The sequence below is a fragment of the Streptomyces sp. NPDC001401 genome (assembly GCF_042895385.1).
In the GTDB taxonomy this organism is placed as follows: Bacteria; Actinomycetota; Actinomycetes; order Streptomycetales; family Streptomycetaceae; genus Streptomyces.
Genome location: NZ_JBIAWI010000009.1, coordinates 56,611 through 111,418, shown reverse-complemented (window position 1 = coordinate 111,418; position 54,808 = coordinate 56,611). Strand labels below are relative to the sequence as shown.

The window sequence follows — 54,808 nt, the reverse complement described above, 5'->3', positions numbered from 1 at the left end:
CGGGCCTCGACCCGCAGACCGGGTTCGTACGCGACCACGACCCGTTCGTCGGCGCCGACAACTACACCGCGATCTTCGGAGCGGCGGGCGACCGCTTCTGGAACGCTTTCTGGAACACGACCTTCCTCACCGTCACCACGGTCACCCTGGAGACGGTGCTCGGCATCGCGATGGCGCTGATCATGCACCGGGCGCTGCGCGGCCGGGCGGTCGTCCGCGCGTCCATCCTCGTGCCGTGGGCCATTCCCACCGCCGTCACCGGTCTGCTGTGGCGCTGGATCTTCAACAGCGACGGAGTGGCCAACGCTCTGATCGGCCGTCAGATCCTGTGGACCACCGAGGGGTTCCATGCCAAGGCCGCGGTCATCATCGCCGACGTGTGGAAGACGGCTCCCTTCATCGGACTGCTCGTGCTGGCCGGTCTGCAGGTGATCTCGAAGGAGGTGTACGAGGCGGCCAGGATGGACGGGGCGGGCGTTCTGCGCCAGTTCTGGAGCATCACGCTGCCGCTGGTCAAGCCCGCGCTGCTGGTGGCCGTGCTGTTCCGCACGCTCGACGCGCTGCGCATGTTCGACCTGCCCTACATCCTGATCGGCGCGCAGAAGACGTCCGTGGAAACGCTGTCCATGCTGGCCCAGGACCAGGCGGCGAACGTGCGGTTCGGGCCGGCCGCCGCCTACGCGGTGATCCTCTTCGTCTACGTCTTCCTCATCGCGCTGGCGTTCGTCCGCTTGCTGGGTACGGACCTTGTGCCGCGTCGTCGTAAGGAAGTGACCGCATGACCCCCATCACCCTGCACCCGGCCGTGCGCAAGGCGCTTCTGTGGCTCGGGGTCGCCGCGGTCGTCGCCTACTGTCTGGCGCCCTTCTACTGGATGCTGGTCTCCAGCCTGCGCCGCACCTCGGACATCTTCGACAACTCCCTCCTCCCGTCCCGGATCTCCTTCGAGAACTACCGGGCCGTGCTGGACCCGTCCCAGGAGTTCGGCCGGGCGCTGCTCAACAGCCTTGTGGTGGCCGGGATCACCACCGTCTGCGCGCTGCTGCTGGCGACGTTCACGGCGTACGCGATGGCGCGGCTGGAGTTCCGCTTCAAGCGGTTCGTGCTGACGCTGATCATCGCGACATCGATGTTCCCGGTGGTGTCGATCGTGGTTCCGCTGCTGAAGATGTTCGTCGGCTTCGGCTGGATCAACACGTATCAGGCGATGATCGTGCCCAGCATGTCGTTCACACTGCCGCTCGCGGTGTGGAATCTCACGGCGTTCTTCCGGCAGATGCCGGACGAGCTGGAGCACGCGGCCATGATCGACGGCTGCACCCGCGGCCAGGCGTTCCGCAAGGTCATCATCCCGCTGGCCGCGCCCGGCATCTTCACCACCGCGATCATCACCTTCATCGCGGCCTGGAACGAGTTCCTCATTGCGCTGTCGATGACCAACAAGCCCGAGATCCAGACCGCGCCCGTCGCGATCTCCAAGTTCGCGGGCGCCACCCAGTTCGAGACGCCGTTCGGCAGCCAGATGGCCGCCGGAGTCCTGGTCACCGTTCCGCTCGTGGTCGTGGTGCTGCTGTTCCAGCGCCGGATCGTGGCCGGCCTCACGGCGGGCGCGGCGAAGTAGCCCTGTCCTTCTCCCCTCACCGATCTCCGAGGAGTACGCACCGACATGACCACCAGCACCGCCCCTTGGTGGCGCGACGCCGTCATCTACCAGGTCTACATCCGCAGTTTCGCCGACGGGAACGGCGACGGTGTCGGCGACATCGCCGGCATCCGCTCCCGGCTGCCGTATCTGAAGTCGCTCGGTGTGGACGCGATCTGGATCAACCCCTGGTACAAGTCGCCGATGGCCGACCACGGTTACGACGTCGCCGACTTCCGGCAGATCGATCCGCTGTTCGGCACGGTCGCCGAGGCGGAGCAGCTCATCGAGGAGGCGCACGGGCACGGGATCCGGGTGATCCCCGACATCGTGCCCAACCACACCTCCGACCAACACGCGTGGTTCCAGGCCGCGTTGGCCGCCAGGCCGGGCAGCCCCGAGCGGGAGCGCTACGTCTTCCGGGCCGGCCGGGGGCCCGACGGCGCCGAACCGCCCAACGACTGGGTGTCCTCCTTCGGCGGCCCGGCCTGGACCCGGCTGCCCGACGGGGAGTGGTACCTGCACCTGTTCGCCCCGCAGCAGCCGGACCTCAACTGGGAACACCCGGAAGTGCGGACGGAGTTCGAGTCGATTCTGCGGTTCTGGTTCGGCCGGGGCGTGGACGGCTTCCGTATCGACGTGGCGCACGGGCTGATCAAGCACCCCGAACTGCCCGACCTGCCGCCCCGACCGGAAGCGGCGGCCGAAGGGCCACGACAGCACTTCGACCATCCGCACTGGGACCGGGACGAGGTGCACGACATCTACCGCGCCTGGCGCCGGGTGGCCGACGAGTTCCCCGGTGACCGCTCGTTCGTCGCCGAGGCGTGGGCGGACACCCCGGAGCGGCTCGCCGCGTACGTCCGCCGGGACGGTCTGCACACGGCGTTCAACTTCGACTTCCTGATGTCCAGTTGGGACGCCAAGGACCTGCGCGCCGTCATAGACGACTCCCTCGCCATGCTCGGCGCAGTGGGCGCCCCGGCCACCTGGGTGCTGTCCAACCACGACGTCGTGCGCCACCCCAGCCGCTACGGCCGCGAGGTGGTCAGGCGGTGGACGGCCAACGAGCCCTACCGCCCCGAAGGTCCCCTGGACCTCGAACTGGGTACACGGCGGGCCCGCGCCGCCGCCCTGCTGATGCTCGCCCTGCCCGGCGGCGCCTACATCTACCAGGGCGAGGAGCTCGGCCTTCCGGAGGTCGAGGACCTGCCCGAGTCCGTCCTCCAGGACCCGGTCTGGGAGCGCTCCGGGCACACCGACCGCGGGCGCGACGGCTGCCGGGTGCCGATCCCCTGGTCGGGACGGAGTGCACCGTACGGCTTCAGCCCGGAGGGCGCGACGGACGAGCCGTGGCTGCCGCAGCCGGCCGGCTGGGCTGACCTCGGTGTGGCCGCGCAGACCGGCGACGAGAGCTCGATGCTGGAGCTGTACCGCGCCGCCCTGCGCCTGCGCCGCGAACACCCGGCCCTCGGCGACGGCAGCCTGACCTGGCTCGACGCCCCCGCCGGTGTTCTTGCCCTCGGGCGCGAACCCGGGTTCGTGTGCCTGGTGAACCTCTCGGCCGAGGCGTACCGGCTGCCCGGGCATGCCTCGGTTCTGCTGGCCAGTGGGTCCGTGGAGGACGGTCTGCTGGCGCCGGACCAGGCGGCCTGGCTCGCCGTGTAGAGGGGGCTTCCACCTCTTGCCGCCCTGCATGATTGTGTGGTGCACGCAGTGCGGGTGGTGCCGTCGTGCCAGGTGGCAGGAGGTGTGAGTGGACGAGAGCAGCCGGGAGGCCGTCGTGTGGCGCAATCGCGCCCTGACCCTCTTCGACCGGGTTTCCGTGCCTGTTGCCGTGTGCGATGTGCACGGCGCCGTCCTGCTGGCCAACCCGGCGATGGCGGCCGAGTGCGGTACGACCCCGGGGCGGCTGCGCGGCCGTGATGTGCTGGAGCTGTTCCGGCCGCAGGAGACCACGCAGGTGAAGCGGATCGCGCAGGCGCTGCGGCTGCGGCACCGGTCGCGGTATCAGGTGTCGGTGCGCTGGGAGGCGCCGGGCGGGTCCGAGCGGTTCGGGGAACTGACGGCCGATCCGGTCAGCGACACCGTGGAGGCGACGCCCGCTCTGCTGGTGATGCTGCGTGTGCTGGGCGAACGCGAGCAGCTCGCCGAGGAGCCCGTGCGGGTCGCGCCGGTGGAGGCCCGCATCCTGGCGCTGCTCGCCGGGGGCGCCACCACCGCCAGGGCCGCGAAGGAGACCGGCCTCAGCACGGACGGCGTCACGTACCACCTGCGGCGGCTGTCGACGCGCTGGGGCGCGTCGAACCGTACCGAACTGGTCGCCCGGGCCTATGCGCTCGGCGTGCTCACTCCCGGGGTGTGGCCGCCCGGCACATAGGCGGTGCCCGCTCCCTCGGGCGCGCCGAAGCGGGCGAGGGTGTGCCACACCATCTTCAGGTCCTGCAGTTCGTGGCGGCCGGTGCGGGCGGCGTCGCCGATGATCCTCGGGTCGACGTGGCCGTCCTGGGCGATCCGGGCGCCCAACTCCACGTACTCCTGCCCCCGGTAGTCCGTGTGCTCCCTCAGCTGCGTCACGCTCAGCCGGTAGCCGGGGTGCCATTCGACGGGGCAGGGCAGCAGGCGGGCGGCGGCCTCGACGGGTGTGCCGCGGTAGCTCTCGTCGAGGACGAGCGCCTCCATGTGCGCGGCGAGGAGGACACCGCCGTGGACCTGGGCCTCGATGTAGTCGTTGAGGGCGTCCTGCTCGTCGGCCTCGGCGAGCGCGATCAGCGACATGCCGGCGGCGACCCCGAAGTCGGCCGGCTCGGCCGCGCTGTCGGGGTAGCAGAAGGTGGTGCGGGCGAGGGCCTCGGCGGTGAGACGGAAGTGCGAGGAGCCGAACCGCGGTGCGGCGCCCACCACTTGGCGCCGGAAGTTCAGCGCGCCGTACACGGGCCGGTCGTGCGGGTCCGCGTCGTCGTAGGCGCAGCCGAAGATCCGGCTCTCCCAGCGCCAGCGGTCACCGCCCGGGTGCGCGGTGAGCCCGCCGTTGCTGGTGCCGGTGACGAACTGCGAGTGGTAGACGCCGTCCTGGGCGAGCGCCTGGAGGATCGGCAGCCCGCCGGTGAGCCGGTCGGGGTGGAAGTTCAGCGTGATCCGCAGGTCGGGGGCGAGGGCCGGGCCCGTGGAGCGGGCGGCGACATGCCGCAGCGCCTGCCGTGCCCGAGCCGACTCGACATGTCCGAGATCCATCGGTCTCCCTGCCCTCCGCTCCGTCCAGGGGCGGCCGCGAGGATGCGTCAGAGGTCGGCCACCGCCAGGACGATCTTGCCACGGTTGTCCCGCCGCTCCAGCAACTCGTGGGCGGTGCGTGCCTCTTCGAGCAGTACGACGCTCTCGACCGGCACGCGATACGCCCCCGCGGCCACCCGCTCGGCCAGTTCGCGCAGATCGGGGCGGGGATCGTAGCCGTGGATCTGGAGGTTGGTGAGCTGGAAGCCGAGCACGGACACGTTCTTGGGATAGAAGTCGCGGGTGTCGATGGTGCTGGGCTCCAGGGCGACGTTGGCGAGCGCGACAACCCGGCCGCCGTGCCCGACCTCGCGCAGGCTCCGCCCGAACGCCCGGCCACCGACGGTGTCGAGGACGACGTCGGCCCCGCGTCCGTCGGTCAGCCGCAGCACCTCGTCGACCTCCGCCTCGTCGGGATGTGCGGAGGTGTCGACGATGTCCTGGGCACCGAACTCCCCCGCCCACGCCGCCTTTTCCGCAGACCCGGCGAGGGCGATGACCCGCGCGCCGGTCTCTGCGGCGATCTGCACGGCCGCGCTGCCGACCCCGCTCGCGGCCGCTTTCACCACCACCGTGTCCTCCTTGGCGACCTTGGCCAGATGCCGCAGGCAGTACCAGGCGGAGAGCCAGGCGACCGGCAGCGCGGCCGCCTCGACGAGGCCCACGCCTTCCGGCAGCGCAGTGACCTGCGAGGCGGGCACCACCGCCAACTCGGCATAGAAACCAGGGGCGTTGACCCCGTCCAGAGCCATGACCCACTGCCCGACCTCCAGGCCGGCCACCCCCTCCCCCACCGCCGCGACGACACCCGCCGCCTCGACGCCCGGGATCAGCGGCGGACGCCCGGCCCGGTGGTAGACACCGGCCCGGACGAGCGCGTCGGCGCGGTTCACGCCCGCCGCCGCGATCCGCACCAGCACCTGACCGGGCCCGGCCACCGGCTCGGGCACCTCGACCGGCACCAGCACCTCGGGCCCGCCGAACTCGTCGATCCGTACCGCACGCATACCGCACCTGCTTCCTGTCACAGCCGCACACACGGCCGACACCGGTTGAACTGGTGTCACTCTCCGACACCTCTTCAACCGGTGTCAAGAGACTTTGACAGAGATACGACACCTCATGAACCGGTGTACGCTCATACGCATGACCGGCACCTCCGCCCCCGTCGACCCGGCGCTCACGTTCCCGTTCATCGGTGGGCGCCCCTGCCTGGACTTCGTGGCGACGCTCGGCCGACGGCACACCGACACTCCCCTGGAGCGGATCCCGGACACGGCCGCGCTGGCCCGCTGGTTCGCGGAGGCTGAGCTGGCCGCGGACGGCGAGCCGGTGCGGGTGACGGCCCGGGAGCTGGCGGACGCCCGCACCCTGCGCGAGGCCCTCCACCGTGTCGTACGAGCGGCGATGGCCGGGCAGACGCCCGAGCCGGGCGACGTGCAGCTGATCAACCAAGCGGCCGCCCGCCCCGACCTCGCACCCCAGCTGGGCCCTGTGCGCTGGACGGCCCGGCAGCCCGCCCGGGCGGCCCTGGCGACGGTGGCCCGGGATGCCGTCCTCCTGGTGCGCAGCCCCTTGCTCGGACGGGTCAAGAAGTGCGAGAACCCGGACTGTTCGCTGCTGTTCCTGGACGACTCCCAGGCCCGCCGCCGCCGTTGGTGCTCCATGGAGCGCTGCGGCAACCTCGCGAAGGTCGCGGGCTACCGGTCCCGAAGCCGGCCCGCCACCACCCGGTGAAGGTGGATCAGGACGTCGTGCGTGCGGGCGAGGGCGATGTCGTACGGGCCGTCGGGGTAGAGGGTGCCGATGGTCCTGGTGGGGCGGGGCCGGGTCAGCCATGCGCGGGCCGGTGATCCGACCGTGCGCAGGTCGACCGCGAAATCCCGGTACCGGACCCGGTCCAGGATCCGCTCATTGGTGCCGGGGCCGGCCGGGCCCAGCGTCCAGCGATGTATCGCCCCGTCCGTTCCGGTGGCGTTGAAGGAACCCCGGTCGAAGGTGAGACCGACGCTCACATAGCCGGAGCCCATGCTGTCGCGCAGGAACGCCCCTTGCACCTTGGGGTAGTTGGCGGAGTCGTCCGGCACGTAGCCGACGTGGTTGTCGTGCGCCGACAGCAGCACCCTGGAGCCGGTGTGCTTCTCCCACCGGACCACGTTGGCTGCCATCACCGAGTCGCGGTACCGCATCGCCTCGGCGAGCCGCGCGGGGCCGTCGAAGTCGAAGGCATACTGACGGGCGGTCCGGTCGATGGCGGTCGCGCTCTGAACGGCCCGGTCGTACGCCGCCCGGTTCGCGCCCGGGGACTGCTGCTTCAGCAACTCCAGTGCCTCGCCCGTACGCTCGGCCATCTTCTTGCGCTCCGCGGACGGCTTGTTCATGTACTGCTCCATGTACTTCCCCGTGGCCACGGTGGGCTGCAGCCCCCGGTACAGCGCGGCGAAACGGGCGCTCAACTCCGGGTGGGTGCGGGCCACATGGCCCGTGACCTCGTCGTAGATCTCGGGTCCGGTCCACGCGACGTCGTCGCCCAGGAACCTGACGGGGTCGTCGGGGTGGTGGACGTTGTACGCGCGCATCCACTCGACGAGGTGCAGGTAGTCGGTGTTGTTCCACCACTTGTAGTCGCCCTGGAACTCCTCACTCATGATGCGTCGCGGGTCGCCCTTGCCGTGGACCACGTAGTCGTCGAGCCGCAGGCCGGTGCTCCAGGGAGCCTCCAGGGCGAAGGTGCGGAAGCCCTTCTCCTCGACGAGATGGCGCAAGACTCGATCCTTGAGGGCGAAGAAGTCGTGGGAGCCGTGGGTGGCCTCGCCCAGGCCGACGACCCGGGCGCCGCCGATCATCCGGTCGAGGACCCGGAGGTCGGTGGTGTCGCCGTCCGGTTCGACGGTCCGCAAGGGGTGGGCGGCGCGGTCGAGAGCGTCGACGACGGACGTGGCCGCTTGCGGCGCCGCCGTTGCCGGGGTGACAGCCGCTGCGGCGCCCAAGGCCATGAGCAGGGACAGGACGATGGGGGGCCGATGCCATTTCATGATCCAAGGCTTGCGTGCCGGGCGGCCGGTGGACCATCCGGCAGTCCTCCCTCCCGGGGTGCGGACAACCGCGGGGCGAGGACGGGGGTTTTCCTCATGGATCACGGTGGTGCGCGGCAGCGACCATGCCGATATGACGAATCGGCGGCACAGCGGGCCCTTCCGTACGGCGACGGCCGGCGCCGACCTGAGACTGTTTCTGCTGACGGGCATCGCCACCGTGCTCCTGACCCGGTGGCTGCTGGCCCGCACCGGCTATCCGAAACTCGGCGGCCACGGCACCGGTCTGCACATCGCGCACATGCTGTGGGGCGGGCTGCTGATGGCCGCCGGGCTCGTCGTGCTGCTGGTGTTCCTGGGCCGCCGGGTGCGACTGTGGGGCGCGGTGGCGGGCGGGGTGGGGTTCGGGCTGTTCATCGACGAGATCGGCAAGGTGGTCAGCGACGGCGGCGGCTACCTCTATCGGCCGGCCGCCGGGCTGATCTATCTGGCCTTCGCCGGGCTGGTGGTGCTGAGCCGGTGGCTGGTGCCGCGCGGCGGCACGCCGGGGCCCCGGGCGCGGACGGCTCGCGCCGCCGACGCCGCGCTCACCGGGGTCGTATCGGGGCTGACGGAAGGTCAACGAAGGTCCGCGCTGCGGACGTTGGAGGGCTCGACGCGGCCCGTGGACGTGGCGCTGGTGCGGTTGCTGGAGTGTGTCGAGGCGGCACCGGAGCGGCCTCGGGTGCGCCTGCCGGACGCGGTGCGGGACGCGCCGGCCCGAGGCCGTAGGGCCGTCTCCGTGCTGTTCGCGCACCAGGTGACGCTGTGGGCGGCCCTGGCGTGGACCGTGCTGCAGGGCGCCCTGCTGCTCGTCGGGGTCGGCTGGGATCTTGCCGCCGGGCGGCTGCGGCACGAACCGGAGTGGGGTGCGGTGACGGGGCTGGTCGTCTGCTCGGCCGTGATGCTCGGGCTGGCCGTGGCCGGAATGGTGCAGCTGCGCGGGGACCGGGTGCGGGGCCTGGGGCTGCTGCGGGCCTCGCTGCTGGTGGACCTGCTGGCCGGGCAGGTCTTCGACTTCGTCGTCAACCAGTTCTCGGCGGTGACGAACTGGCTGATCGGGCTCTGTCTGCTGGCCGTCGTCTCGGGTGCGCTGCGCCGTGCGCGTCAGGACGCCGCAGGGGACCAGTGCGGGTCGCGCCCCAGGAAGGCGAGCAGCGCCTCGGCCCTGTCATAGCCCGGCACGACCTCCCGCGCGGGCGCGAACACCTGGTATGCGTCACGGAGATGATCGACGAGGCGCTCCGCGACCGGCCAGATCCCCTCGGCCAGTTCCACGCTCAGCGGCCGGTCCTGGCCCGTCGCGACCGCGATGTCCCAGGCGTGCACGGCCGCGTCCATGGCGGCCGCCGCCGCGGCGAGCGGCACGGGCAGGGGACCCAGCGGCGTCGGTGCCTGCTCGGTGTCGGCGGGCAGTCCGGCGTACGCGTCCGCCACCGCCCGGAGCACCTTGGCGAGCTCGGCCGCCGGATCTCCGTCGAGGGCGTCGGCGGGGTGGAACGGGTCGGAGTCCGGCCGGCCCCCGGTGATGGCGAGGCCGTAGCCCTGCTGGTCGATCCGCGCATGGTTGAGGACCTGCCGTACCGTCCACTCGGCGCACGGGGTCGGCGCCGACCACGCCGACTCCGGCACTCCGGCGACCACCTCGGCGAGATAAGCGTGCGCCCGCGTGAGAACCTCGATGCCCTGGGTGTGCTCCACGATTGTTCCCCTCCTGTCATCCTTCGACCGACACGGACAATCTAGGCTGCCTTGCGGACAGTTACGGTCCTCAATGACATGGTCCTCAGGGACAGGAAGGGGCACGGCCCGAGGATGCGAGATGTACGTGAGTGGACGGCGTCTCTCGTGCGCTTTGTGAAGCGGCGCCGGGACCCGATGGTCGTGCAGACGCTGCGGGCGGCTGCCGCGGCGACGATCGCGTACGTCGTCGCACTGCGTCTCAGCCCCGAGCCGGCGCCGCTCACCGCCCCACTGACCGCGCTGCTGGTCGTCCAGGTCACCCTGTACGCCACCCTCACCAACGGCATCCGCCGGGTGAACTCGGTCGTGGCCGGCGTCCTCGTCGCCATCGCCTTCAGCCTCCTGGTGGGTCTGACCTGGTGGAGCCTGGCCCTGCTGATCGTGGCCTCGCTGGCGGTGGGACGGCTGGTGCGGGTCGAGGAGTACGTGCCCGAGGTGGCGATCAGCGCGATGCTGGTGCTGGGGGTCACGACCCACGGGGACACGGCCTGGGCGCGGGTGGTGGAGACGCTGATCGGCGCGGTCGTCGGGTTCGGCTGCAATCTGCTGCTCGCGCCACCCGTGTGGGTGGACGAGGCGGGTGAGTCGATCGAGGGGCTGGCCCGCCGGCTGCGGCAGCTGATGCTGCGCATGGGCGAGGAGGCCGCCGGGCGCACGGCCGTCGAGCGGGCGACGGAGCGGTTGTACGAGGCACGTCGGCTCGACCACGACATCGTCGAGGTCGACGCGGCCCTGAGGCAGGCCGAGGACAGTCTGCGGCTCAACCCACGCGTGCGTGAGGGCCTGCTGCACCGGGTGGTGCTGCGTACGGGGCTGGACACGCTGGAGATCTGCACGGTGGTGCTGCGGGTACTGGCGCGCACCTTCACCGATCTCACCAAGGAACGCGATCCCGAGCCGCTGTTCGCGTCCGAGACGGGGGCCGCCGTGGAGCGGCTGCTGTCGGAGATCGCCGACGCCGTGGTCAGTTTCGCGGTGCTGGTCACCAGCGACGTCAGTGTGAGCGCCGAGTCCGCGGAGTCCCGGCTGGCCGCCGAGTTGCGGCAGGCCGCGGCCACCCGCGACAAGCTGGCCCAGCTGCTCCTGGAGGAGGTCCAGCGCGACGCCCGCACCTGGCAGCTGTACGGCGCCGTGCTGACGGAGGTCAACCGCATCCTCGACGAGATGGACACCGAGCATCGTTCTCGCCGCCTCCTGGAGGAGCTGGACCGCACCTCCCGCGAGCAGCGCGAGCGCATGCCACGGCTGACCAGGCTGCGCGAGAGCCTGCGCGATTCCGATCGGCTCAGGGTTCCGGAGGTGCTGCGCAGGAACCCTGACGACGCCGAGCGTCGTTCTAGGTGACGGAGTCACCGGAGCTGCGTACGTTTCGGGGGCCGGAGACAAGGGGGCGGGCGAATGACGGACACGAGCGTGCGGATCGACGGGAACACGTTGCGGTTGCCGGGCGCTGTGGCGGTGCGGTTCGTGCGCACCCTGCGGCTGCCCGAGACGGGCACCCATCCGCTGCCGCCGGGACTGGGCGAGTTCCCGGTCCGCCGGGTCGCGGACTTCCCGGACACCGTGCCCGAGCAGTGGCGGGCGCGGGGCGGTGTGATGCTGCCGGTGTATCTGCGTGAGGCGATGTGGCTGAGCTTCGGCGGGACCGTGGAGCCGGCCGCCCTGCAGGTGGGGGTCGGCAAGGTGTGTGCGGTCTCGGGGAAGCCGTGGAGCGACCGGCTGTCCCGCAAGCCGCAGAACTATGTCGTGCTGCCCCGCCAGCCGTGGCTGGACGGCATCAACTCCGGGAAGGGCACGGTCCGCCAGTTCGTGGCGGTGCCGCTGGGCCTGGGTGCGACCGTCGAGGGCCAGGTCACGGGCGAGGAGACCTGGGGCGGCGTACAGCTGCAGTCCTTCCCGCTCCGCGAGCGGAGGCTGGCCGAGTGGCGCGAGGAGGAGCGGCGCCGCTCGGAGCTGCAGCGGACGAGCATGTCGGCCGGGGGGTACGGTGCGGCGCTGCCGATGGCGGCGCCCGCGCCGGGCGGCCCGGTGCCGGTGGCGGCTCCGGCGGGTCGTCCGCGGCGCGCCGCGGCCATGGGGCTCGGCGTCGGCGGTTCGATGCGGCAGGAGGTCTACCGGGACGACCGGCCGCTCGAGGACTGGGCCGAGGAGCCCGCGGGGCGCGTGTTCGTGCACCTGGTGACGCCTCCGGAGTGGCGCCGTATCACCGGCGAGGCTCCCCCGCCGTCGCCCGTGGACCGTGCGGAGTACACCCGGGCCGGGCTGCCCTGGTACGACTATTACGACCAGGATGCGGAGGATCTCACACCCACGGACACGCTGGAGGGCGTGAAGCCGGCCGGCGACTGGCTCGGCGACGATCACGAGCCGTGGCAGGATCCCGCGCCGCAGCAGGTCAAGCCGCTGAAGGACGCGCCGGGCAAGCCGGTCGAGGACGGCGACTGGTAGACCGGCAGCCATTGCACGCTGCGCAACGCCTGTTGCCGTTCTTGCGCGCACCGGCAGGCACGGGTCATGGTGGCTTGTCACTATCGAGGCGAGCGACCACCTGAGGTGTGGACATGGGCAGTGGGGCAGGAGCGGCGGGCGGCGGCTGGAGCAGGCGCCGCTTCGTCGGCGCGCTCGCGGGAGCGGCCGCGGTGACGGCACTGCCGGCACCCGCGCCACCCAAGAACGCGTCCGCCCGCACCGCCGCACGCCCCGAGCAGGCAGCGACCGCTGCCGAGCAGCCGTCGGCCAAGCCCTCCGCACCGCACCCGACCAAGAAGCCCTCCGGCCCCCAGCCGCTCTACCTCGGCACCTACACCACGGTCGAGGGCGGCGGCACGGGCATCGGCCTCGCCACGTACGACACCGCGTCCGGCCGTGTCACCGGCACCGGAACCCTCACCGGCATCGTCAACCCGTCGTATCTTGCGCTCCACCCCGACCGCCGCACGCTGTACACGGTGAACGAGCACGACGACGGAGCCGTGACCGCCGTACGCCTCGCCGACCGCAAGATCCTCGGCGCCCGCAGCACCGGCGGGGCGGGCCCCTGCCACCTCTCCGTGCATCCGAGCGGCCGCTGGCTGCTGAGCGCCAACTACACCTCGGGCAGTGTGACCGTGCACCCGATCGACAGCTCCGGCGCGCCGGGCGAGCGCACGGACGTGGTGACGCACTCGACTCCGGCCCCCGGACCGGGCCAACAGGGCCCGCACGCCCACCAGTTCATCACCAGCCCGGACGGCGGCCATGTGCTCGCCGTGGATCTGGGCACGGACACCGTCTACACGTACCGTCTCGACGAGCGCCGGGGCACCCTCACCGAGGTCGCGCAGGCGCACACCCGGCCGGGCGCCGGTCCGCGCCACCTCACCTTCCACCCCGGCGGGCGGTACGCGTATCTGGCCAACGAGGTCGACAACACGGTCGCGGTCTGCGCGTACGAGGCCGCCACCGGGCGTCTGACGATCGGCGACCCGCAGTCCACGGGCTCGGGCCCGGGCACCAATTACCCGGCGCAGATCGTGGTGACCGCGAACGGCTCCTACGCCTATCTGGCCAACCGCGGCGACAACAGCCTCGCGCACTATGCGGTCGAGGCGGACGGCGCCCGGCTCCGGCTGCTCGGCACGGTGCCGGTGTCCGGTGACTTCCCGCGCCAGATCGCCTTCTCGCCGGACGGGACGCTGCTGTTCGCGGCGAACCAGAAGTCGAGCACGGTCAGCGTCTTCCACGTGGACGACGAGAGCGGTGAACTGCGGCTCGCGGGCGAGCCGTTCGCCTCACCCGTCGCCGTCTGTGCGCTGCCGCTGTAGGGCGCGCGGACAGGAGGCGGCGCCGGCCTGTGTGAGCAGGGCGTGCATGCGCTCGGTGAGCTGTCCGACGTCGTCGGCGGGCGCGTGGAACGGCAGTCGTACATCGCCGTGGGCGCGGTTGCGCTCGATGCGCAGCGTCAGTCCGTGCCGGTCGACGGCAACGGGCTGGACGCGGACCGCGCCGTACAGGCTGGCGTGGTCGACGAGCCGGGTGAGCCGCTCGACGGCGTCGGCGTGGCAGTCGGCGAGGTGGGTCAGCAGGTGTGCCTCGGCGAGGGCCAGCGGGTCGGGCTCGGCGGCGGCGAAGTCGTCGAGGTCGACGACCGCCGCACCGGAGGACTGCCGCAGCACGATCCTGGTGGCCCGGAACGCCAGGTGGCCGTCCTCGGGGATGAAGTACCCCGCGAGCCAGAGCCGGGCCCGGATCCGGTGGCGCACCGGGACGGGCGCGACGTCGGCGAACTCCAGCACCGCATGGGGCTCTCCGCGGGGCGCGCAGATCGCGGCCGCGAGCAGGGCGCTGTCCTCGGGCACGTGCAGCAGCACCCGACCGTCCTCGTTCACGCTATGCGCGCCGACGAACTCCTCGCGACCGCCGTCTCCGGTCACCGCGCAGGACCAAGCGGCGGCGAGCACCGACCGGGCTCGTTCGGCCGCGGTGGGCGCGGCAGTCCAGCTGGGGCTGTCACCCATCCCAAACCTCCTTAGGTAAGCCTTGCCTAACCTATCGAAGATCGGGGTGTACGCCAACCACGGGTGACCGAAGCGTGCGCGCCTCAGGGCGTGATGACACCCAGCAGCGCCCGGGCGCACAGGTCACGCACCTGTTCCCGGGGCAGATCCGAACCCCGAAGCCACTCCAGGCAGACGGCCGTGGTGAAGGCCAGCCAGCCGCGGACGGCCAGCTTGAGGTCGGGGCGCCGCTGTGCGAGCGGGCCGAGTTCGGGGTCGGCGGCGAGCGTCGCCAGAATCTGCCGTTCCTGGGCGGCCAGCGCCCGCTGGTAGACCCTGCGGATGGCCTGGTCCCCCGCCGCGTCCGCGCGGTGGAAGGCGCGGAAGCCGTGCGCGTGGGCGTGCACGTACTCCAGGAAGATGTCGAGGCCGGCGGCCAGCTGTTCGCGTGCCGGAACCCCGGGCACGGCCGCCGTCATCCGCAGCATTCGCTCGCTCTGGCGCTCGACGACCGCGGCGAAGAAGTCCCGCTTGGTCGGGAAGTAGTGGTACAGCAGTCCGCGCGAGACGCCGGCGATCTCGGCGACCTGCTCGATCCACACCTCGTCGTACGGACTCTCCGAGAACAGCCGCGCCCCCACCGACAGCAGCTGCTCCCGGCGCTCCTCGGTGCTGAGCCGGCGGCGCGTGCGCTCGCCCTGGTTCGCGGCCATGCCCGCACTTTACTTGACGCCGGTTCAACAGCGGGACCAGACTGGAACCCACTATTGAACCCATGTACAACAGGTGTCCAGCAGCTCAACCTGCCGCTGATTCAAGGGAGATCGCGTCATGGCGGAGACGACGTCAGGGGCCGGAACGGCGATACAGACCCGGCTTCCCAAGGGGTTCCGGGGCGCCGAACTGGGCTGGCCCGAGCTGCACCGCATCCCGCATCCCCCGCACCGGCTCCCCCTGCTCGGCGATGTGCTCGGCGCCGACCGGCGCGCGCCCGTCCAGGACTCCATGCGCTATGCGCGCCAACTGGGGCCGATCTTTCGGCGCAAGGCGTTCGGCAAGGAGTTCGTGTTCGTGTGGGGCGCCGAGCCGGCGGCCGACATGGCGGACGAGTCGCGCTTCGCCAAGCACGTCGGTCTCGGCGTCGCCAACCTGCGGCCGGTCGTGGGGGACGCCCTGTTCACGGCGTACAACCACGAGCCGAACTGGCAGCTGGCGCACGACGTCCTGGCCCCGGGCTTCAGCCGGGAGGCCATGGAGGGCTACCACCCGATGATGCTGGCGGTGGCCGGGCGGCTCACCGACCACTGGGACCGCGAGCTGGCCGCGGGCCGGGCCGTGGACGTACCCGGTGACATGACCAAGCTGACCCTGGAGACGATCGCGCGCACCGGGTTCGGGCACGACTTCGGTTCCTTCGAGCGGCCCCGGCTGCATCCGTTCGTGACCGCGATGGTGGGCACGCTGACGTACGCGCAGCGGATGAACACAGTGCCGTCGCCGCTGGCTCCGTTCCTGCTGCGGAGCGCCTCGCGCCGTAACGAGTCCGACATCGCGTATCTCAACCGCACCGTCGACGACCTGGTGCGGGCCCGTCGCGCGGCGGGCGAGGACGGGGACGGGGACCTGCTGGACCGGATGCTGGAGACGGCCCACCCGCAGACCGGGGAGCGGCTGTCCGCCGAGAACGTGCGCCGGCAGGTCATCACCTTCCTGGTGGCGGGCCACGAGACGACCTCGGGCGCGCTCTCCTTCGCCCTGCACTACCTCTCCCGGCACCCCGAGGTCGCCGCCCGCGCCAGGGCCGAGGTGGACGCCGTCTGGGGCGATGCGGGGGTGCCCGGCTACGACCAGGTGGCCAAGCTGCGGTATGTGCGCCGGGTGCTGGACGAGGCGCTGCGGCTGTGGCCCACGGCACCTGCCTTCGCCCGGGAGGCCCGCGAGGACACGGTGCTGGCCGGCGACCATCCGATGAAGCGGGGCGCGTGGGCGCTGGTCCTCACCTCGATGCTGCACCGCGACCCGGAGGTGTGGGGCAGCGACGCGGAGCGGTTCGACCCGGACCGCTTCGACCCGAAGGCCGTACGGTCCCGCGCCCCGCACACCTTCAAGCCGTTCGGGACGGGCGCGCGGGCGTGCATCGGGCGGCAGTTCGCACTGCACGAGGCGACGCTGGTGCTCGGCCTGCTGCTGCGCCGCTACGACCTGCGGCCCGACCCCGCCTACCGGCTGCGGGTGACGGAGCGGCTCACGCTGATGCCGGAGGGGCTGCGGCTGCATCTGGAGCGGCGTGCGGTCACCGCGTCCGTCGCACCCGCGCGGGCCGTCGAGGAGGCTTCGTCAGAGCTGCGCTGTCCAGTGCACGGGGCGGGTGACTGACTCCGGCAGCCGGGTGCCCGCGCTGCCGCGGGCGGCGTTGAGCTGGGGCTGGGTGAGGAAGAAGGCGCCGGTCAGGTCGGCGTCGGTGAGGTTCGCGTCGCGCAGGTCGGCGCCGATCATGTCCGCGCCGCGCAGATCGGCGCCGGTCAGGTCGGCGGCTATCAGGTAGGCGCCGCGCAGGTTCGCCCCGCGCAGATCGGCGCCCTTGAGGCGGGCGCCCATCAGGTCGGCGCCCCGGCGGTCCTTCTTGCGGCCGCGGGTGCCTGCCCGCACCAGCTCGCTGGTCTTCAGCAGGAGCACATTGACCGTCTGGCGGTGCGCGCCGACGTCCAACGCAGCCAGTTCCTCGGGGAGTCGCCGGGTGAGCTCCTCGGTCTCCGCCAGGGCGCGGCGCAGGTCGGCGTGGACGGGGCGGGCGGCGGGCAGGGTGAGCGCCTCGGTGAGGTACCAGAGCAGTTCGTGCAGCTGCCGGACGACCGGGAACACGTCGAACATGCGGCGGGTCTGCTCGCGCGAGCCGGTGCGCCAGTCCTGTCCGCCGAAGGTGACCTGCGAGACCTTCTGTCCGGCGCCGAAGCAGTCGTAGACCGTGCAGCCGGTGAAGCCCTTCTGCCGCAGCCGGGCGTGGATGCCGCAGCGGTGGTCCTCCCGAAGGTTCGGGCAGGGCGTGCCGGCCTGCTTGTCGATCGCGAAGTCGGCGGAGGCGGTGAAGGGCAGGGCGACACAGCACAGCCCGAAGCAGCGCTCGCAGTCGCCGCGCAGGTCGGCCCGGCCGACTGTCTGATCTTGCATGACGCCAAGCCTAACGGGGTGCGCGCTGAGGGTCCGTTCAGTTGTCTGTGGCCGCGCCTACAGTCGTCGTATGGCGCTTTCACGCGAAGAACGGGAAGGTTTCCTTGCTGAGCCGCATGTCGCGGCGCTGGGCGTCGCGGCCGGTGACGACCGGGGGCCGTTGGTGGTGCCGATCTGGTACGCCTACGAGCCCGGCGGTCTGCCGTGGATTCTCACCGGCGCGGGCTCCCGGAAGATGACCCTTATCAGGGCGGCGGGCCGCTTCAGTCTGATGGTCCAGCGCACGGAGCCGACGCACCGGTACGTCTCGGTCGAAGGGCCGGTCGCCGAAGTGGACGAGGGAAGCGGCGCGCTTCATCGGGAGATGGCCGGCCGCTACCTGTCGGGGGCAGCACTCGACGAGTTCGTGGCCTTCGCCGAGGTCGAACTCGCCGATCACGTCGTGGTCCGTATGCGGCCCGAGCACTGGTTCACCGCCGATCTGGGCGCGGTCGGATGACCGGCCGCGAACGTCCGAGGAGCCCCCAGGGCGAGGGTCAGCCGGACAGCAGGGCTCGCTCCCACTGCTCCTGGCGCTCTTCGATGTATTCGGCGTCCCCACGCCACGCGTCCCCGTGGCCTTCCGCCCAGAGTCTCGCCCACGGCTGATTTCCCCGGTCCGACTCCTCGCGCAGGAAGTCGTGCATGGCTCGGGTGCGGCGGCCCAGCATCGGTACGAGGGTGCGCCGTTCGCTCTCGTCGAGTCCGTAGGCGTCGGCGAAGAGGCGCAGGCGGGCGGCGGCGTCGGGGCTCCGCCAGTCGGGATGAGCGGACAGGGGAACGAAGCCGCGGATGGCGTAGGCGACGTCCCAGAGGCGGGAGCCGGGGGCGGCCGTGTCCCAGTCGATGAAGGCCCACTCCTCCTCGCCGCCGACCACGAGGTTCCACGGCGCCAGGTCCTGGTGGGCGATGATGTCGGCGCCCTCCGCGGGAACGAGCACCTGCCAGCGGGCCTCGGGCGGCGGCGTGAAGTCCTTTACTGCGTCGTGGAAGTCCCGGATCAGCCGGGCCACGCGGACCAGCCCCGCTGCGGGCTCCACCAGGGCGAACCGGTCGGGCCAGACCACGTCGCCCGGCACGAAGGTCAGCACCTCGCGCCCCTGTTCGTCGATCCCGAGGGGGCGCGGGGCCGCATGGAAGCCCGTTTCGTGCAGGTGCGTGAGCAGAGCGTGCACCGCGGGCGTCCAGGGCCCCGCGGGTCGACGGACCGTGTCGCCGACGCGGACGACGCCGTCGCTGACGTTCCCGCCCGACAGGGGCTGTTCGTCCTCGTGCACCGATCTCTCCTCAACTCCCATGAGGCAAGTGCGCTTTGACAAAATGGTTTTGTCAAAGCGCACTTGCCTCATGGCTCTCCCCGATCTGGACGACCTCATCGCCGAAGTGGACCGCACATGCACCACTGCCCACCGCCCCGGTGACCAGGAACAGCCCGACTGGCTGGCGCTGCTGACCGCCGCCGCCAAGATATCCGGGCAACTCCAGGCGCTGGCCGACGACTTGGTCGAGGACTACGCGGAGCACTGCCGTATGCACGGCGCATCGTGGACGGACATCGGGGCGGCCCTCGGGGTGACCCGGCAGGCGGTGCAGCAGCGCTTCCAGGCCCCCCACAAGCGCTACAGCCCCGAGACGATGACCGAGGACCTCCGGCGGGCGATGGTCCACGTCAAGGCGGCGGCCGTACAGCACCGCAACAACTACATCGGGACGGAGCACCTGTTGTGGGGGCTGACCGCGGAGGACAACGGCGCCACCCGGCTGCTGCAGCAGTCCGGCGTATCGGCGGAGGCCGTCCACCGGTCGGTCGGCGAGCGGCTGAGCATGGGCGCTTCGCAGGCGGCCGAGCGGATCGCTTGGACGCCGTACTCGCGCAAGGCGATCGCGCTGGCCGAGGGGCGCGTCGAGCAGGCCGGCTCGCAACTGATCGACTGCGCCGACCTGCTGGTGGGGCTGGCCAGGGTCGGGCGCGGAGTCGCGGCCGCGGCTCTCGCGGAAAGCGGGTTCGGTGGAAGCGAGCCTCACCGGTGAGTGTGCAGCGCAGCGGGGGCTGCGGTCATGACCGCACCGGCTTGCTCCGGTCCGTGAAGTGATGCTGTGCGGCTTCGATGTTCTCGATGTCCTCGGCCAGCTTCGCGATCTTCGCCTGCTTCGCCTTGATTCCGCGAGCTATGAGCCGTAGGTGAGTCGACGACTCGGGCACGGCCGACTCGAGCCCCACCAACCGCCGGCGTTCAAGGGCGAGTTCGGTCCTGAGGCGCGCTGCTCGATCCGGTGGCGCGGGCGGGCTGTGGCCGTTGAAGATCACGTTGTGCCTGGGGCGTTCGGTCCAGACGGCCTCGCGTTCGGCTGCCTCCGCGTCGTCCGGGTACTCGATCCGTATCCCGATGACCTGCGACGCCCACGGCTGCTCGCGCAGGTGCGTGCGAACGCGGGTCAGCGGGGAGATCGAGATGCCGACGTACAGCAGGCCTTCGAGGCCGTACAGCCGGTACAGCGCTGTGCGGCCCGCGGTGTGCAGGCTGCCCTCCTCGTCGAACAAGCCACGCAGGAACTGCGAATCGACGTCGGTCATGACGCGGCCCCCTTCGGCTCGACGCGCGCCGACTTGTCCATGTCCCACGCTCCCACGCGGGTGTGACAGAGGGTCCGCCGCGGATCCCGCCGAAAGACGGCCTGCGGGGAACCGAACCTCACCGATGAGTTTCCGCCGCTGTGGGGGTCTCCTCATTCAACGGAAAACAAGCTCGGCTATCACAGATACGAGCCCACTTCAGGCGGGAGCCAGTCGGACCGAGGAGAGAGATCATGTGCAGTCACCGGCCACCGTGCCCCACCGCAGACAGCCCGGAACACCACAGCGCCGTGATCGTGTCGGCCCATCCCGAACAGGGCTGGAGCCTGCTGTGCAACGGGACGATCGTGTTCGACGACACGGGTGAACTGCTGCCGGACGGGCGGGTCGTGGACCCGCACCGCACCCTCGGTCCGCTGGCCGTGGCCGCCTGACCCTCAGTCGAGTGCGCCGGGGTCGAGGCGGGCGAGCCGCTCGGGGTCGGCCAGGATGTGCAGGGCGACGATCCTGCCGTCGACGACGGTGACACCCATGACCGACTGCAGTTGCCCCTCGACCGCGTTGAGGACGCCGACCTGCCCGTTGACCAGTACCACTTGAGCGAACTGCGCGAACTGCCGGAACAGCAGCGCCTGTTCGGCCACCGACTTCGCGCCGCGCACCATCTTGGAGGCGGCGGCGCCCCCGACCAGCGCACCGGAGTCGGCCCGCAGCACGACATCGGGGTGGAGGACCGCGACCAGCGCCTCGAAGTCCCCGGCGCGGGCGGCCGCCATGAAGGCGTCGACGACCTGCCGCTGTCTGCCGAAGTCGGGTTCCGTGGACGGCGTGGCGCCCCGCACCCGGCGCCGGGCCCGGCTGGCCAGTTGCCGGGTCGCCGCCGAACTGCGTTCCACGACCGGCGCGATGTCGTCGAACGGCACCGCGAACATGTCGTGCAGCACGAACGCCAGCCGCTCGGCGGGTTCCAGGGTCTCCAGGACCACCAGCAGCGCCAGCCCCACCGAGTCGGCCTGGAGGACCTCCTGCTCGGGGTCGATCTGCGACAAGGGCCTGATCACGGGGTCGGGCACGAACGTCTCGTCGATGGGGTCCTCGCGACGCGAGCTCCGGGAGCGCAGCATGTCGAGGCAGACCCGTCCGACCACGGTGGTCAGCCACCCGCCGAGGTTCTCGATGGCGTCCGCGTCGGAACGGCTCAGCTTCAGCCAGGTCTCCTGGACGGCGTCCTCCGCCTCGGCGAGCGAGCCCAGCATGCGGTAGGCCACGGCCTTCAGGTGCCCGCGGTGCTCCTCGAAGCGGTCGGCCAGGACTTCCGTGCCCTTCATGTGTTCCCCCATGTCTTCCCCGTGTCTGCTGTGGACCGCTGTCGACGGCACTCGTCCAGACGAGCAAATCCTATGTGCTCAATGATCAAATGCGATGAGGGTGCCTACCCAATCTTGGACACCCTCTGTGTGGTCCCGAAGGCACCGCCAACCCGATACGGCCGGGCGGACTCAATGCCTGACCAGCCACAAGACCCGGTCCCACGACAGCAGGTGGTACACGACCAGCACACCGGCGAGCGTCACGGCGAGAGTGCGGGATCCCGCCGCGTACAACGCCGCCGCTCCGCCGAAGAACACAGCCAGCTCCAGCAGGAACCGCAGCGGACCAGGTGTCGCAATCACCGTCCCCCCGGACCGGGATGCATCGTCTGGGGTGGCGAAGACTCCCCACAGCACGGCCACGATCAGGGGAACGGCAACCACGCAGACATACCGCAGGGAACCAGGCACGACAGCCCATGCCCAGAGCCCGAAGCACACCAGAGCCACCAGCTCCAACACGAACCTCACACCGAGGGACAACGGGTGAAAGCCATACCCGGACGACATACGCGCAGTTCCCTCCGTCGTGGTCCCTCCAGGATCACAGACCGCCGCACGGGAAGTTCAAGAACCACCAGATCAGACATCGGACTTGTTCATCTAGCGGCTGAAGACCTCGAACGGCACGGCCGGCCGGCCCCCGAACCGCTCCGCCGTCCTCTCGGCGTGCGCGGTGAGGAATCCGCGGACGTATGTCTCCGGGTCCTCCTCGGTCAGCGCCTCGATGTAGGTGCGGTGTTCGAGCAGCGAGTGCACCGCGCGTTCCAGTCCGGCCGATGCGTCCGCCGCGTGCGTGGGCGAGGCGGAGCCGGCGATGGCGACCCAGCGGACGCCGTTCCAGGGCTCCAGGCCCTGTTCGACGAGCTCGGGGAAGATCCACCGGTTGCCGGCGTCGCCCGCCGCGTCGAGCGTGGCGCGGCCGACGGCCACGTGGTCCGGGGTGTTCCAGGCGATGCCGCCCCAGGTGTCCCGGTGGTTGAGGGTGATCACCAGCTCGGGCCGGTGCCGGCGGATCGCGGCGGCGATGTCGCGGCGCAGGGCGGTGCCGTACTCGATCACGCCGTCCTTGTGGTCGAGGAACTCCACCGCCGTCACCCCCACCACGGCCGCGCTCGCCCGCTGCTCGCGCTCGCGCAGCGGACCGCACTTCGCGGGCTCCAGCGTGTCGATGCCCGCCTCGCCCCGGCTGGCCAGTACATAGCCGACCTCGCGGCCCTCGTCGGTCCATGCGGCGACGGCCGCCGAGCACCCGTACTCGAGGTCGTCCGGGTGCGCGACGACGGCGAGGGCGCGCTGCCAGTCGGTGGGCATGGGCTGGAGTTGGGCGGTCTGCGGCTCGGTCATGGCCGCAGACTAACCCGTGACACCGACATCACCCCGGGTGACCTCACGCCTCGTCGCGTGTCAGCTCCAGCAGCCGGTCCAGCACTCGCGGCCCGCCCGCCCGTACCCCGTCGTGCTCGAACTCGTCGGTCACCCACGTCCGCAGTCCGCGGATCGTGCGCGCCGTCTCGAGGGCGTGGGCCGTGTCGACGTACATGTCGTCGTGGTACACGGCGGCCGCTACGGGGATCTCGTTGGCGGCGAGGCGCGCGGGATCGTAGAGGGGCCGCCAGTCGTTGCGGGCGGCGAGGAGCTCGGCCGTTTCGCGCAGGGGGCGCAGCGCCGGGTCGCAGTCGAACATCCAGGGGTGGATGGACTCGCCGGTGAACAGGAGGGGGCCGTCGCCGGCGAGGGTCTTCGCGGGGTCGAACTGCGGGAACTCGGCGCGGACGCGTTCGGCGGACCAGGCGGTGGGGCGTTCGTCCTGGCCGTAGATCGCCTCGTGGACGAGGGCGTAGAGGGGGTGGCTCGCGTACGACAGGAGGCTCTGGGCCTGCTCCTGGAACGCGTCGGAGAGGGCCGGGCCCTGCGGGGTGCGGACGAAGGCGTCCTCCAGGAGGTAGTGCAGGCGGTGGCTGCCGTCGCTGCCGCCGAGGACGATGCCGAGGGACTGGAAGGCCTCGGCGGTCAGGCGGTAGCCGTTCGGCAGGGTGACCTGGTGGGTGAGGAGGTGGTCGGCGATGCGCCGGGCGCGTTCGATGTCCTGCGGGTAGCGGGTGTAGTGGGCGGTGACCTTGCGTTCGATGCGGGGGTAGGCGGCGCGGTAGACGTCGTCGGCGTGCGCGTCGAGGGAGGGCAGGCCGCCCGTGATCAGGGCCGCGGTCAGGCCTTCGGGGGCGCTGGAGAGGTAGTTCACGGTGCAGAATCCGCCGAAGCTCTGGCCGAGGACCGTCCAGCGGTCGCCGCCGGTGACCTGGCGGCGGATCGCCTCGCAGTCGCGGACGATCGCGTCGGCACGGAAGTGCGCGAGGTAGTCGGCCTGCTCGGCGGGCCCGCCGCGCAGCGGGAGGGTCTGGCGGTTGGCGGGCGTGGAGTGGCCGGTGCCGCGCTGGTCGAGGAGCAGGACGCGGTACTCCTTGAGGGCGCGGCCCAGCCAGGACTGCCTGCCCACGAAGCGGTTCGCGCCGAAGCCGGGGCCGCCCTGGAGGTAGACCAGCCAGGGCAGGTTCTGCTGCACCTTGTCGCTGGCGACGACCTCGCGAGCGTAGAGCTCGATCGTCTCCCCTGCGGGGTTGTCGTGGTCGAGGGGCACGGTGAAGCGGCGGTCGGTGAGGACGACGCCGGGCTGGCGGTACGTGGCGGTCAACGGGTCTCCAGGGACGGACGGGTTTCGGGCCGCGTCCCACTTCACCACATGTTCGTCCGGCGGCCGACCCCCTGGATCATGAAAACTTACTGACCGGCCGATCAGCGGGCGGACAGGCTGGAGCGCCGCACGACGAGCTCCGGCTGGAGTACGACACGCCGGTGCTCGTGCCGCTTCGTCCCGGTCTCCGCCTCCGTCTCCTCCAGCAGGAGCTCGGCGGCCAGGGCGCCCATGGTGACGGCGGGCTGGCGTACCGAGGTGAGCGGGACGGCCGCGGCCGCGGCGAACTCGATGTCGTCGTAGCCGACGATCGCGAGGTCGTCGGGGACCGTTATGCCGGCCGCGTACATGGCCTGCAGGACGCCGAGGGCGAGGAGGTCGTTGGCGCAGAAGACGGCGGTGGGGCGGTCGGCGAGGCCGAGGAGTCGGGCGCCTGCGTCGCGGCCGGCGGCCACGTCGAGCCGCTCGGTGGGCAGTTCGCGCAGGCTGTCCGGTCCGAGGCCGGCCTCGGCGAGGGCGTTCAGGGCGCCGGTGCGCCGGTCGCGGACCTGGTTGAGGCCGGGCGGGCCGCTGACGTAGGCGATGGTCCGGTGCCCGGCGTCGACGAGGTGGCGCACGGCCAGGGCGCCGCCCGCCACGTCGTCGACGGAGACGGAGCACTCGGTGGTGCCCTCGGCGACCCGGTCGACGAGGACGAAGGGGATGTTGTGCCGCCGGAACGTCTCGATGTTCCGGCCGGTCGCGTCGGCGGGCGTGAGCAGCACGCCCCGCACCCGCTGCTCAGCGAAGAGCGACAGATAGTCGGCCTCCTCGCTCGCGCTCTGGGCGCTGTTGCAGACCATCACGCCGAGCCCGGCGTCGCGCGCGGCGCGCTCGGCGCCGCGCGCCACGTCGACGAAGAACGGGTTGCCCATGTCCAGGACGAGCAGCCCCATGATCCGGCTGCGGCCCGCGCGCAGCTGACGCGCGGACTCGCTGCGGACGTAGCCGAGCCGGTCGATCGCGGACAGCACCCGGGCCCGGGTCTCCGTGGCGACGGTGTCCGGGCGGTTGATCACGTTCGACACCGTGCCGACGGAGACTCCGGCGGCGCGGGCGACGTCCTTGATACCCACCGACTGGGACATCAGGCAGGGACCTCCTGGGGGACGCGATTCGGCCGGAAGGCCTTCACATTACCGTCATCATCCGGCGCATCTTGCCCGGTCACGCGGGCAGTGCGAAGTCGACGACGTGGAGCGGCGAGGGTGTCGTACCGCTCGACTTCTCCTGGTACATGAACGACAGGACGTTGTCCGCCTTGACCCGCAGCTCGTCGATCACGACCTCGCCGAAGGCGTTCAGGTCGCTGCCGTCGTACAGCAGCGTCCAGTCGGTGTACCCGGAGGACTTCGAGGCGCCGGCGATCCGGCCGTAGGGGAAGATCGCGTAGGCGTTGCCGTACTTGTCCAGGACCAGCTTGGTGCGCTGGCTGGAGCCCAGCGCGACGGGGATCTCCGTCTTGGTCCAGGTGCCGGAGGAGTTCTTGCGGAGGTGGAAGGCGCGGCCGTTGGCGGTGCGGTCGCTGACGTAGTTGGTGGTGCACTGGCCGAAGCGGCCGGGGACGTAGCTGATGATCGCGTGCGGCAGGCCGGAGGAGTCGGTGGTCTGGCTCTCCTGGTTCATCAGCGAGTGGTCGGGGTTGAGCGAGTCGACGACCAGGCCGCTGTCCGTGACGGCCACCGTGTCGGAGCTGCCGGTCGTGCCTACGACGGTGCCCGCGTCGTTGCGCCAGGTGCGGCCGCGGTCGGTCGAGTAGACGTAACCGGTGTCGTGGTTGGTGATGCCGCCGCTGTTGCACATCACGGCGGCGTTCTGCTCGCGCCAGGTGAAGAAGGAGTGCAGCCTGCCGCCCGCGTCGTAGTCGATGCCGTGCAGGTACATGTTGCGGGCGGTCGAGGAGCCGTGCGAGCTGGTGTACGTCCCGGTGGAGCTGGACCACTCCCCCAGTGCCGTCCACGTCGAACCGTCGTACTCGGCAAGGGCGTTGCGGCCGTTGCCGGAGATCCCGACCCGGTAGCTGAGCTGCAGTTTGCCCTCGGGGGTCGAGACGAACTGCGGGTAGGTGAACTGGGAGGTGAGCGCCAGCCCGTCGAGCGAGGTCTGGACCGAGCCGAAGACCGACGAGGTCCAGGACGTGGACGCCGGGTTGTCGAGGAGTCCGGCGATCGACTTCACGTAGAAGTAGCCGTCGCTGTGGGAGTCCATGTTGATGTGCAGGCGGCCGTCGACCTTGGAGACGCCCATGGAGATGACGTTGTGGGAGTCGCTGGTCTTGAGGGTGTGGGAGAGCGTGACCGTCGACCAGCTGGAGCCGCCGAGGACTCGGCGGGCGATGACGGCGTTCTTCGTCGAGGTGTACCAGGCGGCGTACTGGTAGCCCTTGTAGGTCAACAGGCCGTTCTTCTGGAACGAGTTGTTGTTGACCAGGCCGTCGTAGGAGACGAAGAAGACGGCCTGACCGTCGAGTTGGGTCGTGCCCATCTTGCTGACGGAGGGGCCGGGATCGGCGGCCCTCGCGATGCCCGGCGTTGCCACGGCGGCAAGTATGGCGGTCGCGAGCACGGTGCGTCTTCTCATGGGGGCTCCGGGGGTGGGGGATCAACCGGGGGGATCAAGCGAGGTGGAAGACCTCGGTGAGCGGTTTCATGGCCTCGTCGGGCCGGGCGCCGTCCAGCGACTCGAAGAAGGGGCCCATCTCCGCCTGCCAGCGGGCGTTGACGTCGGTGGCTTCCATGCCGGCCAGTGCGGCTTCGAAGTCCTCGGTCTCCAGGTAGCCGACGAGCAGGCCGTCATCTCGCAGGAAGAGCGAGTAGTTGCGCCAGCCGGTGGCGGAGAGCGCTTCGAGCATCTCCGGCCACACGGCGGCATGGCGTTCGCGGTACTCGGCGAGCCGGTCCTCGCGGACCTTGAGAAGGAAGCAGACGCGCTGCATGGAGTACCGCCCCCTGACTAGAAGTTGAACTGGTCGATGTTCTTCGCGTTGAACACGGTCGGCTTGCCCAAGTTGATCACGCCGTCCTTGCCGATCGTGTACTCGGTGTCGCCGGCCTTGAAGGTCTCGCCCTCCTTGCCGGTGATCTGGCCGGAGGCCAGCGCGACGGCGGTGCGGGCGGCGAGGTCGCCGAGCTTCGCCGGGTCCCACAGCTCGAAGGCGTCGACGGTGCCGTTCTTGACGTACTTGCGCATGTCGTTCGGGGTGCCGAGGCCGGTCAGCTTCACCTTGCCCTTGTACTTGGAGCCGGACAGGTACTGGGCGGCGGCCTTGATACCGACGGTGGTCGGGGAGATGATCCCCTTCAGGTTCGGGTACTGCTGAAGCAGGCCCTGGGTCTGCTGGAAGGACTGCTGGGCGTCGTCGTTGCCGTAGGCGACCTTGACCAGCTTGATGTTCTTGTACTTGTCCTGCTTCAGCTCGTCCTTCATGAAGCCGATCCAGGTGTTCTGGTTCGTGGCCGTCTGGGCGGCGGACAGGATCGCGATCTGGCCCTTGTAGCCGATCTGCTCGGCGAGCAGCTGGACCTCGGTGCGGCCGAGGTCCTCGGCGCTGGCCTGGGAGACGAAGGCGTTGCGGCAGTCGGCCTTGGTGTCGGAGTCGTAGGTGACGACCTTGATGCCGTTCTTCATGGCTTGCTTGAGTGCGGTGCACAGGGCGCCGGGGTCCTGCGCGGAGACGGCCATCGCGTTGACCTGCTGCTGGGTGAGGGTGTTGACGTAGGAGACCTGGCCGGCGGTGTCGGTGGCGCTGGAGGGACCGACTTCCTTGTACTTGTTGCCCAGTTCGGTGAGAGCCGTCTCGCCGCCCTTGTCGGCGGAGGTGAAGTACGGGTTGTTGACCTGCTTGGGCAGGAAGCCGACGGTCAGACCCTTCTTGAGGGCGGCGTTGGGGTCGGCCTTGGCGGTCGAGGTGGCCGCCGCGTCGTCGCTCTTGGAGTTGTTCTTGGTGGTGCCACCGCAGGCGGTGGCGGCGAGGGCGAGGGAGGTGACGGCGACGAGGGCCGCACAGGTACGACGAAGGGATGACTTGCGCATGGCATGGGGTCCTTTGATACGAGAGTGAGCATGAGCGCCCCTCCAGGGGCGCGGGGAACTGCGCGACCAGCCACAACCGGCCCGCAGCCAACAAACGACCTATCCGGCGGAGCGAGCCGCCCTCGCGATGGAAATCTGGCGTGCGACCCGCGGCCCGAGCACGGAGACGACAAGCAACACACCGGTGACGACGATCTGCGACTGCGCCGAGACATTGAGCAGACTCATCACGTTCTGCAGCGCCCCGAGCAGGAAGACACCCGCAATCGCACCGCCCAACGTCCCCTTGCCGCCGTCGAAATCGATACCGCCGAGCAACACCGCGGCGACGACGGAGAGTTCGAGCCCCGTGGCGTTGTCATAGCGAGCGCTGGCGTAATGCAGCGCCCAGAAGATCCCGGTGAGCGACGCCATCAGCCCCGTCACCGTGAACAGAATCAACTTGTGCCGCTTGACGCGGATCCCGGCGAACCGCGCGGCTTCCTCGTTCGCACCGATCGCGAACAACGACCGCCCGAACGGGGTGGCGTGCAGCACGACCACGGCGATCGCGAGCAGCACCAGGAAGGGCAGGAAGGCCTGCGGGAGGAAGGTGTTCCCGATGCGGCCGGACGCGAAGTCGAGGTACTGCGTGGGGAAGTCGGTCACCGCGTCCGAGCCGAGCACGATCTGTGCGATGCCCCGGTAGGCGGCGAGGGTGCCGATGGTGACGGCGAGGGAGGGAAGCCCGAGCCGGGTGACCAGGAGGCCGTTGACGAGCCCGCACGCCACGCCGAGCAGCAGGCACAGCGGGATGATCGTCTCGATGGCCATGCCGTCGTTCCACAGCTTGCCCATCACGGCGCCGGAGAGGCCGGCCGTCGAGGCGACGGACAGGTCGATCTCACCGGAGACGACCAGAAGCGTCATCGGCAGAGCGATCAGTGCGATCGGCAGCGTGTTTCCGATCAGGAAGGACAGGTTGAGCGCGTTCCCGAAACCGTCGACCGTTCCGAACGACAACAGCAGCAGAACAACCAGCAGCGCACCGACGACCGTGTCCCAACGGACCGCACGCGTCAGGGACTCAGGCATGGCGAGCGTTCCTCTTCTTCAGGGCGGAAGCCACCCGCAGCGCGACGACCCGGTCGACCGCGATGGCGAGGATGAGCAGGATGCCGTTGATGGCGAGCACCCACACGGAGCTGACGCCGAGGGCGGGCAGCATGCTGTTGATGGAGGTCAGCAGCAGGGCGCCCAGCGCGGCCCCGTACACACTCCCGGAGCCGCCGGTGAAGACGACGCCGCCGACCACGACCGCGCTGACGACGGTGAGTTCGTAGCCGGTGCCGGTGCCGGAGTCGACGTTGCCGAAGCGGGCCAGGTACATGGCGCCCGCGAGGCCGGCGAGACCGCCGCAGAAGGTGTACGCGGCGAGGATCCGCTTGCGGACGGGGATGCCGGCGAGCCGGGCGGCCTCCGGGTTGGAGCCGAGCGCGTACAGCTCGCGCCCGCTGCCGAAGTGTTTGAGGTAGTACGCCGTCGCCACCAGCACGGCGAGCGCGATCAGAGCAAGCCACGGCACCGCGGAGATGCCGCCGGAGCCGAAGTCCACGAAGCCGCCCGGGAGATCGGCGGCCGTGATCTGCCGGGAGCCGACCCAGATGGAGTCGAGGCCACGGATGATGTAGAGCGTGCCCAGGGTGACGACGAGGGCGGGCACCTGGCCGAGGCTGACGAGCAGGCCGTTCAGCAGTCCGAAGCCGATGCCCATCAGCACCGCCAGCACGACGGCCACGACCCCGTTTCCGCCGCCGTGCAGATAGTCGCCCGCGGCGAAGGCGCTGATGCCGAGGGTCGAGCCGACCGACAGGTCGACGTTCCGCGTGATCACCACCAGGGACTGGCCGGTGGCGACCAGCACCAGGATGGTCGCGTTGAGGAGCAGGTCCTTGATGCCCTGCTCGGACAGGAACTCGCTGTTGCCCGCCTGCGTGATGGCGATCATCGCCAGGAAGACGACGAGGATGGCGAGTTCGCGCATCTTGAAGACGCGGTCGACGAGCCGGGTGCCGCTGGACCTGGGCACCTCGGCGACGGGGGTTTCGTCGGGAGTGGTCACCGTCATGCGGCGGCCCTCCCGGTGGCTGCGGCCATCACGGTTTCCTCGGTGGCTTCGGCGCGTGGGATCTCGGCGGTGAGGCGGCCCTCGTGCATGACGAGCACGCGGTCGGCCATGCCGAGGATCTCGGGCAGGTCGGAGGAGATCATCAGGACGGCCACGCCGTCGGCGGCCAACTCGCTGAGCAGCCGGTGCACTTCGGCCTTGGTGCCGACGTCGATGCCGCGGGTGGGCTCGTCGACGATGAGCACCCTCGGGCCGGTGGCGAGCCACTTGGCGAGGACCACCTTCTGCTGATTGCCACCGGACAGGGTGTTGGCCGTGTCGGCGATCCTGGCGTACTTGACCTGGAGCTTGACGGCCCAGTCGAGCGAGCGGCTGCGTTCGGCGCCGCGGTCGACGAGGCCCGCCCTGACCGTCGTACGCAGACCGGTCAGTCCGATGTTGCGCTCGATGGACATGTCCATCACCAGGCCCTGCGCGCGCCGGTCCTCGGGGACGAGGGCGAGCCCGGCGGCCATGGCGGTGGAGGGGGCGCCGTTGGTGAGCCTGCGCCCCTGGACCTCGACCTCGCCGGCGTCCCATCGGTCGATGCCGAAGACGGCCCGGGCGACCTCGGTGCGGCCGGCGCCCACGAGTCCGGCGAGACCGACGATCTCCCCGTGCCGTACGTCGAAGGAGACGTCGGTGAAGACGCCCTCGCGGGTCAACCGCCGTACGCTCAGGGCGACTTGGCCGGGCTTGACGTCCTGCTTGGGGTACAGCTCGTCGAGGTCGCGGCCGACCATGCGCCGGACGAGGTCGTCCTCGGTCATCCCCTCGATCGGCTCGCTGGAGATCCAGGCGCCGTCGCGCAGGGTGGTCACCCGCCGGCAGATCTCGAAGATCTCCTCCAGCCGGTGCGAGATGAACAGCACCGCGGCGCCCTGATCACGCAGGGTGCGCACGACGCCGAAGAGCCGGGCCACCTCGCTTCCGGTGAGCGCGGCGGTCGGCTCGTCCATGATCAGAACGCGGGCGTCGAAGGAGAGGGCCTTGGCGATCTCGACGATCTGCTGGTCGGCGATGGACAGGCCGCGGGCCGGGCGGTCGGGGTCGAGTTCGACGCCGAGGCGCTTCATCAGGGCCAGGGTCGCGGTGTGCGTGGCCTTGTGGTCGATACGGCCGAGGGCGCGGCGGGGCTGGCGGCCCATGAAGATGTTCTCGGCGATCGAAAGGTCGGGGAAAAGCGTGGGCTCCTGGTAGATGACGGCGATGCCGGCGTCGCGCGCGTCGCCGGGACCGTGGAAGACGACGGGCTCACCGTCGAGCAGCACCCGGCCGGCGTCGGGCCGGTACACACCTGCAAGGGTCTTGATCAGGGTCGACTTGCCCGCGCCGTTCTCTCCGGCGAGTGCGTGCACCTCGCCGGGGAACAACTCCAGGGAGACGTCCCGCAGGGCGCGCACCGCGCCGAAGGACTTCGAGATGTCCTCGAGCGCCAGCACCGGGGCCGGACCCGTGTCGGACGGGTAGGTCATGAGGGGCTCCTCGACGACGCCGACAAGGGGCTCACGACGTCGTGAAAGGTTTCAACTTGGTTGCCGGGACGTTAGGCGCGTCGGCCATGTCACGTCAATGGGTCCGTCTCGAAAAAATTTCGAGAGCCCTTCGAGAGCCAAAGGTCACGGTCGGGCCACGGGCAACAGCCTTTGCCGGAATGCTTGACACGCCTACGGGGGGCTCTAAGCTTCCCGTCCTGAATCGATTCATCAATCTGCCGTTCCGGCCAGACGTCACAGGAGCCCTGAAGTGACCGAGCTCGCCGCGGTGAAGGCCGCGCTGAAGACCCAGGCAGTCGAGACGCCGTCGTGGGCGTACGGGAACTCGGGGACCCGGTTCAAGGTGTTCGCCCAGCAAGGCGTTCCCCGCACGCCGCAGGAGAAGCTGGCCGATGCGGCCCAGGTGCACGCGTTCACCGGCGTGGCGCCGACGGTCGCCCTGCACATTCCGTGGGACAAGGTCGACGACTACGCTGCCCTGGCGAAGTACGCCGAGGACCATGGCGTGAAGCTGGGGGCGGTCAACTCCAACACCTTCCAGGACGACGACTACAAGCTCGGCAGCATCTGCCATCCCGACGCCCGGGTGCGACGCAAGGCGGTCGACCACCTGCTGGAATGCGTCGACATCATGGACGCCACCGGATCGCGGGACCTGAAACTGTGGTTCGCCGACGGCACGAACTATCCCGGACAGGACGACATCCGCGACCGCCAGGACCGGCTCGCCGAGGGCCTGGCCGAGGTCTACGAACGGCTCGGAAACGGCCAGCGGATGCTGCTGGAGTACAAATTCTTCGAGCCCGCCTTCTACGCCACGGACGTCCCCGACTGGGGCACCGCATACGCCCACTGCCTCAAGCTCGGCAACAAGGCACACGTCGTCGTCGACACCGGACACCACGCACCCGGCACCAACATCGAATTCATCGTCGCCACCCTCCTGCGCGAGAACAAACTCGGCGGCTTCGACTTCAACTCCCGCTTCTACGCCGACGACGACCTCATGGTCGGCGCCGCCGACCCCTTCCAACTCTTCCGGATCATGTACGAGGTGGTACGGGGCGGCGGCTACACCGACAACGTCGCCTTCATGCTCGACCAGTGCCACAACATCGAAGCCAAGATCCCCGCCATCATCCGCTCCGTCATGAACGTCCAGGAAGCCACCGCGAAAGCACTGCTCGTCGACCGCGAGGCACTGACGGTGGCCCAGCGCAACGGCGACGTCCTCGAAGCCAACGCCGTGATCATGGACGCCTACAACACCGACGTACGCCCGCTGCTCGCCGAGGTGCGGGAGGAGATGGGGCTCGACCCCGACCCGATCGCCGCCTACCGCCGCTCCGGATGGGCCGAAAAGATCGTCGAGGAGCGAGTCGGCGGACAGCAAGCCGGATGGGGGGCATAGACGCTGCATCTCGTCTGCCAGGTTTGGTTGTTTGCTGGCTGCGGGCCCGATGTGGCTGGTCGCGCCCACGCGGCGGAGCCGCAAATCAACGCAGCCCCACGCCCCTGACGGGGCACGTGTCAGATGTCCGCTATCAGTAGTCGGTAGCCGACGTCGATCGTGTCGCGTGTGAGCAGGTCGGCGTGGTGGGTGTGCCAGCTGCCCGTTGTCAGGTCCTCGGCGAGGGCGGCCAGGCCCGGTGCGAGGGCGGCTTCTCCGGTCTGGGCGAGCAGGGAGATTCCGGACCGTACCTGAGGGTCCAGGTAGGCGTGGGGGCGGCGCCAATACGTGGCGGCGAAGCCGTCCGTGCAGTCGTGCGGGACGGGGACGGGCTCCTGGCGCGCGCCGCCGAGCAGGCCGGCCAGCCGGTCCATCGGCAGGGCGCGGGTGTCGTCGAAGGCGGCGGCCGATGCGAGGTATTCGCGTACGAGCCAGAACTGGTCGCGGAAGATCTGCTGGTCCCAGGTCAGAATCACGATGCGGCGGCGGGCGACCCGGCGGAGTTCGGCGATTCCGGCCGCCAGGTCGGTCCAGTGGTGGATGGTCAGCAGCGCCAGGACGGCGTCGGCGGCGTTGTCGCGCACGGGAAGGTGTTCGGCGACCGCGCACACGGCGGGCGCTGCCCCGGGTGGGCGCTGCGCGATCATGACCTGGCTGGGTTCTGCGGCGAGGACTGTCTGCGGTGGCTCGTACGAGCCGGTACCTGCGCCCACGTTGATCACGTCCGCGGCGTCTCCCAGCGCGGCGTGGATTTGCGCGGCGATCCGCGGGTCCGGTTGCCGGCTGCGGCCGTATGTCGTCCCGAGGGTGTCGTAGATGGCCATGCCAGTCAGTATGCGAATCGGCTCCGTATGGGGAGCAGCTTCGTTGACGTCGGCCCGTTCGATCAGGTTTCGCCCATGCCGAACGAGTCGTGGATGGGCCGCACCTCGACCGCCACGACGTGGAAGTCCAGGACGCGTTCGGCGATCTCCCGCGCTCGTTCCGGGGTCGCGCAGTCGATCACGTAGTACGCGGTCAGGTGGTCGGTGGTGTCCGTGAGCGGGCCGTCCGTCGTGGTCGGGGCCGATCCTTCGCCGTGCCACCGGATGGTCTTCGTATCCCCCGGGTAAGCCAGCCCGGCTCCGTTCAGCATCTCGCCGGTGCCTTCCAGGTCCTGATGGAGCGCTTCGTGTCTGCGGAAGACCTCCGCGCGTTCGGCGGCGGTCATGGCCGCGGTCACCGCGGGATCGGCGTACATCAGGACCATGTATTTCACGCGACCACCTCGTCAGCGGCGGCCACCGAGGTGGCCGCACGGATCAGTGCGGCGGTGGCCGTCGAGCAGGACTGCTGAGGCCAGGCGATCGACAAAGTGGCCGGTGGGGCGTCCGGGATCTCGCGGTAGGCGATGCCCGGGCGCGGGTACCGGGCGGTGACGGATTCGGGCAGCAGGGTCACGATCTCGCCCAGTTCGACGAGCGTGAGCAGTTGGGCCAGGTCTGCGATGCCGTGGCGCTCGACGATCATGTCCAGGTAGCGGGCCAGACCGTCGAGGCGGCCGGACTCGACCCCGGGGATGGCCAGGTCGGCGAGGGCGAGGTGGTCGCGGGCGGCCAGGGGGTGGGCGGCCGGGAGGGCGGCCAGGCGGCGTTCGACGGTGACCGTTTCGGTGTCCAGGCCCGTGTGGTCGAAGGGTTCGTGGATCAGGGCGGCGTCCGCCTCGCCCTGGCGCAGCAGCCGGGCCTGATCGCCCCAGCCGGACAGGCGGATCGTGACAGGGAGAGCGGCGGGCTCCGTCGCGTAGCGGGCCAGGATGGGTTCCAGCAAGCCCCCGTCGCCGTCGGCCTTGATGGCCAGGACCAGCTTGGCCTCCTGGGCAGCAGCGCGCTGTGCCCGTCGTCCGGCCGCCTGCAGGGCGTCGAGCGCGATCCGGGCCTCCCCCAGCAGGACCGTGCCGGCGGGGGTCAGCTCGACGGTGTGGGTGGTGCGCTCGAAGAGGGTGATGCCCAGGTCGGCTTCGAGTTTGCGGATGGCGCGGGACAAGGGCGGGGCGGAGATGCCCAGCCGGTCGGCGGCGCGGGCGAAGTTGAGTTCTTCGGCGACGGCGACGAAGTAGCGCAGTGATCGGGATTCCACGACCCGGCACCTCCGTTCGGTATTACCCAGAGGGTAACAAGCGGGATCTCGTCGATCCTTCCGTCCGGCACGGGCGCATCGCAGGATCGAAGCACGCGGTTCCCCGGTCCGTCCAGCTGGTCCATCCAGCGGCCGAAGGGTGTCAACCGCCTTTCCAGCGAGCCCTCTTGGAGCTTTTCCATGCTTGTCATCACCACTCCCACCGGTCAGATCGGCCGACAGGTCGTCGACGGTCTCCTCGACGGCGATGAGCCGATCCGTGTGATCGTGCGCGATCCCTCCCGACTGCCTGCGCACGTGCGGGAGCGCGTCGAGGTCGTCCAGGGGTCGCACCGTGACCTCGATGTCGTCATGGAGGCCTTCTCGGGCGCGGACGCCGTGTTCTGGGTGGTACCGCCGGACCCACGCGCGGAGAGCGTCGAAGGCTACTACGTCGACTACACCCAGGCGGCCTGCCAGGCGATCAGTGCTCGGGGCGTCAAGCGGGTCGTCGCCGTCTCGACCATGGGCAGCGGAATCGAGAAGAACGCGGGGCACCTGTCGGCGACAGTGGCCAAGGACAGGATGATCGAGGACACGGGGGTGGGCTACCGGGCGCTGCAGCCGCCCGCCTTCATGGAGAACCTGCTCTGGCAGGTCGAGGCGATCAAGAACCAGGGTGTGTTCTTCTGGCCGCAGCCCGCCGATCGTGTCCTCGCGAGCGTCGCCACCCGCGACATCGCGGCGAAGGCTGCCGAGCTGCTGCTCGACGACTCGTGGGGCGGGCAGGGCGGTGTCCCGGTCGTCAGCGCCGACGCCCTGACCCCCGACGGGATGGCGCAGGTCGTCTCCGAGGTGCTGGAGCGGCCGGTCCTCTACCGGCAGGTCGGCCTCGAGGCGTACCGGGCGACGGCGCTGCAGCACGGGGCGAGCGAGGGATGGGCGCAGGGCCTGATCGACATGGCCGTCGCCCAGAACGCCGGGGCCTACGACGAGCAGCACCGCACGTCGCAGCCCACGCCGACCGGTTTCCGCCAGTGGTGCGAGGAGGTGCTCAGGCCCGCCTTCCCGGCCTGAGCACCATCCCGCGGCTACTCCGGCCCGGCGAACGGATGACGGATCGCGGCCGGCGGCCAGGCGGGTGCGGTGTACGGCCGCCGGAACGTACGGCGGCCCGAACCGACCTCGAACGGCTCGCTGTCGCCCGGGAGTTGGACCTCGGCCCGGGTGTTCGGCGGCACGAGCACTTCCACGACGAGCGTGCCGTCCTCGAGCCGCCAGCCCGCCTCGGCACGGCCGTACGGCGTGTCATGGGCGGCCTTCGCGAAGGTGAGGTCGCCGCCGGGAACGGGCGCGATGCGCAGCCGGCGCCAGCCCGGTTCGGCGGCTTCGAGGCCGGCGACCGTGCGGTGCAGCCAGTCGGCGACGGCGCCGAGGGCGTAGTGGTTGAAGGAGGTCATCTCGCCGGGGTTGATGCTCCCGTCGGGCAGCATCGAGTCCCAGCGCTCCCATACGGTCGTCGCCCCCATGCTCACCGGGTACAGCCAGGACGGGCAGCCCTTCTCCAGCAGCATCCGGTACGCCAACTGCGGTTCCCCGCCCGCGCACAGCGCGTCGCAGATCAGCGGCGTACCGGCGAATCCGGTGGCGATGCGGAAGCCCGCCTTGCGCACGATGAGAGCCAACCTCTCGGCGGCGCCCAGCCGTTGACGTTCTGTCGGGAGCAGCGCGAAGCACAGGGCGAGCGCGTACGCGGTCTGCGCGTCGCTCGACATCCGCCCGCCCGGGGTGACGAACTCGTCGGCGAAGGCCGCCCGTACCGACCGCGCGAGTTCCTCGTAGCGTACGGCGTGGTCCTTCTCCCCCAGCAGCCGCGCCGTCTCGGCGAGCACGTCGGCCGAGCGGGCGACGTACGCGTTGGCGACGAGATCGCCGTCCGTACGGGCGTCTCCTGGGGCGTCCGGCGGGGCGGCCGGGTCGAGCCAGTCGCCCAGCTGGAAGTCCTGCCGCCACAGTCCGCGGCCCTCCTCGGTGAGACGGGCGGCGGTCTCCACCCAGGCGCGCATGCTCGGGTACTGGGTGCGCAGCACCTCCAGGTCGCCGAAGCGCCGGTACAGCGTCCACGGCAGGAGCACGGCGACGTCGGCCCACACGGCGTGCGGTGTGCCGCCGAAGTCGAAGGGCAGGACGTCGGGCACGACCAGTGGGGGCACGCCATCGGCCCGGGCGAGCTGCTCGGCGGCCAGGTCGCGCAGCCAGCCGCCGAGCATGCCCGAACAGTCGTAGAGGAAGGAGGCGGTGGGGGCGAAGACCTGGATGTCGCCGGTCCAGCCGAGGCGTTCGTCGCGCTGCGGGCAGTCGGTCGGGATGTCGAGGAAGTTGCCGCGCATGCCCCAGACGACGTTCTCGTGCAGGCGGTTCACGAGTTCGTGCGAGGACTCGAACCAACCCGTGCGGGTCATGTCGGTGTGCAGGACGACGGCTTCGACCGCGGCCGGGTCCAACTGGCCGGGCCAGTTCTCGATTTCGGCGTAACGGAATCCGTGGAAGGTGAAGCGCGGTTCGTACGTCTCCTCGCCCGCGCCGACGAGTGTGCACGTGTCGGTGGCGGCTGCCAGGCGCAGGGGCCGGACGCCGAGTTCGCCGTGCTCCAGCACTTCCGCATGCCGCAGGGTGATGGTGTGTCCGGCCGGGCCCGAGACGCGGATGCGCAGACGTCCGACCAGGTTCTGCCCGAAGTCGAGAACGGTCTTCCCGGACGGTGTGGTGAGGACGCCGACGGGGGTCAGGGTCTGGGTGCGGCGCACGGGCGGGCCGGTGGGGGCCACCAACTCGGCTTCGGGAAGCGGGAGTTCGGAGACCGTCGACCAGCCGGAGGTGTCCTGGCCGGGTTCGGACCAGCCGGGGCGGGCCGACCGGGCGTCGTACGCCTCGCCGTCGTAGAGCTCGGAGCGCTGGATCGCGCCGGGCGTGGCGCGCCATGCCTCGTCGGTGCCGATGGTGGTGACGGTGCCGTCGGCGTGGGTGACCTCCAGCTGGGCGAGGAGCGCGCGGCGGTCGCCGTAGAGGTTGCGCCGACCACCATGGAAGCCGAGCCGGCCCGTGTACCAGCCCTCGCCCAGGAACGCGCCGATCGCGTTGGCGCCGTCGCGGAGCAGTCCCGTCACGTCGAAGGTCTGGTACCGCAGGCGGTGCCGGTACGAGGTCCAGCCGGGGGCGAGGACGTGGTCGCCCACGCGGGTGCCGTTGATCTCCGCCTCGTACACGCCGTACGCGGTGATGTACAGGCGGGCCGACGCGACCGCCCTGTCGAGGGTGAAGGTGCGGTGCAACAACGCCACCGGGAGCGGGGCGTCGGCGGGTTCACGGTCGGGAGTGACGGGCCGGGCGGTCCAGTCGCTGCGGGCCAGCAGTGCCGTCTCCGCCCAGGTGAGCGGCGACCAGGCGGACGGCTCGGCGCCCTCGCCCCACACCCGGACACGCACCCCGACCCGGCTGCGGGAGCCGAGCGCCTCGCCCGGCCACTCCACCAGCACCGAGTCGGCGCTGTCGACGCGCCCGGTGTCGGTGAGGACGGTGCCGTCGGTGCCGGTGATCTCGAGCCGGTACGCCTGCTGCCTCCAGTCCGGTGTGTCGGTCTCGGTGTGCCAACTCAGGCGGGGCCTGCTCTCGCCGATGCCGAGCGGCTCGCGGTGGTGTTCCAGGACAGGTGCGGTGACCTTCATCAGATGGCTTCCTTCTGGAGGACGGCAGCGGCGGCGCTTGCCGCCGTGCTCTGCCCCTGCGGAGCGATGCTGCGGACGACCCACACACCGATCAGACCGGACACGGCCACGCACGCCGTGGTGATCCACAGGACGGCCGAACCGCTGGCCGCCATCAGGGTCGGAGTGGCCAGGCCGGCGAGACCGCACAGGGCACGGCTGAGGCCGTAGGTCAGTCCCTGGGTGGTCGCGCGCAGTTCCTCGGGGAACGCCTCCTGGGACCAGATCTTGTAATTGGCCTCGCCGGCGAACTGGTTGACGACGTTGTAGAGGAGCAGGAAGAACACCATCGCCGAGATCACGGCGCCTCCGGTCGCCGCGGCCACGGCGAAGGCAAGGACCTGGAGCACCGCGCAGACGTAGAACAGCCGGTCGCGCCACGGGGTGTCGGCCAGCCGTACGAAGGCGAGCGAGCAGACGAGTCCGATCGGGAGGCCGGCCAGGCCCATCCCTGTGGCGAGGGTCTGGGAGGCGCCGCTGACGGTGGTCAGGAAGTACGTGCCGTACTGGCCCATGGTGTTGGCGGCGAGGTTCCAGGCGAGGTAGAAGCCGCCCGTTGCGAGGAGCGGGACGAGGATCGGCTTCGCGCCGAGGCGGCGCAGCGCCCGTGCGTCGATGCCCTCGCCACCGCCGCCGCGCTCGGCCTCCTCCAGGACGGGAGAAAGTTGCATGCGGTTGCGCAGCACCCAGCTGACCAGGGCCACGACGGCGAGGTGGGCGAAGAGAAGCTGAGCGGAGAGATAGCCGAGCGTGGAGGTGCCGAAGCCGATCACGATCGCGGCCGTGATGCCGACGACCCACATGGTCTGCGTCGCACCGATCAGACGGCCGCGCACCGAGCGCGGGGAGTGCTCGGAGACCATGGCGAGCGAGGTCGGCAGGTCGGCGCCGGCCGCGAGACCGCCGATGATCATGCCGGCGAAGAGGAAGGCGCTGTTGGGGGCGAAGACCAGCAGGGCGGCGCCGACGGCGTAGACGAGGATGTCGATCCCGTACACGCGCTTCCGGCCGAAGCGGTCGGCGAGGCGGCCGCCGACCAGCGAGCCCGCGGCGATGGAGAAGGTCAGCGCCGCGCTCAGCGCGCCGAGGCCCCAGGACGAGAGGTGGAAGCGGCTCTGCCACAGGCCCAGTGACAGGCCGGAGGAGACGATGATGCCCGAGTCCAGGTAGGAGGCCATGCCGGAGAGGACGGCCAGGCGCCACTGGGGGCGGGTCACCCGGGGTTTGGCGGGCCTGCTGGAGATGGCGTCGTTGCTCATCGAGGCGGCCTTTCGGAGGTAAGCGGAGGGGAGATTGGGGACGAAGGGTCGGGTTTCGCGGCGATGATGACACGTGTAACCACCGCTCAACCGACCCTCGAAACAGCCGTGAAACGTTTCACGGCATCGTGAAGGTGGTTCGGCCCGCCGTCAAGGGGTCGCGACGAAGAAATGACCGACTCGCTCATGCCGACACCGAGACAGGCATGCCGATGCCTTGACGACGTCGCCACGGTGCGGCTAGTTTCCCTGAAACGATTCAAACTGTTTCATCGGCATCGGCGCCTCCGCACCCGCGACAGCGCCGTGGCCTGCGACATTCAATTCAGGGGTGGTCATGCCAGACCCGTCCGCCGTGAAAGCCGTGAAGCAAGCCCTCGCGGCACAGAAGATCGAGACCCCGTCGTGGGCCTACGGCAATTCCGGTACGCGCTTCAAGGTGTTCACCCAGCCCGGGGTCCCCCGCGATCCGTGGGAGAAGCTGCAGGATGCGGCGAAGGTGCATGCCGTTACCGGCGTGGCGCCGACGGTCGCCCTGCACATTCCGTGGGACAAGGTCGACGACTACGGCAAGCTTGCGGCGTTTGCCCGGGAGCAGGGGGTCGGGCTCGGGGCGGTCAACTCCAACACCTTCCAGGACGACGACTACAAGCTCGGCAGCATCTGCCATCCGGACCCGGCGGTGCGCCGCAAGGCGGTCGACCACCTGCTGGAATGCGTCGACATCATGGACGCCACCGGATCGCGGGACCTGAAACTGTGGTTCGCCGACGGCACGAACTATCCCGGACAGGACGACATTCGCGACCGCCAGGACCGGCTCGCCGAGGGCCTGGCCGAGGTGTACGCCCGGCTCGGAAACGGCCAGCGGATGCTGCTGGAGTACAAGTTCTTCGAGCCCGCCTTCTACGCCACGGACGTCCCCGACTGGGGCACCGCATACGCCCACTGCCTCAAGCTCGGCGAGAAGGCACAGGTCGTCGTCGACACCGGACACCACGCACCCGGCACCAACATCGAATTCATCGTCGCCACCCTCCTGCGCGAGAACAAACTCGGCGGCTTCGACTTCAACTCCCGCTTCTACGCCGACGACGACCTCATGGTCGGCGCCGCCGACCCCTTCCAACTCTTCCGCATCATGTACGAAGTCATTCGCGGCGGCGGCTACACCGACAACGTCGCCTTCATGCTCGACCAGTGCCACAACATCGAAGCCAAGATCCCCGCCATCATCCGCTCCGTCATGAACGTCCAGGAAGCCACCGCGAAAGCACTGCTCGTCGACCGCGAGGCACTGACGGTGGCCCAGCGCAACGGCGACGTCCTCGAAGCCAACGCCGTGATCATGGACGCCTACAACACCGACGTACGCCCGCTGCTCGCCGAGGTGCGGGAGGAGACGGGGCTCGACCCCGACCCGATCGCCGCCTACCGCCGCTCCGGATGGGCCGAAAAGATCGTCGAGGAGCGAGTCGGCGGACAGCAAGCCGGATGGGGGGCATAGACGCTGCATCTCGTCTGCCAGGTTTGGTTGTTTGCAGGCTGCGGGCCCGATGTGGCTGGTCGCGCCCACGCGGCGGAGCCGCAAATCAACGCAGCCCCACGCCCCTGAAGGGGCGCTCATCCACACGTATCTCTCGAAGGATTGAATGGACATGGCACCCCACCCCGAAGCCGCCGCCCTCCTGGATCGCTCTCATCGGCTCGGCTCCGATCCCCGCAATACCAACTACGCGGGTGGCAATGCCTCCGCGAAGGGCACCGCCACCGACCCCGTCACCGGTGGTGACGTCGATTTGATGTGGGTGAAGGGGTCCGGCGGTGACCTCGGCACTCTCACCGAGGCCGGGCTCGCCGTGTTGCGGCTGGATCGGCTGCGGGCCTTGCAGGGGATCTATCCGGGGGTCGAGCGCGAGGACGAGATGGTCGCCGCGTTCGACTACTGCCTGCACGGGAAGGGGGGTGCGGCTCCCTCCATCGACACGGCGATGCACGGGCTGGTGGAGGCCGCGCATGTGGACCACCTGCACCCCGACTCCGGGATCGCGCTCGCCTGTGCCGCCGACGGGGAGAAGCTGACCGCCGAGTGTTTCGGCGACACGGTGGTGTGGGTGCCGTGGCGGCGGCCCGGGTTCCAGTTGGGGCTCGACATCGCGGCGGTCAAGGAGGCCAATCCGCAGGCCATCGGGTGTGTTCTGGGCGGGCATGGCATCACTGCCTGGGGTGCGACGTCCGAGGAGTGCGAGCGGAACTCGCTGCACATCATCCGGACCGCCGAGGCGTTCCTCGCCGAGCGGGGGAAGGACGAGCCCTTCGGCCCGGCGATCGAGGGGTACGAGGCGCTCGGTGAGGGTGAGCGGCGGGAGCGGGCTGCGGCGTTGGCACCGTATGTGCGGGCCGTCGCGTCTCAGGACAAGCCGCAGGTCGGGCACTTCAACGACTCCGATGTCGTCCTGGAGTTCCTCGCCCGTGCCGAGCATCCGCGGCTGGCCGCGCTGGGGACCTCCTGCCCCGACCACTTTCTTCGTACGAAGGTACGACCGCTCGTGCTCGACCTGCCGCCGACCGCTCCGCTGGAGGAGGCGGTCGCGCGGCTCAAGGAACTGCATGCCGAGTATCGCGAGGAGTACGCCGCCTACTACGAGCGGCACGCCCTGCCCGACTCCCCCGCGATGCGCGGTGCCGACCCGGCGATCGTGCTGGTGCCGGGTGTCGGCATGTTCTCCTTCGGCAAGGACAAGCAGACCGCACGCGTGGCCGGCGAGTTCTACGTCAACGCCATCAACGTGATGCGCGGGGCCGAGGCCGTGTCGACATACGCGCCGATCGAGGAGTCGGAGAAGTTCCGGATCGAGTACTGGGCGCTGGAGGAGGCCAAGCTTCAGCGGATGCCGAAGCCCAAGCCGCTGGCCACCCGCGTGGCGTTGGTGACCGGTGCGGGCAGCGGGATCGGGAAGGCCATCGCGCAGCGGCTGGTCGGTGAGGGGGCGTGTGTCGTCGTCGCCGACCTGAACGCGGAGAACGCGGCAGCCGTGGCCGAGGAGTTGGGCGGCCCGGACAAGGCCGTCGCCGTCGCCGTGGACGTGACGGACGAGGAGCAGATCGCTGCGGCCTTCAAGGCGGCCGTACTCGCCTTCGGCGGGGTCGATCTGGTCGTCAACAACGCCGGGATCTCCATCTCCAAGCCGCTGCTCGAGACTTCGGCGCGCGACTGGGACCTGCAGCACGACATCATGGCCCGTGGTTCCTTCCTCGTGTCGAGGGAGGCAGCCCGGGTGATGATCGCGCAGGAGCTGGGCGGCGACGTCGTCTACATCGCCTCCAAGAACGCCGTGTTCGCCGGGCCCAACAACATCGCCTACTCGGCCACCAAGGCCGACCAGGCGCATCAAGTCCGGTTGCTGGCCGCCGAGTTGGGTGAGCACGGGATCCGGGTCAACGGGGTCAACCCGGACGGTGTGGTGCGCGGTTCCGGGATCTTCGCGGGCGGCTGGGGTGCGCAGCGCGCGGCCGTGTACGGCGTGCCGGAGGAGAAGCTGGGCGAGTTCTACGCCCAGCGGACCATCCTGAAGCGGGAGGTGCTGCCGGAGCACGTCGCCAATGCCGTCTTCGCGCTGACCGGCGGGGAGCTGACCCACACCACCGGGCTGCACGTCCCGGTCGACGCCGGCGTCGCGGCCGCGTTCCTGCGGTGAGCGCGGTCGTGAAGTCGTACGCGGCGGTCGACCTCGGCGCGTCCAGCGGGCGTGTCATGGTCGGCCGTGTCAGCGCCGACAGCCTGGAGCTGACGGAGGCGCACCGCTTCCCCAACCGTCCTGTACGGGCGCCCGAGGGGCTGCGGTGGGACATCCTCGCGCTGTACGGGGGCGTCCTGGACGGGCTGAAGGCGGCGGGGCAGGTGGATTCCGTCGGCATCGACAGCTGGGCGGTGGACTACGGGCTGCTGGACAGGGACGGGGCGCTGCTCGGGAATCCCGTGCACTACCGGGACTCCCGTACCGAGGGCGTCGCGGAGAAGGTGTGGGCGACCGTGCCCGCCGAGCAGCTGTATGCGGCGACCGGGTTGCAGTACGCGCCGTTCAACACGCTGTACCAGCTGGTCGCCGCCCGGGAGACGGCCCAACTGGCCGCCGCCGAACGGCTGTTGCTCATCCCCGACCTGCTCTCCTACTGGCTGACCGGCGAGCAGGGCACCGAGCTCACCAACGCATCCACCACCCAGCTGATCGATCCCCGGACGCGGGAGTGGTCGTCCGACGTCGCCTCCCGGCTGGGTGTCGACCTCGGGCTGTTCGCGCCGTTGCGGCAGCCCGGCGATCCGGCGGGGGTGCTGCGGCCCGGGGTGCTGGAGGAGACCGGGCTGAGGGGTCCGGTGCCGGTGACGGCGGTCGGGTCGCACGACACGGCGTCCGCAGTGGCCGCCGTTCCGGCCGGCAGCGAGCGGTTCGCGTACATCTGCACCGGCACCTGGTCGCTGGCCGGTCTCGAGCTGGACGCGCCCGTGCTGACCGAGGAGAGCCGGGCCGCGAACTTCACCAACGAGCTGGGGCTGGACGGCACGGTCCGCTATCTGCGGAACATCATGGGGTTGTGGCTGCTCCAGGAGTGCGTACGGGCCTGGGGCGAGCCGGAGTTGGGCCCGCTGCTGCTGGAGGCGGCCAAGGTGCCGGCGCTGCGGTCGGTGGTGGACGCGGGGGACGCGGCGTTCCTGGCGCCGGGGCGGATGCCGGAGCGGATCGCCGGGGCGTGCCGTGCCTCGGGGCAGCCGGTGCCTCAGGCGCCCGCCGAGATCACGCGCTGCATCCTCGACTCGCTCGCCCTCGCCCACCGCCGGGCCGTCGAGGACGCGCAGCGGCTGGCCGGCCACCCGGTGGACGTCGTACATGTCGTCGGCGGCGGCACCCGCAACGCGCTGCTGTGCCAGCTGACCGCCGACGCATGCGGGCTGCCGGTGGTGGCCGGTCCGACGGAGGCGGCCGCGCTGGGGAACGTCCTCGTGCAGGCCCGGTCCCACGGGCTGGTCGGCGACCTGGCGGGCATGCGGAGCCTGCTCACCCGTACGCAGCCGCTCACCCGGTACGAGCCGCGGGGCGGCACCGCGCGGTGGCTCGAGGCGCAGGCCCGGCTCGCCGCGGTGTGACGGGGTCTCCCCTGGACGTCGCGCCCAGACTACGCTTCACTCATCCGATGATCGATCACGAGGAGCCGCGATGCGTGTCGCCCTGTTCCTGACCTGTGTCAACGACACGCTCTATCCGGACACCGGGCGCGCCATGGTGAAACTGCTGACCAGACTGGGTGTCGAGGTTGATTTCCCGATGGCTCAGACCTGCTGCGGGCAGGCGCACTACAACACCGGGTACCGGCATGAGGCGGAGCCGCTCGCCCGGCATTTCTCCGATGTCTTCGGGGAGTACGAGGCGATCGTGACGCCGTCCGGGTCGTGCGGGGCGATGGTGCGGGAGCTGTATCCGCGGATGGGTGAGCGGGCTCGGGCCGAGGGCCGCGGGGACACGCTGGCGGCGACGTTGGCTCCTGTCGTCCCCAAGACGTACGAGCTGACCGAGTTCCTGGTGGACGTTCTCGGTGTGACGGACGTCGGCGCGTACTACCCGCACCATGTGACATACCACCCGACCTGCCACGGGCTGCGCGGCCTGGGACTCGGCGACCGTCCCCGTCGCCTGCTGCAGGCCGTGAAGGGCCTGGAGCTGGTCGAGCTGCCGGGTGCCGAGGAGTGCTGCGGCTTCGGCGGCACCTTCGCCCTGAAGAACGCCGACGTCTCGGCGGCCATGGGCGCGGACAAGGTGCGCAACGCCGAGTCGACCGGCGCCGAGGTGCTGTGCGCGGCCGACAACTCCTGTCTGATGCACATCGGCGGCACCATGGCGCGGCTCAGCAGCGGCATGCGGCCGGTGCACATCGCGGAGATCCTGGCGAGCACGGAGGAGGAGCCGGCCGTATGAGCGGGACGTTCGTAGGGATGCCGGCCTTTCCGAAGGCCGCGCACGAGGCGGTCAACAATCCGACGTTGCGCGGCAATCTGAGGCACGCCACGCACACCATCCGCGCCAAGCGGGCGAAGGCCGTCGCGGAGGTGTCCGACTGGGCGGCCCTGCGGGAGGCGGGCAAGCGGGTCAAGGACCATACGCTGCGCCATCTCGACCGGTATCTGGAGCAGTTGGAGGCGTCGGTCACCGCCGCGGGCGGCATCGTGCACTGGGCCGCCGACGCCGACGAGGCCAACCGGATCGTGGCCGACCTGGTGAAGGCGACCGGCGAGTCGGAGGTCGTCAAGGTCAAGTCGATGGCCACCCAGGAGATCGGCCTCAACGAGGCGCTCGAAGCCGAGGGCATCCGCGCCTACGAGACCGATCTCGCCGAGCTGATCGTGCAGTTGGGCAAGGACCGGCCCTCGCACATCCTGGTCCCCGCGATCCATCGCAACCGTGGTGAGATCAGGGACATCTTCGCTCGCGAGATGAGCGAGTGGGGCCGACCGGCCCCCGAGGGCCTGACCGACACTCCCGCCGAACTCGCCGAGGCCGCCCGCCTGCACCTGCGGGAGAAGTTCCTGCGCGCCAAGGTCGGCATCTCCGGCGCCAACTTCATGGTCGCCGAGACCGGCACCCTGGTGGTCGTGGAGTCCGAGGGCAACGGGCGGATGTGCCTGACCCTGCCCGAGACGCTGATCTCGGTCGTCGGCATCGAGAAGATCCTGCCCACCTGGCGGGACCTGGAGGTCTTCCTGCAGACCCTGCCCCGCTCCTCGACGGCCGAGCGCATGAACCCGTACACGAGCATGTGGACGGGCACGACGGGCGAGGACGGCCCGCGCACCTTCCACCTGGTCCTGCTCGACAACGGCCGCACCGACACCCTCGCCGACGAGGTCGGCCGCCAGGCCCTGCGCTGCATCCGCTGCTCAGCGTGTCTCAACGTCTGCCCGGTGTACGAGCGGGCGGGCGGCCACGCCTACGGCTCGGTCTACCCGGGCCCGATCGGCGCCATCCTCAGCCCTCAACTCCGGGGCACGGCAAGCGAGATCGACGCCTCGCTGCCGTATGCATCGACGCTGTGCGGTGCCTGCTACGAGGTGTGCCCGGTCGCCATCGACATCCCGGAGGTGCTCGTGCATCTGCGGGAACGGGTCGTGGAGGGCGGTCAGGTGACCCGGGAGGGCAACAAGGTGGTGCTGCAGCCCGCGAAGGGACACGCCGCCGAGCGGGCGGCGATGCGGGCGGCACGCTGGGCGTTCACGCACCCGGGCGCCCTGCGCACCGGCCAGCGGCTCGCCTCCCGCACCCGCCGCCTGCATCCGCGGACACTCCCGGGACCGGGCAAAGCGTGGAGCGGCAGCCGGGATCTTCCGGCGGTGCCCGCGGAACCGTTCCGCGACTGGTGGCAGCGCACGCAGGGCGGCAAGGGAGGCGCGAAGTGAGCAGCAGGGAACGGATCCTGGGCCGGGTGCGGCGCGCACTCGCCGACGTACCACAGGACGACACGCCGTACGAGCAGGCGGTTTCGCGCGGCTATCTGCGTGAGCATGGGGAGCGGAGTGTCACGCAGACGGTGGATCTGCTGGCCGAGAACCTGGCGGACTACCGGGCCCTCGTTCACCGCTGTACGGCGGACGAACAGGCGGCGGTGATCGGCCGGTTGCTCGCCGAGCGAGGTTCGAAGACGGTACTGGTTCCCTCCGGTTTGGACGAGGAGTGGCTCGGAGGGACGGACGCCGAGCGGGTGCCGGATCGGGCCGAGAGCACTCCGCACGAGCTGGACCGGGTCGAGAGCGTGGTCACCGGGTGCGCGGTGGCCGTGGCAGAGACCGGCACCATCGTCCTCGACGGCTCCCCCGACCAGGGCCGCCGCCGCATCACCCTCGTCCCCGACCACCACATCTGTGTCGTACGGGTCCCGGAGCAGGTCGTCTCGTCCGTGCCCCAGGCCCTCGAACGCCTCGACCCCGCCCGCCCGTTGACATGGATCTCCGGTCCGTCGGCGACCAGCGACATCGAGCTGGACCGGGTCGAGGGGGTGCACGGTCCGCGCACCCTGGAGGTGGTCCTGGTGAGCGGTCAGCCGGGCGGCCGAGGTCAACTCGTAGCGGCTGGAAGGTAGTTGGCAGGAGGCGGTGCCGTCCGCGAAGCCGAAGTATGCGACGCGCCCTGGACGGGGGTCAGGGGTGTGCGGCTTTCGCGGACGGTGCCGGGCCGGTGATGGGTATGCGCAGGGTGGCCGTGCTGTTGGCGGGCACGGTGGCCCGAGGAAACACGGCTGCGCCGAGTGCTTGCCGATGCCAGCCATGCGGCAAGGGGCACGGCGCCCAGTGCGGCACCAGTGATCAGGGATCAGGGATCCACCGCCTGTGATCAGATGTCGGGCTTGCCGGTCGTCTTCCTTGATGTTGCCGCAGTGGTGGCCGGGTTGGTCGACGAGTTGCGGCCCAGGATGCCGAAGGCCCACCGCTCGTTGAACCCGGACACGAAGCCGACGGCGCACCAGAAGCCCCAGAAGTCGGTGCCCTTGACGGCCGAGCCCGGGTGTCCGGGTGATGGGCAGATCTCGGCCGCGGTGGCGGGCAGTTCGAAGACGGGCACGATGCCTCCGGTGAGCAGGAAGTAGACGGCCACGGCGAGGATCCACCCGACGAGGACGCGGTAGACGCCCTCGTGGCGCATGCTGCGGGCGAGCTGCCGCCCGGGCACGACGATCTTCTCCTGGCCGACGGTCTGCCGGCACGCCAGCTGCTCGACGCTGAGCCGCAGTCGGACCAGGACGCTGAGCACCGCGCCGAAGGCGCCCACTCCCCCGGCGACGAAGGCGCCCAGCAGGCTCCAGCGATTGCCGCAGTTCAGGGTGATGCCCATCAGGTGCAGCACGGGCACGCCCCACAGGATCGGGGCGGCCAGCAGCACCGTACCGGCGGCGGCGCCCACGGCCAGTCCGATGTTGAGCCCCCGGCTGACGGCGGTCACGCTGTCCTGCCGCAGCCAGCCGTGCATCTCGGCGACCTCCTGGTCGAGATAGGCGGCCAGGTACTCGTCGCGCTCCGCCGTCAGCCGGGGATCCTCCAGAACCGTCCGCACGACGCACCTCAGCGCGTGCTGTACGTTGTGGCGGGTCGTCCGGTCGAAGGTGCGCTGGGCGGCGCCCAGCGCCACCTGCAGATGCATGTGCTGTTCCGGATACGTCTCGCGGAACAGCTTGTAGGCCACGTCGTTCACGGGATGCGCGAGTTCCTTGAGCCCCTTGGGCTTGTGCTCGGCATCGGCCCCGTCGAAGACTTCTTTCATTCGGCTCCACCATCGGTGGAGTCCCCCGTTGTTGTCCCCCATGTACCGGGTGTACCGATGCGCGCCCGCCGCGGGAACCCTCCGCACCGCACCGGTACGGTCACCGACGTCACGGAGCCGTGACGTCCTGTCAGGCGTTCGTCAGCAGTACACGATCGGGCAGCCGCGGCGCAGCGAGTGCTGGGCGGCCCGCAGATACACCGCCACGTAGAACGCGGCGTCCAGGTCCGCGCTCCACGGTCCGGGCCGGGTGGCGGCCAGGTCCTTCGCCGGCTCGTCCAGGAACCACATGGTCAGGTCCAGGTTGTCGCTGGTCGCCGGTATCTCGTCCACCGGCAGTTCCACGGCCGTCGCCAGCCGCTGGGCGAGGCGGAGCACCTGGGGAGCGCCGGCGACCATCGTGTCGTCCGTGTAGGCGGAGCTGACGGGCAGCCAGATCTCCTCGTCGAGGGAGAGCGGCACCAGCAGCGTCCAGCCGCAGAGCACCTCCTCTTCCGCCCGTGACAGATGCGCCCGGCACAGCGCGACGAACCCGTCCATGGGCGGCACCAGCTTCTCCTCGAACGACAGCCCCGAGCCGCGCACAAAGTCCGCTTCTTCGGGCACCGACGTGTACGGCGGCAGGCCGCGCCGTCTCAACTCCTCGTCGAGCGCGGAGGCGACGGCTCCTCGGCCGCCCTCCTCCTCGTCGCCCTCGTCGTCGAACCACTCCTGCGCACCCACGCTGACCAGATAGATCCCCATGACCGCACCGTACAAGGCGGCACTGACAGCGGACTCGAACCTCGCTGACCTGCGCCTTTCAAGCTGACTCGAAGGCGGTTGAGTCCCTTCCCGGTGGCCCGGCACGCTGAGATGCGTCCACTCGCCGGGATACGGCGGGCTACGAACAGCGAATGACGATCGGGGGATTCACATGGCGTACCTGACATGGCTGGCGGACATCCTGCGGAAGGAAGGGCTCCAGGTCCAGGAAGAGGGCGGCTGGCAGCAGCGGGGCCACGGCGACATGGCGGACATCCGCGGTGTTCTGCTGCACCACACCGCCGGGGCGCCCGAGGGCAACTATCCGAGCCTGGCCATCGTGCGGGACGGGGACGCCTCACTCCCGGGGCCCCGGGCGAATCTGGGGCTGGCCCGCGACGGCAGCTGGATCGTGATCGCGGCCGGGCAGGCCTGGCATGCCGGAAAGGGCGGGCCCTGGCAGAACGTGCCGAAGGACGACGCCAACCAGTACATGATCGGCGTCGAGGCCGAGTCGGTCGGGACCCGCTTCGACTGGACGCCCGCGCAGATCGACTCCTACCCGCGCGGGGTGGCGGCCCTGCTGCGGCACGTCGGTCTCGGGGCCGACCGGGCACTGGCCCACAAGGAGTGGGCTCCGGAGCGCAAGACGGATCCCGCCTTCTGGCCGGGTGACATGGCGGGCTTCCGGGCCCGTGTCGCCGAGATCCTGGGCGGCGCGCAGGGCCCGACGCCGCCTCCGCCGGGCGGCGGGCAGAGCCCGAACTTCCGCACCTGGGGCACCCAAGTACGGGTCCGCAAGGACGTGAAGCTCGACGCGCCCGTGGTCACCACTCTCGCCGGGCCGACGCCTGTCTTCATCGAGTTCCAGCGCCGCGGCGAGACCGTCAACGCCGAAGGGTTCAGCAACCCCTTCTGGTCGTTCGTCCCGGCCCTCGGCGGCTTCCTCTCCAACATCTTCGTCGACAACCCGGACTCCTTCCTTCCCGGTGTGCCGGAGCGGTGATGGGTGCCCCTCTCCTCGAGCGAATCATCGGATGGGGCAGAAGGCAGCTGACCACCCGCACGGATCAAGCAGCGCAGAACGAGCCGGACAGCAGGAGGAATGCCGTGGCCTACGACATGGAAGTCGCCAAAACCATCTACCGGGTCGGCCGGGAACTGAATGTCAACGACAAGGTGATGCTGGCCGCCTTCGAGACCGGCATCGTCGAGTCGGGCATGCGCAACCTCAACTACGGCGACCGCGACTCGCTGGGCGTCTTCCAGCAGCGGCCCAGTCAGGGGTGGGGGACGCCCGAAGAGTGCATGAACCCCGACCACGCGGCGCGGATGTTCTTCAAGGAGGCGGTACGCAGCGACGGCAACAATCCGAACCAGACGGCCGGTCAGCTCGCCCAGAGCGCGCAGCGGTCGGCGTTTCCGGCGAAGTACGACGAGCGGGAGGGCGAGGCGAAGCAGCTGCTCGCGGAGACCGCTGCGGCCGTGGGCGGCACGCCGGCGCCGCCTCCGCCGGGTGGCGGGCAGGCCCCGAACTTCCGCACCTGGGGCACCCAGGTCCACGTACGCAAGGACGTCAAACTCGACGCCCCTGTGGTCACGACGCTCGCCGGGCCGACGCCGGTGTTCGTGGAGTTCCAGCGACGCGGCGACACGGTGAACGCCGAGGGCTTCAGCAACCCGTTCTGGGCCTTCGTCCCCGCCCTCGGCGGCTTCGTCTCCAACATCTTCATCGACAACCCGGACTCGTTCCTTCCGGGCGTGCCCGAGCGGTGACCGCCTGACCTGCACGGCCCGCTCCCGACCACCGCCTCCGACCGGTTCCCCCGGTCGGGGGCGGTCTTCTGCGTACGACCCATGACAGGGAAGGGTCGAACGTCCATGACGGTGAAGGACCGAAGCCCGCGGTGGAGAGGGTCACCAAGTTCTGTGAAGGTCCCCGCGCCCCCGACGACACGCGTGGCGGAAGGCCAACCATGGGTTGAGCGGCACCGAAGGGGAACCACGGGGGTAACCACGGTGTCCACGGGGACGGTTCACCATGGCGTTGCGCATTCACTTCACCGACGACGACCTCACACGGATCAGGCTGGCTCAGGCGCCCGACCCCATGTGGGAAGTGCTGCAGAGCATGCACATGCTCCAGACACGGGACGGCTGGGCGGTCTTCGGCCGGTGGCGCAGCCAGGTCCGCACCGGCCTGACCGCACCGGAGCGCCAACTGCTGCGCCTGGCCCCGCCGGTCGGCTACTCGCCGGACTTCCTCACGCCCGCCGCCGGTGAGGGCGGCCTGGAGCTGGGGATCGACGCCCTGCTGTCCACGCCCCGCGCACGATTACGGCACGACCTGCTTGAACTCGCGGACGCCGGGCGCCGGTTGCCGTCCTGGGGCCGGCCATTGGCGGACGGCGAGAGCGAAGCGGTCGAGCACCTGGGCCGCACCCTGCGGGCCTACTTCCAGAGCAGCCTGGCGCCGTACTGGCATCACGTGCGCGCCCGGTTCGACGCCGAGCGCGCCGCCCACGCCAGGCCGCAGGCCGCCGGTGACCCCGGTGGCCTGCTGGGCGCACTGCACCCGGAACTCCGCTGGCAGCCGCCCGTACTGACGATCGGCGGGCTGCGCGTGGAGCGCGACGTGCACTTACGGGGGCGGGGATTACTGGTGCTGCCTTCCTACTTCTGCTGGCGCCGTCCGACGGTGCTCAAGGACGCCCGCCTGCCCCCGGTCATCGTCTATCCCATGACGCACGAGGCCGCACTGGACGTGGCCGACCCGGCGGCCGAGGGCCTCAGGACACCGTCACGGTCGCTGGTCGCGCTGCTGGGTCGGACCCGGGCGGAAATCCTCGGCCACATCGCCGAAGGCGGCCGTACGACGACGGAATTGGCCCGCGTTACGGGCATGTCCCCCGCCACCGCCAGCTACCACACCACGGTCCTGCGGGACGCGGGCCTGCTCAGCACCCACCGGCTGGGCAGCGCCGTCCTGCACACACCCACCGCGCTCGGGGCCGCTCTCGTGGAAGGCAGGCGCCGTACTGCGGCCTGAGCGCCGGGCCCGCCGCTCACTTCAGCAGGGGCAGCTCGGCGGTGCGGAGGAGGCGGATGGACCCATGGCCCATGCCACGCGCGGCCTGCCGGGTCTCCTCAGAGCCGCGCGCAGCCCGGCCAGGATGTGCCTCAGTGAGTGCAGGACGAGCCCGGCGACGACCAGGCTCGTCCAGAGGCCGTGGACAGGCAGGAGCCGCGAGAACATCGCGAGGGACGGGACGGTGTTGAGGATCGTCGTGACGCCGAGAAGGGGACCCGCCGACCAGCGCCGGCGGCGCGCCGGCACGTGCTGCGCGCTCCGGCGGTCGAGGCGGTGGCTCTGGCCGTATGAGGACGACCTGCGCAACAAAGGGGCGGCCGCTTCGGCGACCGCGCCTTCCCTTACGGCCCCCTACTGCACGCCCGCCGCGTCCAGCAGCGTCGTCACGGTGGCCGTGGTGAGCCCGTCCAGCGTCTCGATGCGGGCGCCGGCGCGGGCGCTCGCGCCGTCGAAGACGAGCATGAGCTGACGGGCGAGGAGTTCGGGATCGCGCGCGCCGCCGCGCTCCGCCTGCACACGGAACGCCTCCTGCAGGCGCTCCTTCGCCTTGCGGGCCACGAGGCTCGCCGGGTGCTCGGGGTTCTTCAGCTCGACCAGCGCGGCCAGAAAGGGACAGCCCTGGTACTCGGGCGCGGCCGAGAGCTTCTCCACCCGCTCGAAGACGTACAGGATGCGTTCGCGCGGCGTGTCGGCGTCCTCCGGACCGGGCACGAGCTGCGCGGCGTATCCGGGGGCCCGGCGCTCCAGGCTCGCTGCGAGGACCTCGTCCTTGCTTGCGAAGAGCTGGTACATCGACCGCTTGGAGACACCGGCGGTCCTGCACAGCGTCTCGACGCCGATGGAGACGCCGTCGCGGTAGAAGAGCTCGGCCGCCGCGTCGAGCAGCCGGTCTTTCGTGGACGCCTTGTCCGTCGTGGTCATACCGCGAGGTTACCTCCGTCGATGCGAGCGCGGAAACCGATCGGTCTACCGAGGTCGTCGAGACCGGAATCACGTGACAGAGAGGGTGAACAAGCGCTTAGATAGTGAGTCCGATCCGCTGGACGGCAAGTCCGGTCCGCGTCGAGCTGGAGGCCCCGTTGCTGTTCACATCCGTCGACGACGTCTCCGCGCGTCTCGCCGCCACCGGCTATCTGGCCTCGCCCGCCGTTGCCACGACCGTCTTCCTCGCCGACCGCCTGGGCAAGCCGCTGCTGGTGGAGGGCCCCGCCGGGGTCGGCAAGACGGAGCTCGCCAAGGCCGTCGCCGAGGTGGCGGGCGCGCGGCTGGTCCGGCTGCAGTGCTACGAGGGCGTCGACGAGTCCCGGGCGCTGTACGAGTGGAACCATGCCAAGCAGCTG

53 protein-coding genes and 1 pseudogene (2 of these 54 running past the window's edge) are annotated in these 54,808 nt (G+C 70.4%); 25 read left to right on the top strand and 29 right to left on the bottom strand.

The window, feature by feature from the left end; translation table 11 throughout:
- From ACFY10_RS28125 to ACFY10_RS28110, 4 genes are all read left to right on the top strand, one after another.
- Positions 1-782 carry the 3' portion of a carbohydrate ABC transporter permease gene (locus ACFY10_RS28125; RefSeq protein ID WP_390667986.1) on the top strand. It extends 217 nt beyond the left edge of the window, so the window shows 782 of its 999 coding nt (coding positions 218-999); the start codon falls outside the window, past its left edge; it ends in the stop codon at positions 780-782.
- Positions 779-1,621: a carbohydrate ABC transporter permease gene (locus ACFY10_RS28120; RefSeq protein WP_390667985.1), complete on the top strand. Its 843-nt coding sequence runs from the start codon at positions 779-781 to the stop codon at positions 1,619-1,621. The genes ACFY10_RS28125 and ACFY10_RS28120 overlap by 4 nt, the downstream gene beginning before the upstream one ends.
- Before the next feature lie 45 nt (positions 1,622-1,666).
- Positions 1,667-3,310, top strand: a complete 1,644-nt coding sequence (locus ACFY10_RS28115) for a glycoside hydrolase family 13 protein (RefSeq protein ID WP_390667984.1) — start codon at positions 1,667-1,669, stop codon at positions 3,308-3,310.
- 88 nt (positions 3,311-3,398) lie between these two features.
- A complete protein-coding gene (locus ACFY10_RS28110) occupies positions 3,399-4,022 on the top strand; it encodes a PAS domain S-box protein (RefSeq protein WP_390667983.1) in 624 nt (207 codons plus the stop codon).
- Here ACFY10_RS28110 and ACFY10_RS28105 read toward each other — a convergent pair.
- Positions 3,974-4,876 (bottom strand): DUF3626 domain-containing protein, encoded by a 903-nt coding sequence (locus ACFY10_RS28105; RefSeq protein WP_390667982.1) that lies wholly within the window; start codon positions 4,874-4,876, stop codon positions 3,974-3,976. The two genes, ACFY10_RS28110 and ACFY10_RS28105, sit on opposite strands and share 49 nt — an antisense overlap.
- A 47-nt stretch (positions 4,877-4,923) precedes the next feature.
- Complete coding sequence (locus tag ACFY10_RS28100) at positions 4,924-5,922, bottom strand: zinc-binding alcohol dehydrogenase family protein (RefSeq protein WP_390667981.1); 999 nt, start codon at positions 5,920-5,922, stop codon at positions 4,924-4,926.
- 139 nt (positions 5,923-6,061) lie between these two features.
- Between ACFY10_RS28100 and ACFY10_RS28095 the strand changes: the two genes are divergently transcribed.
- Positions 6,062-6,652: a CGNR zinc finger domain-containing protein gene (locus ACFY10_RS28095; protein WP_390667980.1), complete on the top strand. Its 591-nt coding sequence runs from the start codon at positions 6,062-6,064 to the stop codon at positions 6,650-6,652.
- On the opposite strand, the gene ACFY10_RS28090 is transcribed toward ACFY10_RS28095, so the two are convergent.
- Positions 6,616-7,950 carry an erythromycin esterase family protein gene (locus ACFY10_RS28090; protein WP_390667979.1) on the bottom strand — a complete coding sequence of 445 codons (1,335 nt, stop codon included), beginning with the start codon at positions 7,948-7,950 and terminating at the stop codon, positions 6,616-6,618. The two genes, ACFY10_RS28095 and ACFY10_RS28090, sit on opposite strands and share 37 nt — an antisense overlap.
- A gap of 133 nt (positions 7,951-8,083) precedes the next feature.
- Here ACFY10_RS28090 and ACFY10_RS28085 point away from each other — a divergent pair, with 133 nt between their 5' ends.
- Positions 8,084-9,166, top strand: coding sequence for a hypothetical protein (locus tag ACFY10_RS28085; protein ID WP_390667978.1), 1,083 nt, complete (start codon positions 8,084-8,086; stop codon positions 9,164-9,166).
- Here ACFY10_RS28085 and ACFY10_RS28080 read toward each other — a convergent pair.
- Entirely contained in the window at positions 9,097-9,690 is a 594-nt protein-coding gene (locus ACFY10_RS28080; RefSeq protein WP_390667977.1) for a TIGR03086 family metal-binding protein, read from the bottom strand. The two genes, ACFY10_RS28085 and ACFY10_RS28080, sit on opposite strands and share 70 nt — an antisense overlap.
- A 114-nt stretch (positions 9,691-9,804) precedes the next feature.
- Here ACFY10_RS28080 and ACFY10_RS28075 point away from each other — a divergent pair, with 114 nt between their 5' ends.
- The 3 genes from ACFY10_RS28075 (at position 9,805) to ACFY10_RS28065 (ending at position 13,535) form a co-directional block, all read left to right on the top strand.
- Complete coding sequence (locus tag ACFY10_RS28075) at positions 9,805-11,076, top strand: FUSC family protein (RefSeq protein ID WP_390667976.1); 1,272 nt, start codon at positions 9,805-9,807, stop codon at positions 11,074-11,076.
- 54 nt (positions 11,077-11,130) lie between these two features.
- Positions 11,131-12,180 carry a hypothetical protein gene (locus tag ACFY10_RS28070; RefSeq protein WP_390667975.1) on the top strand — a complete coding sequence of 350 codons (1,050 nt, stop codon included), beginning with the start codon at positions 11,131-11,133 and terminating at the stop codon, positions 12,178-12,180.
- Between the two features lie 113 nt (positions 12,181-12,293).
- Positions 12,294-13,535: a beta-propeller fold lactonase family protein gene (locus ACFY10_RS28065; RefSeq protein WP_390667974.1), complete on the top strand. Its 1,242-nt coding sequence runs from the start codon at positions 12,294-12,296 to the stop codon at positions 13,533-13,535.
- On the opposite strand, the gene ACFY10_RS28060 is transcribed toward ACFY10_RS28065, so the two are convergent.
- The gene (locus tag ACFY10_RS28060; RefSeq protein ID WP_390667973.1) at positions 13,503-14,228 is read right to left on the bottom strand and encodes a DUF2470 domain-containing protein; all 726 of its coding nucleotides are present in this window, start codon (positions 14,226-14,228) and stop codon (positions 13,503-13,505) included. The two genes, ACFY10_RS28065 and ACFY10_RS28060, sit on opposite strands and share 33 nt — an antisense overlap.
- A gap of 83 nt (positions 14,229-14,311) precedes the next feature.
- Positions 14,312-14,920: a TetR/AcrR family transcriptional regulator gene (locus ACFY10_RS28055; protein WP_390667972.1), complete on the bottom strand. Its 609-nt coding sequence runs from the start codon at positions 14,918-14,920 to the stop codon at positions 14,312-14,314.
- Between the two features lie 118 nt (positions 14,921-15,038).
- On the opposite strand from ACFY10_RS28055, the gene ACFY10_RS28050 reads away from it, so the two are divergent.
- A complete protein-coding gene (locus ACFY10_RS28050; RefSeq protein ID WP_390667971.1) occupies positions 15,039-16,583 on the top strand; it encodes a cytochrome P450 in 1,545 nt (514 codons plus the stop codon).
- Here the strand turns inward: ACFY10_RS28050 and ACFY10_RS28045 are convergent.
- Entirely contained in the window at positions 16,545-17,375 is an 831-nt protein-coding gene (locus ACFY10_RS28045; protein ID WP_390667970.1) for a pentapeptide repeat-containing protein, read from the bottom strand. The two genes, ACFY10_RS28050 and ACFY10_RS28045, sit on opposite strands and share 39 nt — an antisense overlap.
- A 70-nt stretch (positions 17,376-17,445) precedes the next feature.
- Here ACFY10_RS28045 and ACFY10_RS28040 point away from each other — a divergent pair, with 70 nt between their 5' ends.
- Positions 17,446-17,874 carry a pyridoxamine 5'-phosphate oxidase family protein gene (locus ACFY10_RS28040; protein WP_390667969.1) on the top strand — a complete coding sequence of 143 codons (429 nt, stop codon included), beginning with the start codon at positions 17,446-17,448 and terminating at the stop codon, positions 17,872-17,874.
- A 37-nt stretch (positions 17,875-17,911) separates the two neighbouring features.
- Here the strand turns inward: ACFY10_RS28040 and ACFY10_RS28035 are convergent, their stop codons facing one another.
- A complete protein-coding gene (locus tag ACFY10_RS28035; protein WP_390667968.1) occupies positions 17,912-18,691 on the bottom strand; it encodes a phosphotransferase enzyme family protein in 780 nt (259 codons plus the stop codon).
- A 70-nt stretch (positions 18,692-18,761) separates the two neighbouring features.
- On the opposite strand from ACFY10_RS28035, the gene ACFY10_RS28030 reads away from it, so the two are divergent.
- Entirely contained in the window at positions 18,762-19,445 is a 684-nt protein-coding gene (locus tag ACFY10_RS28030) for a Clp protease N-terminal domain-containing protein (RefSeq protein ID WP_390667967.1), read from the top strand.
- 25 nt (positions 19,446-19,470) lie between these two features.
- On the opposite strand, the gene ACFY10_RS28025 is transcribed toward ACFY10_RS28030, so the two are convergent.
- Positions 19,471-19,989 carry a GIY-YIG nuclease family protein gene (locus tag ACFY10_RS28025; RefSeq protein ID WP_390667966.1) on the bottom strand — a complete coding sequence of 173 codons (519 nt, stop codon included), beginning with the start codon at positions 19,987-19,989 and terminating at the stop codon, positions 19,471-19,473.
- Positions 19,990-20,222: 233 nt separating this feature from the next.
- Here ACFY10_RS28025 and ACFY10_RS28020 point away from each other — a divergent pair, with 233 nt between their 5' ends.
- Positions 20,223-20,423, top strand: coding sequence for a DUF5999 family protein (locus ACFY10_RS28020; protein ID WP_390667965.1), 201 nt, complete (start codon positions 20,223-20,225; stop codon positions 20,421-20,423).
- 3 nt (positions 20,424-20,426) lie between these two features.
- Here ACFY10_RS28020 and sigJ read toward each other — a convergent pair whose 3' ends face one another.
- From sigJ to ACFY10_RS27965, 11 genes are all read right to left on the bottom strand, one after another.
- Positions 20,427-21,317, bottom strand: a complete 891-nt coding sequence (sigJ, locus tag ACFY10_RS28015) for an RNA polymerase sigma factor SigJ (RefSeq protein WP_390667964.1) — start codon at positions 21,315-21,317, stop codon at positions 20,427-20,429.
- 171 nt (positions 21,318-21,488) lie between these two features.
- The gene (locus ACFY10_RS28010; protein ID WP_390667963.1) at positions 21,489-21,869 is read right to left on the bottom strand and encodes a YrdB family protein; all 381 of its coding nucleotides are present in this window, start codon (positions 21,867-21,869) and stop codon (positions 21,489-21,491) included.
- 93 nt (positions 21,870-21,962) lie between these two features.
- Positions 21,963-22,706: a PIG-L deacetylase family protein gene (locus ACFY10_RS28005; protein ID WP_390667962.1), complete on the bottom strand. Its 744-nt coding sequence runs from the start codon at positions 22,704-22,706 to the stop codon at positions 21,963-21,965.
- Between the two features lie 43 nt (positions 22,707-22,749).
- Complete coding sequence (locus tag ACFY10_RS28000; RefSeq protein ID WP_390667961.1) at positions 22,750-24,051, bottom strand: alpha/beta fold hydrolase; 1,302 nt, start codon at positions 24,049-24,051, stop codon at positions 22,750-22,752.
- Between the two features lie 101 nt (positions 24,052-24,152).
- Positions 24,153-25,178 carry a LacI family DNA-binding transcriptional regulator gene (locus tag ACFY10_RS27995; protein ID WP_390667960.1) on the bottom strand — a complete coding sequence of 342 codons (1,026 nt, stop codon included), beginning with the start codon at positions 25,176-25,178 and terminating at the stop codon, positions 24,153-24,155.
- A gap of 79 nt (positions 25,179-25,257) precedes the next feature.
- Positions 25,258-26,670 carry a BNR repeat-containing protein gene (locus tag ACFY10_RS27990; protein ID WP_390667959.1) on the bottom strand — a complete coding sequence of 471 codons (1,413 nt, stop codon included), beginning with the start codon at positions 26,668-26,670 and terminating at the stop codon, positions 25,258-25,260.
- A 34-nt stretch (positions 26,671-26,704) separates the two neighbouring features.
- Positions 26,705-27,025, bottom strand: a complete 321-nt coding sequence (locus ACFY10_RS27985; RefSeq protein WP_390667958.1) for an L-rhamnose mutarotase — start codon at positions 27,023-27,025, stop codon at positions 26,705-26,707.
- Between the two features lie 17 nt (positions 27,026-27,042).
- Positions 27,043-28,122 carry a rhamnose ABC transporter substrate-binding protein gene (rhaS, locus tag ACFY10_RS27980; protein WP_390667957.1) on the bottom strand — a complete coding sequence of 360 codons (1,080 nt, stop codon included), beginning with the start codon at positions 28,120-28,122 and terminating at the stop codon, positions 27,043-27,045.
- Positions 28,123-28,221: 99 nt separating this feature from the next.
- Positions 28,222-29,196: an ABC transporter permease gene (locus tag ACFY10_RS27975; RefSeq protein WP_390667956.1), complete on the bottom strand. Its 975-nt coding sequence runs from the start codon at positions 29,194-29,196 to the stop codon at positions 28,222-28,224.
- Complete coding sequence (locus ACFY10_RS27970) at positions 29,189-30,229, bottom strand: ABC transporter permease (protein ID WP_390667955.1); 1,041 nt, start codon at positions 30,227-30,229, stop codon at positions 29,189-29,191. Before ACFY10_RS27970 ends, ACFY10_RS27975 begins: the two co-directional genes overlap by 8 nt.
- The gene (locus ACFY10_RS27965) at positions 30,226-31,743 is read right to left on the bottom strand and encodes a sugar ABC transporter ATP-binding protein (RefSeq protein WP_390667954.1); all 1,518 of its coding nucleotides are present in this window, start codon (positions 31,741-31,743) and stop codon (positions 30,226-30,228) included. Before ACFY10_RS27965 ends, ACFY10_RS27970 begins: the two co-directional genes overlap by 4 nt.
- A 271-nt stretch (positions 31,744-32,014) precedes the next feature.
- Here ACFY10_RS27965 and rhaI (ACFY10_RS27960) point away from each other — a divergent pair, with 271 nt between their 5' ends.
- A complete protein-coding gene (rhaI, locus tag ACFY10_RS27960; protein ID WP_390667953.1) occupies positions 32,015-33,175 on the top strand; it encodes an L-rhamnose isomerase in 1,161 nt (386 codons plus the stop codon).
- Positions 33,176-33,294: 119 nt separating this feature from the next.
- On the opposite strand, the gene ACFY10_RS27955 is transcribed toward rhaI (ACFY10_RS27960), so the two are convergent.
- From ACFY10_RS27955 to ACFY10_RS27945, 3 genes are all read right to left on the bottom strand, one after another.
- Entirely contained in the window at positions 33,295-34,038 is a 744-nt protein-coding gene (locus ACFY10_RS27955; protein WP_390667952.1) for a class I SAM-dependent methyltransferase, read from the bottom strand.
- Between the two features lie 62 nt (positions 34,039-34,100).
- Entirely contained in the window at positions 34,101-34,463 is a 363-nt protein-coding gene (locus tag ACFY10_RS27950; RefSeq protein ID WP_390668241.1) for a YciI family protein, read from the bottom strand.
- Positions 34,464-34,468: 5 nt separating this feature from the next.
- Positions 34,469-35,332: a LysR family transcriptional regulator gene (locus ACFY10_RS27945; protein ID WP_390667951.1), complete on the bottom strand. Its 864-nt coding sequence runs from the start codon at positions 35,330-35,332 to the stop codon at positions 34,469-34,471.
- 180 nt (positions 35,333-35,512) lie between these two features.
- Here ACFY10_RS27945 and ACFY10_RS27940 point away from each other — a divergent pair, with 180 nt between their 5' ends.
- The gene (locus tag ACFY10_RS27940; protein WP_390667950.1) at positions 35,513-36,388 is read left to right on the top strand and encodes an NAD(P)H-binding protein; all 876 of its coding nucleotides are present in this window, start codon (positions 35,513-35,515) and stop codon (positions 36,386-36,388) included.
- 14 nt (positions 36,389-36,402) lie between these two features.
- On the opposite strand, the gene ACFY10_RS27935 is transcribed toward ACFY10_RS27940, so the two are convergent.
- Positions 36,403-39,036, bottom strand: a complete 2,634-nt coding sequence (locus ACFY10_RS27935; protein WP_390667949.1) for a family 78 glycoside hydrolase catalytic domain — start codon at positions 39,034-39,036, stop codon at positions 36,403-36,405.
- Complete coding sequence (locus ACFY10_RS27930) at positions 39,036-40,334, bottom strand: MFS transporter (RefSeq protein WP_390667948.1); 1,299 nt, start codon at positions 40,332-40,334, stop codon at positions 39,036-39,038. Before ACFY10_RS27930 ends, ACFY10_RS27935 begins: the two co-directional genes overlap by 1 nt.
- Before the next feature lie 337 nt (positions 40,335-40,671).
- On the opposite strand from ACFY10_RS27930, the gene rhaI (ACFY10_RS27925) reads away from it, so the two are divergent.
- The 6 genes from rhaI (ACFY10_RS27925) (at position 40,672) to ACFY10_RS27900 (ending at position 48,458) form a co-directional block, all read left to right on the top strand.
- Positions 40,672-41,841, top strand: a complete 1,170-nt coding sequence (gene rhaI, locus ACFY10_RS27925; RefSeq protein WP_390667947.1) for an L-rhamnose isomerase — start codon at positions 40,672-40,674, stop codon at positions 41,839-41,841.
- Between the two features lie 151 nt (positions 41,842-41,992).
- Positions 41,993-44,032 carry a bifunctional aldolase/short-chain dehydrogenase gene (locus tag ACFY10_RS27920; protein WP_390667946.1) on the top strand — a complete coding sequence of 680 codons (2,040 nt, stop codon included), beginning with the start codon at positions 41,993-41,995 and terminating at the stop codon, positions 44,030-44,032.
- The gene (locus ACFY10_RS27915) at positions 44,029-45,477 is read left to right on the top strand and encodes a rhamnulokinase family protein (protein ID WP_390667945.1); all 1,449 of its coding nucleotides are present in this window, start codon (positions 44,029-44,031) and stop codon (positions 45,475-45,477) included. Before ACFY10_RS27920 ends, ACFY10_RS27915 begins: the two co-directional genes overlap by 4 nt.
- Positions 45,478-45,547: 70 nt before the next feature.
- Positions 45,548-46,303: a (Fe-S)-binding protein gene (locus ACFY10_RS27910; RefSeq protein WP_390667944.1), complete on the top strand. Its 756-nt coding sequence runs from the start codon at positions 45,548-45,550 to the stop codon at positions 46,301-46,303.
- The gene (locus ACFY10_RS27905) at positions 46,300-47,778 is read left to right on the top strand and encodes a LutB/LldF family L-lactate oxidation iron-sulfur protein (RefSeq protein WP_390667943.1); all 1,479 of its coding nucleotides are present in this window, start codon (positions 46,300-46,302) and stop codon (positions 47,776-47,778) included. Before ACFY10_RS27910 ends, ACFY10_RS27905 begins: the two co-directional genes overlap by 4 nt.
- Positions 47,775-48,458, top strand: coding sequence for a lactate utilization protein C (locus ACFY10_RS27900; RefSeq protein ID WP_390667942.1), 684 nt, complete (start codon positions 47,775-47,777; stop codon positions 48,456-48,458). The genes ACFY10_RS27905 and ACFY10_RS27900 overlap by 4 nt, the downstream gene beginning before the upstream one ends.
- Before the next feature lie 251 nt (positions 48,459-48,709).
- Here ACFY10_RS27900 and ACFY10_RS27895 read toward each other — a convergent pair whose 3' ends face one another.
- Both ACFY10_RS27895 and ACFY10_RS27890 read right to left on the bottom strand, forming a co-directional pair.
- On the bottom strand, positions 48,710-49,633 hold the full coding sequence (locus tag ACFY10_RS27895) for a hypothetical protein (protein ID WP_390667941.1): 924 nt from the start codon (positions 49,631-49,633) through the stop codon (positions 48,710-48,712).
- A 141-nt stretch (positions 49,634-49,774) separates the two neighbouring features.
- Positions 49,775-50,377: a hypothetical protein gene (locus tag ACFY10_RS27890; protein WP_390667940.1), complete on the bottom strand. Its 603-nt coding sequence runs from the start codon at positions 50,375-50,377 to the stop codon at positions 49,775-49,777.
- Positions 50,378-50,549: 172 nt separating this feature from the next.
- Here ACFY10_RS27890 and ACFY10_RS27885 point away from each other — a divergent pair, with 172 nt between their 5' ends.
- The 3 genes from ACFY10_RS27885 (at position 50,550) to ACFY10_RS27875 (ending at position 53,426) form a co-directional block, all read left to right on the top strand.
- Positions 50,550-51,383, top strand: coding sequence for an N-acetylmuramoyl-L-alanine amidase (locus ACFY10_RS27885; protein ID WP_390667939.1), 834 nt, complete (start codon positions 50,550-50,552; stop codon positions 51,381-51,383).
- A 104-nt stretch (positions 51,384-51,487) separates the two neighbouring features.
- Entirely contained in the window at positions 51,488-52,153 is a 666-nt protein-coding gene (locus tag ACFY10_RS27880; protein WP_390667938.1) for a hypothetical protein, read from the top strand.
- Between the two features lie 265 nt (positions 52,154-52,418).
- A complete protein-coding gene (locus ACFY10_RS27875) occupies positions 52,419-53,426 on the top strand; it encodes an ArsR/SmtB family transcription factor (protein ID WP_390667937.1) in 1,008 nt (335 codons plus the stop codon).
- Positions 53,427-53,451: 25 nt separating this feature from the next.
- Here the strand turns inward: ACFY10_RS27875 and ACFY10_RS27870 are convergent.
- Together ACFY10_RS27870 and ACFY10_RS27865 are read right to left on the bottom strand one after the other, a co-directional pair.
- Positions 53,452-53,708 (bottom strand): annotated as a pseudogene (locus ACFY10_RS27870) (ABC transporter permease); the annotation flags it as partial.
- 111 nt (positions 53,709-53,819) lie between these two features.
- Entirely contained in the window at positions 53,820-54,389 is a 570-nt protein-coding gene (locus tag ACFY10_RS27865) for a TetR/AcrR family transcriptional regulator (protein WP_390667936.1), read from the bottom strand.
- Between the two features lie 161 nt (positions 54,390-54,550).
- On the opposite strand from ACFY10_RS27865, the gene ACFY10_RS27860 reads away from it, so the two are divergent.
- Positions 54,551-54,808 carry the start of an AAA family ATPase gene (locus ACFY10_RS27860; RefSeq protein WP_390668240.1) on the top strand. The gene runs 600 nt beyond the window's last position, so 258 of the gene's 858 nt are visible here — the first part of the coding sequence; its start codon is at positions 54,551-54,553; the stop codon falls past the right edge of the window.

What these genes read in the sequence shown, in the direction of transcription:
- ACFY10_RS28120 (WP_390667985.1), top strand. Translation starts at nt 779, where the DNA reads ATGACCCCCATCACCCTGCACCCGGCCGTGCGCAAGGCGCTTCTGTGG.
- ACFY10_RS28115 (WP_390667984.1), top strand. Translation starts at nt 1,667, where the DNA reads ATGACCACCAGCACCGCCCCTTGGTGGCGCGACGCCGTCATCTACCAG.
- ACFY10_RS28105 (WP_390667982.1), bottom strand. Translation starts at nt 4,876, where the DNA reads ATGGATCTCGGACATGTCGAGTCGGCTCGGGCACGGCAGGCGCTGCGG.
- ACFY10_RS28100 (WP_390667981.1), bottom strand. Translation starts at nt 5,922, where the DNA reads ATGCGTGCGGTACGGATCGACGAGTTCGGCGGGCCCGAGGTGCTGGTG.
- ACFY10_RS28095 (WP_390667980.1), top strand. Translation starts at nt 6,062, where the DNA reads ATGACCGGCACCTCCGCCCCCGTCGACCCGGCGCTCACGTTCCCGTTC.
- ACFY10_RS28090 (WP_390667979.1), bottom strand. Translation starts at nt 7,950, where the DNA reads ATGAAATGGCATCGGCCCCCCATCGTCCTGTCCCTGCTCATGGCCTTG.
- ACFY10_RS28085 (WP_390667978.1), top strand. Translation starts at nt 8,084, where the DNA reads ATGACGAATCGGCGGCACAGCGGGCCCTTCCGTACGGCGACGGCCGGC.
- ACFY10_RS28075 (WP_390667976.1), top strand. Translation starts at nt 9,805, where the DNA reads ATGCGAGATGTACGTGAGTGGACGGCGTCTCTCGTGCGCTTTGTGAAG.
- ACFY10_RS28070 (WP_390667975.1), top strand. Translation starts at nt 11,131, where the DNA reads ATGACGGACACGAGCGTGCGGATCGACGGGAACACGTTGCGGTTGCCG.
- ACFY10_RS28065 (WP_390667974.1), top strand. Translation starts at nt 12,294, where the DNA reads ATGGGCAGTGGGGCAGGAGCGGCGGGCGGCGGCTGGAGCAGGCGCCGC.
- ACFY10_RS28060 (WP_390667973.1), bottom strand. Translation starts at nt 14,228, where the DNA reads ATGGGTGACAGCCCCAGCTGGACTGCCGCGCCCACCGCGGCCGAACGA.
- ACFY10_RS28055 (WP_390667972.1), bottom strand. Translation starts at nt 14,920, where the DNA reads ATGGCCGCGAACCAGGGCGAGCGCACGCGCCGCCGGCTCAGCACCGAG.
- ACFY10_RS28050 (WP_390667971.1), top strand. Translation starts at nt 15,039, where the DNA reads ATGGCGGAGACGACGTCAGGGGCCGGAACGGCGATACAGACCCGGCTT.
- ACFY10_RS28045 (WP_390667970.1), bottom strand. Translation starts at nt 17,375, where the DNA reads ATGCAAGATCAGACAGTCGGCCGGGCCGACCTGCGCGGCGACTGCGAG.
- ACFY10_RS28040 (WP_390667969.1), top strand. Translation starts at nt 17,446, where the DNA reads ATGGCGCTTTCACGCGAAGAACGGGAAGGTTTCCTTGCTGAGCCGCAT.
- ACFY10_RS28030 (WP_390667967.1), top strand. Translation starts at nt 18,762, where the DNA reads ATGGCTCTCCCCGATCTGGACGACCTCATCGCCGAAGTGGACCGCACA.
- ACFY10_RS28025 (WP_390667966.1), bottom strand. Translation starts at nt 19,989, where the DNA reads ATGACCGACGTCGATTCGCAGTTCCTGCGTGGCTTGTTCGACGAGGAG.
- ACFY10_RS28020 (WP_390667965.1), top strand. Translation starts at nt 20,223, where the DNA reads ATGTGCAGTCACCGGCCACCGTGCCCCACCGCAGACAGCCCGGAACAC.
- sigJ (WP_390667964.1), bottom strand. Translation starts at nt 21,317, where the DNA reads ATGAAGGGCACGGAAGTCCTGGCCGACCGCTTCGAGGAGCACCGCGGG.
- ACFY10_RS28010 (WP_390667963.1), bottom strand. Translation starts at nt 21,869, where the DNA reads ATGTCGTCCGGGTATGGCTTTCACCCGTTGTCCCTCGGTGTGAGGTTC.
- ACFY10_RS28005 (WP_390667962.1), bottom strand. Translation starts at nt 22,706, where the DNA reads ATGACCGAGCCGCAGACCGCCCAACTCCAGCCCATGCCCACCGACTGG.
- ACFY10_RS27995 (WP_390667960.1), bottom strand. Translation starts at nt 25,178, where the DNA reads ATGTCCCAGTCGGTGGGTATCAAGGACGTCGCCCGCGCCGCCGGAGTC.
- ACFY10_RS27990 (WP_390667959.1), bottom strand. Translation starts at nt 26,670, where the DNA reads ATGAGAAGACGCACCGTGCTCGCGACCGCCATACTTGCCGCCGTGGCA.
- ACFY10_RS27985 (WP_390667958.1), bottom strand. Translation starts at nt 27,025, where the DNA reads ATGCAGCGCGTCTGCTTCCTTCTCAAGGTCCGCGAGGACCGGCTCGCC.
- rhaS (WP_390667957.1), bottom strand. Translation starts at nt 28,122, where the DNA reads ATGCGCAAGTCATCCCTTCGTCGTACCTGTGCGGCCCTCGTCGCCGTC.
- ACFY10_RS27975 (WP_390667956.1), bottom strand. Translation starts at nt 29,196, where the DNA reads ATGCCTGAGTCCCTGACGCGTGCGGTCCGTTGGGACACGGTCGTCGGT.
- ACFY10_RS27970 (WP_390667955.1), bottom strand. Translation starts at nt 30,229, where the DNA reads ATGACGGTGACCACTCCCGACGAAACCCCCGTCGCCGAGGTGCCCAGG.
- ACFY10_RS27965 (WP_390667954.1), bottom strand. Translation starts at nt 31,743, where the DNA reads ATGACCTACCCGTCCGACACGGGTCCGGCCCCGGTGCTGGCGCTCGAG.
- ACFY10_RS27955 (WP_390667952.1), bottom strand. Translation starts at nt 34,038, where the DNA reads ATGGCCATCTACGACACCCTCGGGACGACATACGGCCGCAGCCGGCAA.
- ACFY10_RS27950 (WP_390668241.1), bottom strand. Translation starts at nt 34,463, where the DNA reads ATGGTCCTGATGTACGCCGATCCCGCGGTGACCGCGGCCATGACCGCC.
- ACFY10_RS27940 (WP_390667950.1), top strand. Translation starts at nt 35,513, where the DNA reads ATGCTTGTCATCACCACTCCCACCGGTCAGATCGGCCGACAGGTCGTC.
- ACFY10_RS27935 (WP_390667949.1), bottom strand. Translation starts at nt 39,036, where the DNA reads ATGAAGGTCACCGCACCTGTCCTGGAACACCACCGCGAGCCGCTCGGC.
- ACFY10_RS27930 (WP_390667948.1), bottom strand. Translation starts at nt 40,334, where the DNA reads ATGAGCAACGACGCCATCTCCAGCAGGCCCGCCAAACCCCGGGTGACC.
- rhaI (WP_390667947.1), top strand. Translation starts at nt 40,672, where the DNA reads ATGCCAGACCCGTCCGCCGTGAAAGCCGTGAAGCAAGCCCTCGCGGCA.
- ACFY10_RS27920 (WP_390667946.1), top strand. Translation starts at nt 41,993, where the DNA reads ATGGCACCCCACCCCGAAGCCGCCGCCCTCCTGGATCGCTCTCATCGG.
- ACFY10_RS27910 (WP_390667944.1), top strand. Translation starts at nt 45,548, where the DNA reads ATGCGTGTCGCCCTGTTCCTGACCTGTGTCAACGACACGCTCTATCCG.
- ACFY10_RS27905 (WP_390667943.1), top strand. Translation starts at nt 46,300, where the DNA reads ATGAGCGGGACGTTCGTAGGGATGCCGGCCTTTCCGAAGGCCGCGCAC.
- ACFY10_RS27895 (WP_390667941.1), bottom strand. Translation starts at nt 49,633, where the DNA reads ATGAAAGAAGTCTTCGACGGGGCCGATGCCGAGCACAAGCCCAAGGGG.
- ACFY10_RS27890 (WP_390667940.1), bottom strand. Translation starts at nt 50,377, where the DNA reads ATGGGGATCTATCTGGTCAGCGTGGGTGCGCAGGAGTGGTTCGACGAC.
- ACFY10_RS27885 (WP_390667939.1), top strand. Translation starts at nt 50,550, where the DNA reads ATGGCGTACCTGACATGGCTGGCGGACATCCTGCGGAAGGAAGGGCTC.
- ACFY10_RS27875 (WP_390667937.1), top strand. Translation starts at nt 52,419, where the DNA reads ATGGCGTTGCGCATTCACTTCACCGACGACGACCTCACACGGATCAGG.
- ACFY10_RS27865 (WP_390667936.1), bottom strand. Translation starts at nt 54,389, where the DNA reads ATGACCACGACGGACAAGGCGTCCACGAAAGACCGGCTGCTCGACGCG.